A 52,285-nucleotide genomic window follows, 5' to 3' on the forward strand; every position below is an offset into this window, starting at 1 on the left:
GCACCGGGCCCCGGGGCGTGGGCCGTGGGCGTGGGTGCCGGTGGGGCCGGGGGGGCCCCGCCCGCCCCCGGGGGTTTCACCCGGGGGCGTTGCCGCCCGGCCCGTACGGGCCGGGCAGGAACCGCCCCGTGTCGGAGGAGTGATCGGCGGTGCCCCCTCATCTCCTCACGGACCGGTACAGGGTCGGCCGTCGCCCGTGGGCGTGGAGCCGGGGCTCCACGCCCACGGCACACGGTCCGGTCAGGCGTCACCCTGTGTGCTCGCCGGTCCTTCCGCATCGGCCGTGGCCCGGCCGGCACGCAGCTGACCTTCTCCCCCGCCGGGCGCGGTACCGGGCGCGTCCCGGTTCCGCGGCGGAGGGAGTGATCACCGGCTGCTGCCGGGCGGACCGTCCGATGGCTACGGGTGGCGGCCCGGCAGCACCGTTTCCGGTTCGGCTGCCGCGACGCCCGTCGCCTCCGTCCTGGGGTTGCGCCGCTGTCTCCTCGCCACCCAGGTGGCGAACCAGGAGAGCAGCATGCACATGCCGATGTAGACGGGGGAGATCACCATCACCACGGGGATGAACGGCAGATCGTAGTCGAGGTTCGACGCGATCAGCTTGCCCGCGTGGAGGAACTCCTCGTAGGTGATGAGGTAACCCAGCGAGGTGTCCTTGAGGGCCACGACCAGTTGGCTGATGATGGTGGGCAGCATCGCCCGGACGGCCTGCGGGGCGAGGACGTGGGTGGTGACCTGGGTCTTGCGCATGCCCAGCGCGTACGCCGCCTCCCGCTGGCCCCGCTCCACCGAGTTGATACCGGTACGGAACACCTCCGCGAGCACGGAACCGTTGTAGAGGGTCAGTCCGGCCACCAGTGCGGGCAGCGGCTGGACCTTGAGCGCGATGAAGATGAAGAAGATCATCACCAGCACCGGCATGGCCCTGAAGAACTCGACCAGCACCGTGGCGATCCAGCGCACCGGCCGGTGGTCGGAGAGCCGGCCGACGGCGAGCACCGCGCCGAGCGCGAGGGAGAGCACCGCCGCGTAGGCGAAGGCCTTGAGGGTGTTGCCGAGGCCGCGCAGCAGCAGTTCCTGGATGCCCTTGTAGGTGAAGGGGGTCCACTTGGCGCTGGTGAACTGGTCGGTGTCGAAGAGCAGGTAGAGGACCCAGGCGAACAGCCCGAGGATCACGGCGGTGGAGAGGATTCCGTAGAGGAGGTGGCGTCGGCGGGTGACGGGCCCCGGGATGTCGTAGAGCGCGGTCGCCGAGGCGGTGGCGTGGGTCATCGGGCGACTCCCCAGCGCTTCTCCAGCACGTGGAAGAGCGCACTGATGGCGAGGGTGATGATCAGGTATCCGACGGCGATCCAGACGAAGGTCCAGATGATGTTGTAGCCGAGTTCGTTGAGGGTCTTGTAGGTGCCGAGGAGCTCGGTGACGCTGAACGCCCCGGCGATCGCCGAGTTCTTGGCGAGGGCGATGAGCGTCGAGCCCACCGGCGGGATGACCGACCGGAAGGCCTGCGGCAGCACCACACTGCCCAGCGTCTGGGTGAAGGACATCCCGAGGCTCCGGGCGGCCTCGCCCTGGCCGGTGGGGACGGTGTTGATGCCCGAGCGCAGGGCCTCGCAGATGAACGCGGAGGTGTAGCAGCCCAGGGCGAGGACCGCGAAGAGCTGGAAGGGCAGGACCAGGCCGAAGCGCGGCAGTCCCAGCAGCACCGCGAAGAACAGCAGGGTCAGCGGGGTGTTCCGGAGCACCGTGACCCAGGCGGTGCCGATGGCCCGGAGCGAGCCGACGGGCGCGACCCGGAACGACGCCATCACGAAACCGAGCACGAGTGCCAGGGCCGAGGCGTAGACGGTGAGTTCGACGGTGCCGAGGAATCCCTTGCCGTAGAGCGACCAGTTGTCTGTCAGTACGTCCATGGTGGTGTCCCGCCCCTCAGTTCGCCGGGTAGCGGTCGATGGGCGGGGGCGTCGGCGCGGGCACCCCGGACAGGCCCAGGGTCGCTTCGAACGCCTTCTTCCAGTTGCCGTTCTTCTCGTTCGCCTCCAGCGCGTCGTCGAGGGCGAAGCGCAGCGCGTTGTCGCTGCGGGGGACGCCGATGCCGTACGGCTCCTGGGAGAAGGGCTTGCCGACCACCTTCATCTCCTCCGGCGCCTTGGCCGCGAAGCCGAGCAGGATGGCGTCGTCGGTGGTGACCGCGTCGACCTGGAAGGTCAGCAGGTTGTCGACGCAGATCGAGTAGGTGTCGTAGGCCACGAGGTGCGCCCGGGGGTAGTCGGCGGCGATGCGCTGGTACGGCGTGGAGCCGGCGGCCGAGCAGACGGTCTTGCCCGCGAGGTCCTGCGGACCGTGGATGTCGTTCTCGTCGGTGCGCACCAGCAGCCCCTGGCCCGCCATGTAGTACGGACCGGCGAAGCCGACGAGCTTCTTGCGCATGGCGTTGATCGTGTAGGTGCCGACGTAGTAGTCGATCTGCCCGTTCTGCAGCGCCGTCTCGCGGTTGGCGGAGGCGATGGTGCGGAAACGGATCGTGTCCGGTGCGAAGCCGAGCGACGCCGACGTCATGCGGGCGATCTCGATGTCGAAGCCGGAGTAGACGCCGGTGGCCGGGTCCTTCTCGCCCAGGTAGGGCTGGTCCTCCTTCGCGCCGACGACGAGATAGCCGCGCTTCTTCGCCTTCTCCCAGGTCTTCGAAGCGGGCAGCCGGAAGCCGGTGTCGACCGTGTAGCGGGGCAGTTGGTCGGCCTTCGGCCCCTTGACCGGCGGGCTGCCCTCCCTGCCGCACCCGGCGGCCAGCACGGCGGCCAGGAGGCAGACCAGCACGGCCGCGATGTTCCTCGTACGCAACATGGTTCCCCCTGTCAGTGCTTGAGGATCTTGGACAGGAAGTCCTTGGCGCGGTCGCTCTCCGGGGCGGTGAAGAAGTCCTCCGGGGTGCGGTCCTCGACGACGCGTCCGTCGGCCATGAAGACCACGCGGTTGGCCGCCGACCGGGCGAAGCCCATCTCGTGGGTGACGACGACCATGGTCATGCCCTCGCGGGCGAGCTGCTGCATGACGTCGAGGACCTCGTTGATCATCTCGGGGTCGAGCGCCGAGGTGGGCTCGTCGAAGAGGAGCGCCTTGGGGTCCATGGCCAGCGCCCGGGCGATGGCGACGCGTTGCTGCTGGCCTCCGGAGAGCTGGGCGGGGAACTTGTCGGCCTGCGAGGCGAGTCCGACGCGCTCCAGCAGTTCCCGGGAGCGCCGGTCGGCCACGTCCTTCTTGCGCCCGCGCACCTTCAGCTGGGCGAGCGAGACGTTGGCCAGCACGGTCTTGTGGGCGAAGAGGTTGAACGACTGGAAGACCATGCCCACTTCGGCCCGGAGTTCGGCGAGCCCCTTCCCCTCCTCCGGGAGCGGCTTCCCGTCGATGGCGATGTGCCCGGACTCGATCGTCTCAAGCCGGTTGATGGTCCGGCAGAGCGTGGACTTGCCCGATCCGGACGGGCCGATGATCACCACCACCTCCCCGCGGCCGACGGTGAGATTGATGTCCTGCAGTACGTGCAACGTCCCGAAGTGCTTGTTGACGTCCCGCAGCTCGATCAACGGATCGACGGCCATACACTGCCCTACCCACTTGTCGCTTGTGTCGAGGTCAGCGCAAACTATCCGGGCCGGACACGCGCTTCGGGGGCGACACGCACCGGCGGCGCATAAGGCTGTTTATCGCGTTTTGGCCTCGGGGCCGCTCTCGGCCGACTCCGCGTACATGTCGAAGAGCTCGGGGCTGCCGGACATCGCCCAGTCCAGGCCCGCGGCGACCACGTCGATCTCGCGCCCCGACGCCAGCCGCACCACGGGCCTCCCGCCGGCCAGGATGTCCCAGACCGCCCCGGGGACCGTGCGCACCAGGACGGTACCGAGGTAGAGGCCGGCGTCGTTGCCCACCCAGGGCAACTCCTCCGGGTCCTCGCGCCAGATGGGCGGCAGCTGGTCGAGCGCGGACAACGAGCGCGGGCTGTCGTCGAGTTCGAGACCGCACTGCCCGGCGCGGGCGCGCAGCAGCTCGCATTCCGCGAACAGCTCGGCCACACCGTCCGGGTCGGTCCTGACGACGGACGCGAGCGCCGGCCGCCGTGTACCGCCTTGACGATTACGCCAGTTGTCCAGGAAAGGGAGTTTCATACGACCAGGATCCCACCCCGGGAGCGTTCCGCACCGCAGGGCGCGCGTCCGTTCGAGAACGGGCGCGGGCCCGGTGCGCGCCCCCGGTCACCGGGCGCCCGCCGGGGAGGACGGGACAGCCCGTAGGGTGCGGGCATGACCTCGCGCGACTATCTGTCCGAACTGTTCTCCCTGGAGGGCCGGGTCGCCGTGGTGACCGGTGGCAGCTCCGGTATCGGCCGGGCTGTCGCCGGGGCGCTCGCGCACGCCGGTGCGCGGGTGGTGGTCGTGGCGCGCGGGGAGGCGGAACTGGCGCGGACCGTCGGCGAACTCGAGGCGGACGGCTGCCGGGCCGCCTGGGTGAGCGCCGACCTGGCGACCTCCGAGGGCGTGCGCACGGCCGGCGAGGGGGCCGCGGCCGTGTTCGGCGAACCCGACATCCTCGTCAACTGCGCGGGGATCAACCTGCGCCCGCCGATGGGCGAACTCGACGAGGAGGTCTGGGACACCACGATGGCGGTGAACCTCAAGGCCCCCTATCTGCTGGGCCGGCGGTTCGGACCGGGCATGGCGGAGCGCGGCCACGGCCGGATCATCCACATCTCGTCCCAGCAGGCCCACCGGGCGTTCGTGCAGAGCGGTGCGTACGGCGTCTCCAAGGGGGCCCTGGAGTCCCTGGCCCGCTCCCAGGCCGAGGCCTGGTCGCCGTACGGCGTCACCTGCAACACCCTGGTCCCGGGGTTCGTGATGACGCCGCTCAACGCGCGGCTGTCCTCGGACCCGGAGCGGGTGGCGGCCCTGGCGGCCCGCACGATGGTGGGACGCAACGGACTGGCCGAGGACTTCGCGGGCGCGGCGGTGTTCCTGGCGAGTGCGGCCTCGGGCTATGTGACCGGGCAGTCGGTGTTCGTCGACGGCGGGTTCTCCGTGCACTGAGGCGGTACGCCGCACCGCCGTCGGCCCTCCGGTGCACGGAGGGTGACCGGCCGCGTGCTCAGACGTCCAGGTCGACGACCACCGGGGCGTGGTCGGAGGCTCCCTTGCCCTTGCGCTCCTCGCGGTCGACGTAGCTGTCCTTGACCGCCGCGGCGAAGGGCGCGTTGCCGTACACGAGGTCGATGCGCATGCCCCGGTTCTTCGGGAAGGCGAGCTGGCGGTAGTCCCAGTAGGAGTACGGGCGGTCGTACTTGAGGGGACGCGGCACCACGTCGGAGAGCCCCTGCTCGCGCAGCGCGGCGAGCGCCTGCCGCTCGGCCGGGGTGACGTGGGTGGCGCCCTCGAAGACGGCCGGGTCCCAGACGTCCTCGTCCGTGGGCGCGATGTTGTAGTCGCCGAGGACCGCGAAGGGCCGCGTGCCCGCGGCGTCCGCGGCGACGGCCTCCCGCAGGGCCTCCAGCCAGCGCAGCTTGTAGGCGTAGTGCTCGTGGGCGACCTCGCGGCCGTTGGGGACGTAGACGGACCAGACGCGGGCGCCGCCGCAGGTCGCCGACACCGCCCTCGGCTCCTGCACCCCGTCGTACTCCGGGCCGCCGGGGAGGCCCGTCACGACGTCCGCGAGGCCCACGCGGGAGAGCACCGCGACGCCGTTCCACCGGCCGGTGGCGTGGACCGCCGACTCGTACCCCGCCTCCCGCAGCGCCTCGGCGGGGAACTGCTCCAGCGTGCACTTGGTCTCCTGGAGGCAGAGCACGTCGGTGCCGCTGCTCTCCAGCCAGGCCAGCAGCCGCGGGAGCCGGGCGGTGACGGAATTGACGTTCCAGGTGGCGATGCGCATGAGGCCAACCTAGCCGCTCGCACCGACAGCCGGGTCAGAGCCCGGTCGCGTCGCCCGGGGCCAGCCGGCGGTGGTCCGCCCCGCCGAGTGCGCCGATCTGGGTGTCGTAGATCGGGCGGGCGAGATCGGTCAGCAGGGCGTCGTGGATGTCGATGGCACGGCGCGGCGCCACCTCGCGCACGTAGTCGATGACCTCGGAGATCTTGTTCCAGGGAGCCATGACCGGGAGCATCAGGGTGTCCACCGGGTGATCGGGCACTGTGAGGGCGTCGCCCGGGTGGAAGACCGATCCGTCCACCAGGAAGCCGATGTTGGTGATCCTCGGGATGTCCGGGTGGATCACCGCGTGCAGTTCGCCGTGCACCTGCACCTCCAGTCCCGCGGCGGTGAAGGTGTCGCCGTAGCCGACCGTGTGCACGCGCCCCGGGAACGCGGCGGACAGCCGTTCGGCCACGCTGCGCAGGGTCCATACGCGCAGGGCGGGGTCGGACTCCAGCGCGGCCCGCAGCCGCGCCTCGTCGAAGTGGTCGGGGTGCTCGTGCGTCACCAGGATCGCGTCCGCGCCGACCGTGGCGTCGTCCTCGGTGAACGCGCCCGGGTCGATGACGAGCGACTGCCCGCCGCGCTCCAGGCGGACGCAGGAGTGGGTCTTCTTGACGAGGGTGAGAGACGAAGCGTTCATCCCACCATCCTGCTATGCGGGCGGGGTGGTTTCCTCCTGGATCACGGACTGCGCGATCCCGAACGCGGCGTCCGCCGCCGGAAGGCCGCAGTAGACGGCCGTCTGGAGCAGCACCTCCTTGATCTCGACGGGCGTGAGGCCGTTGCGCAGGGCGGCCCTGACGTGCTGGGCGAGGCCGCCCAGGTGCCCGGACGCGACGACCGCGGTGAGGGCGACGCAGCTGCGGGACCTGCGGTCGAGGCCCTCCCGGCTCCAGATCTCGCCCCAGGCGTACCGGGTGACGAGCTCCTGGAAGTCGTCGGTGAAGGCGTCGGAGGCGGCCGTGGCGGCGTCCACGTGGGCATCGCCCAGCACCTCGCGCCGGACCTTCATCCCCCGGTCGTACCGGTCGCTGCGTCCCGCCGGGACCGCTTCCGGCGGTCCGGCCGCGGCGGCGATCTCCGCGACGGGGACGACCGGGGCGAACGTGGGCGCGAAGCCGGGGGCCGGCGGTACGGGGATCGACGCCTGGGTGTCCTGCCAGGCGGTCGAGAAGTGCATGAGCAGCAGGTCGGTGACGGCGGACGGCTGCTCGACCGGCGCCAGGTGCGAGGCACCGGGCACCAGGGCGAGCCGGGCGTCCGGGATACCCGCGACCAGGGTCCGCGCCTCGGCGGGCCCGGTGACCTTGTCCTCGGCGCCGACCAGGACGAGGGTCGGGACCCCGATGCGCGGGAGCTCCGTACGGATGTCGAAGGCGGCCAGGGCCTCGCAGGCGGCGATGTAGCAGCCCGGGTCGGTGGTGCGGACCATCTGGACCGCCCACTCGACGATGGCCGGCTGGGCGGCGGCGAAGCCGGGGGTGAACCAGCGTTCCGGGGAGGTGCGGGCGATCGGCTCCAGTCCGTTGCTGCGGACCATCACCCCGCGCCGGCGGAACTCGTCGGCGGTACCGAAGCGCGGTGACGCGGCGACGAGCGCCAGGGCCGCGACCCGGTGGGGATGGCGCAGCGCGATGTCGGCGCCCACGGCCCCGCCGATGGAGCAGCCCGCGTAACCGAACCGCTGGACGCCGGCGGCGTCCAGCGTGGCCAGGAGGCGGTCGGCGAGGTCGGCGACCGAGGCGGCGGGGTAGGCGGGGGCTCCGCCGTGACCCGGCAGGTCGAAGCGGAAGATGCGCCAGTGCTTGGACAGCTCGGGTATCTGGCGGTCCCACATGTGCCATGTGGTCCCCAGAGAGGCCCCGATCACCAGGACCGGAGCGTCTTCTGGCCCGTCGAAGCGGTACTGCAGGGTATGCGGTGGTGTCTCGGTCACCCGGAAAACCCTCTCATCTGTCACGAGATGTCACATCGCCGGGGTGGGCCTGGCCGGTCCCGGCTCTTTCACGATGCCGGCTCCGGCGCCGGGGCCCTCACGAGACCAGGGGTGGCTCACGGGTCTGCCGCAGCCTTGTGCAGAGCGTCCCCCGGGATGGCGGCCCCACGAAGATCCTCTGCATCCGGCTCGGCGACACCACCGGCCGGTCGTCCTGAAATGCGTATGTCCGGCCACAACCTCCGTACACCGGTGGTCGGTCGTGGACGGCCACGGTCAGGGGTCATACCGGTTCCATACAGCCGCCGTACCGAGAGCGAAGCCGAGGATCCTAGCTTTCTTCTCGGCGGGCAACGGCCCGCCCCACACGGCCACAGTCGGCCGGGCCGCCCCGTCCCGGGGCGCCACTGCGATCCGACCCCTGAAATGGAGATCACGATGGCGGAGTACACCCCTTCCGAGGAGTCCCCCGAGGTCGAGGCGCACAGCGCGGACGAGGCCGCCACGGCGCCTGAGCAGTTCCAGGAGGCGTCCGAGATCATCTGCGGCGTGTACGACAAGGAAGTCCAGGTCTGACAGCCCTGACGCTTCCCGACCCGGGCGTGCCCGGCGGATCAGGACCGGCACCGGTCAGGATCCGCCGGGCACGCCCGGGGCCGGCCCGGCGGCTCGTCCCGCCGGCCGGCCTCGTCCCTGACGGCACCTGGAGATGTGGACATGGCGTTGCGAATCCTTGAGGGACGGTCCGGTGTGTGGTGCCAGGGCACGGGGGGCACGCTGCTGCTGCCGTTCTCCCACGCGGTGGACGGGCTGCTCACCGACGAGGGCCGCGCGGCGGTCTCCCGGTCCGGCATCACGGAGGAACGGCCGCCCCGCAGGTACAGCCTGACGGTCGTGACGGCGACCGACTGCAACCTCGGCTGCCCCTACTGCTTCCAGAACACCGCGCCTGCCGAGCCGGGCCGGTTCGATCCGCCGCGGATCCCGCGCGCCGTGCTCGACGACGCGACGATCGAGAAGATCGCCGCCTTCGCCGGACCCCGCATGCGGAGCGCCGGAACCGACCGGCTGTTCGTCCTGCTCTTCGGCGGCGAACCGCTGCTCAATCCGGCGGCCTGCCGGGCGCTCCTGACCCGGCTGGGGCGACTGGCCCCGGTCACCGCCTCGATGGTCAGCAACGGCGTGCTGCTCACCCCGACCGCCGCCAGGTCGCTCAGCGCGCTCGGACTGCGTTCCGTGCAGGTCACGCTGGACGGGCCGCGCGATCTGCACGACGGCCTGCGGACGACACGGGCCGGGCGCGGCACCTTCGAGCGCATCATCGCGAACCTGGCAGCGGCCCAGGAGACGACGGATCTGCGCTTCACCCTCCGTATCAACGCCACGGCCGCCGTCCTGCCCCGTCTCGAAGAGCTCGCCGACCGTTTGGCGGACCGCCTCGACGCCTCGCGCTGCGTGTTCGACGTGGCTCCCGTGCTCAACTACGCGGGACTGTACGACGCCGGGATCGACCACACGGCCTCGGAGGTCTCCGCCGTGCTGTCCGGCTACGCCGCCGCCCTGGGCCACGGTTTCGAGGTCGGCTGGCCCGGTGTCGGCGCCTGTGGCTTCTGCACCGAGCGCGACGGGACGACGGGAGCCGTGATCAACGCCGACGGCACGCTCTACAGCTGCTGGGAGACCATAGGCAAGCCCGGGTACGAGGTGGGCACCCTCCAGAAGGGCTACACCGAGTATCCGGAACACGCCTGGGTCAGCTGCGGGGAGTTCGCCGCGCGGGAATCGGCGGCCGGCACGGCGTCGTTCGCCGACCGGCTCACGGTCGGCCTGCTGGAACTCCTGCGGAGCCACCGCAGGAGGGCGGCGGCACAGCCGGCGGGTGTGTCGTGAGGGCGCTGTTCTGCTCGCTCTCCGATCCCGGGTACCTGTATCCGGCCACGGCCGTCGCCCAGGAGACACATCGGCGGGGCCACTCGGTCTTCATCGTCTCGTCCGGTCCGGCCGCCCGTGCCGCCGAGGAAGCGGGCCTGACCGTGCTCCCGTCGGACGGGGCCTTCGCCGTGAGCGGTTGGTTCCGCTCCGCGTACGGGCAGTACGAGCACGTACGGCGGGCGGTGCGGCGGACGCGGCCCGACGTCCTCGTGACGTCCGTGCTGTGTCCGGGCGCTCTCGTGGCCGCCCAGGTGCTGGGGCTGCCCGTCGTCGTGCTCGGTCTGGCCTGTCACCTCTGGCCGCATCGCGGGGCCGACGAGGTCGACGATCCCCAGGACCGGGCCTGGCGCCTCGACAGCATGCTGGAGGTCCACCGCGCGTTGCGTGCGGAACTGGGTCTGCGCGATGCCGGCGCGGCGGGACAGGACGCGCTGCTGGGCACGTCCTTCCTGCTCCGCGGCCACCCCTCCCTGGAGCCGCCGGGAACGGAACTGCCCGAACGCGTGCGCCACGTGGGCCCCTGCTGGTGGGAACCGCCCGCCGACGAGGGGGAGCTCCACTCGGCACGGCACCGGCTGGACCGGGTCGGCAAACCCGTCGTCTACGTCCACCTGGGCCGTGTCTTCGGCGGCGAGAGCCTGTGGCCCTGGATCCAGCGTGCTTTCACCGGAGGGGAGTTCCAGGCGGTCGTCGAGCTGGGCCGCAGCGCCGAGCCCCCCGTTCTCCCGGAAGCGGCCGACGTCACCGTCGTGCGTCTGCCGTGGATGTCGCCCCTGCTGGAGCGGTCAGCCCTGGTCGTCAGCAGCGGCACCAGCGCACCGGTTCTCGGCTCGCTGCTGCACCGGCGGCCGCTGCTGGTCTCGCCGAACGGCGGCGAGCAGGCCGTGCTGGCGGCCGCCTGCCGACGAGCGGGTGTCGCCGCCGTGCTCGACCGGAGCCGTGGTGGCGGCCAGGTGCGCACCGCGGCCGACGACCACGCGATGACCGGCCGTACGCGCCGGATCTCGGACGAGTTCACCCAGGCCAAGAGCGAGTCCCGAGCCGCGCAGGCCGTGGAGGACGCCTGCCGTTGACACGGCGCGGCCACCACATCCCCCTCTCCCCCGCCTACGGAAGGAACAGCCCCGTGCCCCTCACCCCCGCACCCGCCGACCACGCCGCCGTCGCCTACGACACCATCGCGCCGTTCTACGACTCCCTCACCCGCCACGACGACTACGACGCCTTCGCCGGCCTTCTGGAAGGCCTGATCAAGGAGGCCGGGCCGGCCGGAGCGCGTCTGCTCGACGCCGGTTGCGGAACGGGACGGAGCAGCGTCCTCTTCGCCGACCGCGGCTACCGGGTCACCGGGTTCGACATCAGCGCCTCGATGATCGACATCGCCCGCGACCGGCACGCGGACACCGGGATCGACTTCCACGTCCACGACATCCGCGACCCGGCGCCGGGCCAGGGCCCGTACGACGTCGTGCTCTGCATGAGCGACATCGTCAACTACCTCGTCGATCCCGCCGACCTGGCGGCGGCGTTCACACGCCTCTCGGCCGCCATGGCACCCGGCGGCGTCCTGGTCTTCGACGCCAACACCGCCCTCGGCTACGACCTGATGAGGGAGCCGCACATCGTCCGTGACGAGGGGCTGCTCGCCGTGCTGAGCGGAAAACACCTCGAGTCCGGCGGCCGGTACCGGCTGACCGTGGACGCCTTCCGCGCCGAAGCGGGCACGGACACGTGGAGCCGCACCACGGCCGAGCACCATCAGGCGCACCACAGCCAGGACCGGTTCGCCGAGCTCCTGGACGCCGCCGGGCTGCGGCTCGCCGCCCGCCGCGGGCTGCACATCTCCGGCAGCCTGTCCGACCACGTGGACGAGGCCGACCACACCAAGGGGCTCTACGTCGCCGTCAAGCCGCAGACCTCCTGACCACGCTCCGCCCACGTCCTGACGCCTCGGCCTCTCGACGTCCCGACCGGGAGGGTGTCCCTTGATCAACAGGAACTTCACGCTGCTGTGGACGAGCCAGGCACTGTCCTGCACGGCCGGCGAGATGGCCGCGCTCGCCCTCCCGATGGCGATCCTGATCACGACGCGCTCCCCGGTGGACGCGGGGCTGGTGGCCACGGCGATCGGCATCGCGGAGCTGATCGCCAAGCTGCCGGGCGGGCTGCTGGCGGACACGGTCGACCGCCGGCGTCTGATGATGTTCTGCGACGCGGCGCGTGCCGTACTCGCCCTGACCCTCGCGCTCGCCCTCGCCACCGGACGGTTCACCACCGCGCTGGCCATGGTCACCGGAGTCCTCACCGCCGTCCTGTCGACGATGTTCTCACCGGCCGAAGGAGGCGTGATCCGGCAGATCGTGCCGCGCGAGCGGCGCCGTGAGGCGGTCACCACCAACATCGTGCGGACCAATGTGGCCATCGCCGGGGGGCCGCCGCTGGGCGGCGCCCTCCTCGGGTTCGGAGCCCCGCTCGTCTTCCTGATCGACGGCCTGTCGTATCTGGCCTCCTTCGGTCTGCTCTCCCGCATCCGGTACGTGCATCCGCCGGCGCCCACCGGCCCGGACACGCCTCGCCGAGGACTGCGGCACATGGGCGACGAACTGACCCGCGGCATCCGGTGGGTCTTCCGCCGGCGTTCGCTGCTCGCCCTCATCGGCTTCGTCGCCTATCTCAACCTGCTGGGCCGGGCGGTGGAACTGCTCGCCGCCGTCCAGTCCTCCGACTTCGGCAGCGAGCCGGTGGCCGCCGGCGTCGTGCTCACCGCCGCCGGCTGCGGGGGCATCGCGGGCGGTGTGAGCGCCGGATGGGTGCTCAAGCGGCTGAGCCCCGCGACCATCATCGGCGCGGTCTGCGGTTCCTGGCTGGTGCTCATCCCGCTCACCGCCACCGGTCACCAGCTACTCACGGTCGTCGCCGTCTTCACCCTGGTCTTCGCGTTGCCGCTGATCGGGGCACTCGTCTCGCTGTCCGTCCTGCTGGACTCCCCGTCCCACCTCCAGGGCCGTATCTCCACCGCCACGACCATGCTCGCCGTGAGCATCGCCTGGATCGGGCCGGGGGCCACCGGGTTACTGATCGCGGGCCCGGGGGCGCAAGTGGCCTCGCTGGTCCTCGCCGCGCCGTTGGCGGTCATGCTGCTGACGCTGCTGACGAGCGCCCGGCTGCGGGACGCCTTCAACACGCTCAGCACCGGTGATCCGGCGGAGCGGCCGACGGAGGACGAGGCCGGCAAGGCGAAGCGGGAGGACGGCTCCGTCAAGCCCGGCTGAGGCGTGGGTGCGTGACCGGGGCGAGGCATCGTGTGCCGGTGATGGCATGATCCGGCTGTGGCGATCGTGGTCGACCGGACGGTCCTCGCGCATCGGCTGTTCACCGGAATTTCGCGGCGCCATCCGGCCTGCCGGCGAGGGCCTGGTGGCGCTTCTGGAACCGTTCACTCACGGTGCCGTTCGAGGCGTCTCGCTCGCGACCCAGGGCACGGCCCGTTGACGCGCCGCCTCGGCCGGAGCGCGGACATCAGACCCGTGATCTCCTGATACTCCGCATCTGCCGCCATCGGGCCACAAGCCTCACAGCCGGAGCAGCGGATGAGCGGTGCCGCATCCCTGGAGAGCACGACATCGTTCCACAGGGGAACGCCGCACCATGCGTGGCAGCCGCCCCGCTCCGCGTCCGGGCAGCGCGCTGATCAATTCGGTCGAAGCATCGCCTGAACTGGCGTCCGTCATACTTGGCCGGTGTCCCGTTGCAGTAGTTCGACTGGGGAGAGGCGGCCAAGGGTGAGCAGCGACAGCAGGGGTGTGGGGAAGGTCGCGGTACGACTCAAGTGGGACCCCAATCCGTGGAATGAGTCGCCGCAGCATTTGGACATCATCGCCACCACCTACTCGGAGGCCGCCGCTTACGGGCCGCCTGCTTACGTCGTCCACTTCGACAGCCGCTCGCCGGACGGCACTATCAACATGAGTCGGCACAGCCGGACAGGGCAAGGCTTCGGCTACGTCGAAGAGATGACCTTGGAGCTCGATCGCCTCTCTTCCTCCTTCGCACGCGTCGTCGTGGGCGTGGCAATCCATCAGAACGACGGCCGTAAGGAATTCGCCGACATCTCGAACGCCGGAGTTCTGGTTGCCGAGGGATACGAGGAGCTCCTCAAGGACGACTTCTCCCAGGTCAGCGGATCCTGTGCGGCAACGGTCGCGGAGTTCGTGCGGCAGGCTTCCGGAGCGTGGATGTTTCGGCCGATGATCTGCGGCTTCGACAGTGATCCGCTGCTCTTCACCGCAGAGATGGGCCGCTCCACGCGACCATAGGCGCTTTCCTGGTCGCGATAGGCCGAACACGAGCCCGCTGCCCGGTGTGCCGGTTGACACGTCTGCACGCACCTCTGGCGTCGGCACGGTCATGCCGACGGAGCGGGACAGCCACCGTCCCGCCTGGACGAGCCGGACGTAGGTGACGCTTGCGGAATCGGTGCGGATCAGGGTCCGGCGCCCGCGCCGGTACTCCTTCGGCGGCTGGGCCAAGGACAGTTGCGTGGCGGTGATGTGGTCGGCCGCGGAGTTCGATCCTGCGTTGCCCGGTCCGTGGTCGACGAACCCCATCAGCGGGTGGTGACGGCTCGAAACTCCACGGTGCGCGTCGCTGGGCTGCGGTCTCATGTGCTGAAGGCGTCTCAGAGCGTCACATCATGATCAGGTCACGGATCCTGGAGGCGGGCCACCTGGGCGAAGCAAGGGCGTGCATGCGCACGGCCCGTGTTCGGGTGACTGGATGAGGATCTTGGTGCTGGGGGAACCGCATGGGGGGCCGCGAGGCCTCGCGGCAGGCACTGGAGCGTGGGCATCGGGTGACGTGCCTGGCGGTCTTCCTCGTCCCCGCGCTCGCCGTCGTGGTCCTCGGCGGCTTTCTCGTCGCCAACGGCCTCACCATGATCCGCAAGGAGGACCGCAGACCCGCCAACCTCTCGTCAGGACCGGCCGGAGTCGGCATCTTCGCCGTCCTCGCGCTGGTCGCCACGGCCGACCACCCCGGCGACTCGAAGGCATACCGCTCCTTCATCCTTGCCCTGGTGCTGGTCACCGGCTGCATCGCGTTCCGCCCGGCGGTCGGGATGAGGCTCGTCCGCACGATCTCCTTGAGCACCGTGCGCGCGATCGTGTGCACAGGCCGGCTCAGGGCGGTCCGGTCGACGACGCAGATGTGCCTGGTGGACTCGCGGGCGAACACGGCACCCGGAGGTACACCTGAACCGGCGCGGGTCCGGTTCCCGGCCCTCGGCTCTCGGCTTCCGTTTGAACGCGTGCACCGGGGTACACGGCGCCGGGGACTCCGCCGCCCCGCCCACTCCCACCGATAACGCTTCCCGGGGTCCGGCCTGATGACGCGAGACAGAGGATGGACCAGGCGTGCACATAACCACCGAGGGCGTTCTATACACATGCCTCGGCATCGGGGTCCTTCTCGCGGCGGCGTTGCCCCGGCTGCTCGCCCGACTGCCGGTGTCCGTGCCGATCGTCTTCCTGACCGCCGGGGTGGTCCTCCACCTGACACCGCTGCCGCTGCCCGAGTTCGACCCGGCAGCCGATCGCGTCTGGGTCCACCACCTCACCGGACTCTGCGTGATCGTCTCGCTGATGGGGGCCGGCCTGGCCATCAACCGCCCCCTCGGGTGGCGCTCCTGGGCCGCGACCTGGCGGCTCCTCGGGCTGGCGATGCCGCTCACGATCGGGGCGACGGCGTTCGCTGCCTGGGCACTGCTCGGCTGGCCCGTGTCCGTGGCACTCCTGATTGCCGCTGCCCTCGCGCCGACGGACCCCGTCCTGGCCTCCGAGGTCCGCGTGGGGGAACCGTCCGCCGAGAAGAACGACGAGGACGAGGTGCGCTTCGCCCTCACGAGCGAGGCCGGGCTCAACGACGGTCTCGCCTTCCCGTTCGTCCTCGCGGCCCTCGCCCTGGCCACCGCCGGGAACAGCTGGACCGGTGGCTGGATAGGGCACTGGATCTGGAGCGACGTGCTTCTCCGGATCGCCGTGGGCGTGGCGGTGGGCCTCGCCATCGGCTACCTGCTGGGCCGGCTGCTCTTCCGGTCCCGGGCCGAACAACTGCGGCTCGCCGAGCAGGGTGAGGGCTTCGTGGCGCTGGCGGCGACTTTCCTGGCCTACGGTCTCGCCGAGAGTCTGCACGGCTATGGCTTCCTCGCGGTCTTCGTCACCGCCTGTGCGCTGCGCAGGTCGGAGCACAGCCACGGCTACCAGCGAGTGATGCACGCGTTCGTCGAGCAGATCGAGCGGCTGCTCATGGCACTGCTCCTGTTCGGCCTGGGCGCCTATGCGGTCTCGGGCGGTCTGGCCGCACTCACCTGGAGGGGCGCAGCGGTGGGCGTACTGCTGCTCCTCCTCATCCGCCCGGCCGCCGGCTGGCTCGCCCAACTGCGGGGCGCGGGACGCCCCAACGAACGCGCAGGTACCGCCTTCTTCGGAATCCGGGGCATCGGCTCGCTCTTCTATCTCGCCTACGCCTGTGGAGAGCGTGACTTCGGCGCGTACGAGGAGGAGATGTGGGCCGTCGTCGTCTTCGCCGTCCTGATCTCCGTGGTGATCCACGGAGCCGCCGCAGCCCCCGTGACGTCCTATCTCGACCGCCGCTCGGCCCGGGCGTCCTGACTCTCTGCGCGGCGGGGGGCCCGGCACGGCGGATACCGTCGCACTCCGGCCGTCGTCGAACTGCGTCACCGCAGATCCGACCCTGAGGTAGGCGCAGTTCACCGGCCACGGAGCCAACCGCGCGAAGCGCCGCTCGACTGCCGGGCGGACGTGGTGGTGACCCGGCGGCCACGACGCACCCAGGGACCGGAAGTGGCCGTCCCGCGTGGGTCCGGGCTCACCACTGTTCCGCGCTGAAGCGGTGTCACGCCGGGCACGTCGTCCTGCCCGCTCGCGCCGAGGACCACCGGCCGAGGAAGGCAACCGGTCGAGGACGGCGCCCGGGAACCTGCCGGGCACCGCCCGGCCCGGCCGCCACGAGACGCGGAAAGGCCACCGACGCTGTGTCGGCGGCCTTTCCGATGCGCGCGTACCACTCCGAGTGGCCGGCTGTCAGGGATCGTGAGAACCGGAGCATGAGGTCGGGGCGGACTGTCCTCGGGACGGGGAGACACATCGCGCTCCGCACAGGACCGGACGAGCGCCACTCTCGACGGTCACCGCCGGATCGCCCAGGGGTGGAGTGGGGGGGCGGGAGCTCCGCCGCGCCCGTCAAGAAACGCTCCTCCGCCGTCGCGGGCTCTCGCCTCGGCTCCCTCGATCGGGCACACCCGCACGCCTGCCGGCCGGTGCGCTTCAGACGATTCCGGTGACTGCCCGGCAGCGCCGGGTCAGAAAGGCATCCGGCTGCGCGCGCGGCGCCCGGCGGAACCGCTGCGGCCCACCGCCCGGGAACTGCTGGAGAACGGCTTCTGCAGGAGGCGGCCGAGGATGCCGGGCGCCTTGCCTCCCGCGCGCGCTCCCGCCCCCAGCGTGCGCTGCGTGCCGTTCTGCGGGTGCCGGGAGAAGCGCGGCAGCAGGAACGCCAGTACCAGCAGCACGACACACACTGCGACGATGCCGACGATGATCATAGGAAACTCCCTCGGTCCGGATGACGGCGCGAACGGGCGCTGCGAGCCTGCCGTGCGGCCGGAGGGGACTCCCGGTCGCACGTTCCCGTGTCGCGCACCGGAAGACTCACGCTCACCCTCCGGCGCGGCTCGTGTGTCCGCCCGGCGGCGGCGCAAACCAGACGCGGGCTTCGGAACCACAGGCAGGCCGCGTCCGGCAGGCTGCGACAGATTCGCGCGTGAGGCAAAGCGTGCGCAAAGGGGACGGGGGTACTTCAGGGGACGTGGACGAGGAAGCCAAGCAGAATCTGCTCGAGGGGCTCAGCATCGACAGGAGCCGCCCGGAGAGACCCGTGCTGCTGGACGGCGCGGGTGACACGATCCAGACCTGGCGGGAGAACCATCCCTACACGCGCAGACTGCGGCGTGCCGAGTACGAGAGCAGCAAGCGCGTGCTGCAGATCGAACTGCTCAAGCTCCAACGGTGGGTGCAGGACTCGGGCGCGCGGGTCGTCGTCCTGTTCGAGGGTCGGGACGCGGCGGGCAAGGGCGGGACGATCCAGCGCTTCACGGAGCGTCTCAACCCCCGCGGCGCTCGGATCGTCGCTCTCGACAAGCCGTCGGACCGAGAGTCAGGACAGTGGTACTTCCAGCGGTACGTCCGCCATCTCCCCGCACGAGGGGAGATCGTCTTCTTCGACCGGTCCTGGTACAACCGGGCCGGCGTCGAGAAGGTGATGGGGTTCTGCACGGCCCGCGAGTGCGAGCTGTTCCTCCGCCAGTGCCCTCTCTTCGAGGAGATGCTCGTGGAGGACGGGATCATCCTGGTCAAGTTCTGGTTCTCGGTCTCACGCGCCGAACAGCGCACCCGCTTCGCGATCCGGCAGGTGGACCCGGTGCGGCGGTGGAAACTGTCCCCGACGGATGTAGCGTCTCTGGATCTGTGGGACGCGTACACCGACGCGAAGATAGCCATGTTCCGCGCCACCGACACCGCGGTGGCGCACTGGACGGTCGTGAAGAACAACGACAAGCGGCGCGGGCGGCTCGAGGCGATGCGCAGCCTGCTCGCACGGGTGGACTACGAGAACAAGGACGAGACCGCCGTCGGGCTACCCGACCCACTGATCGTCGGAGCAGCGGAAACCCTGCTGGAACCGGGCGAGGAGCCCGTCGTACTTTCCCCTACTCCCCTCACGGGCACCCACGACGCCCCGGGGAGCCACCCCTCACCGTGAGGCGCTTCGTCTCCGCCGAGCGCTCAGGCACACGAGCCGGCGTCGGTGCGGTGTCGCGCCCCATGGCGACGGGCCCTGCGAGAGGAAAAGCTGACGCCGCATCAGCCGTCGCCGGAAAACCCGCTGCGGACGGCGCCCGCACCCGAAGGGGCGCGGGCGCCGTCCGCCCGCCGCGAGGGGGCGGCCGCCCCCTGGGCGAGTGTGGCGTGGGTCACTGTTGACCATCCAATCGGGACCCATTTAATATCATCGGAAATCATCCGCCGCCGGGGCGGCCGGAGAAGAGGAATCTCCTCGGACGGCCCCTCCGCGAGCATCTGACACACTTTTATGGGGTTCCGGTAAGAAATGGCGTTGTCCAGGCGTTCACGCGAGTTCCCTCGTCGCCCGTGAGGACGTCGACCCGCGCCCCGGAGGGGCTGCCACACGGTGCACACGTCCGTTCAGCAGGAGAAACGGCCGTCCTGGGCAGCCCGGTGCCTCCGCTCCGGTTCCGTTCCGGTTCCGTTCCGGTTCCGCCCCGGAGTTTTCCGCTCTGCGCATTGTTTCGCTGTACACATTCCGGACTCCGGATTGAATCGTTCGAAATCGGCGAACTCGCGCGCACCCATGCGTGATTTCGCGACTGATTGATCCTCCGGTGACGCAGGATCCGATTCCCGGCGCGTTCTTTCTAGTGAGGGGCAACCCCGTGCCTTCCCCCCGAACCACCGTCACCCACCACTCCGGCGGCGAGAGCTCCCCCGCGCCCCTGTCACTGGCACAGGAGCGGCTGTGGGTCATGGCGCGCATGGACGGAGACGCCAGCGCCGCCTACAACGAGCCGATGCCCTTCGACATCCGGGGGCCGCTGGACCGGGACCTGCTCGTCCGGGCGCTGCACCTGCTGGCCGCGCGGCACGAGGCGCTGCGCACCCGTCTGGTGCCCTCCGGGGGCTCGGCGTTCCAGGTCGTGGATCCGCCGGACACCGGTTTCCCGGTGGTCGTGGAGGACCTGACGGGTCTGCCGGACGCGGCCGAGCGCTTCGCGCGGACACGGCGGGAGGTGGAGGGCACTCCGTTCCGCCTGGGCGAGGAACCCATGGTGCGCGGCTGCCTGGTGGCGCTCGAACCGGAGTACCACGTCCTGCTCCTGACGGCCCATCACATCATTTTCGACGGCTGGTCCCGCACCCTGCTGCTCAAGGAGCTGGGCCTGGTGTACGCCGCTCTCCAGGAGGGGCGGGACGCGTCGCTGCCGGAGCTGACGTGGCAGTACAGCGACTACACCCGCTGGCAGTGGGACTGGATGTCGGGTGAGGAACCCGAAGCGCACGCCGCCTACTGGTCCGGCGCGCTGGCCGGCGCCCCGGCCGTGCTCTCCCTGCCCACCGACCGGCCCCGTCCGCCCGAGCAGTCCTTCGACGGCGACCGGGTGCCGGTGACCGTGGACGAGGACCTGACACGGGCCCTGCGCGCCCTCGCCGCCGACAACGATGTCTCCCTGTACGCGACCGTGCTGACCGGCTGGACGGTGCTGCTGTCCCTCCTCTCCGGACAGGACGACATCGTTGTCGGGGCTCCCACGTCGAACCGCCGCCGCGGGGACGTCACCGGCCTGATCGGCTTCTTCGTCAACACGATCGCCCTGCGCACGGACCTGTCGGGCTCCCCCACGGTCAGCAACGCCCTGAAGCAGGTGAACCAGCGGATCCGCGACGCCCTCAAGCACGTCGACCTGCCGTTCGAGCGGGTCGTGGAGCTGGTCAACCCGCCGCGGAGCCCCGCCTACACGGCGCTGTTCCAGGCGATGTTCGCCTGGGTCCCCTCCATGAAGAAGGAGCTGGACCTCCCCGACCTGAACGTGGCGCTGCGAGAGGACGCCGCTCACGTCCCGGCCAAGTTCGACCTGGTCCTGGCGCTGGCCGACGAGGGCCCGGTGCTCAGCGGGGAGATCGACTACGCGGTGGCGCTGTTCGACCGGGCGACCGTCGAGCGGTACATACGCCAGTTCCTGCGCGTCCTGCGGCTGATGACCGAACGGCCCGAGGCCGCCACGGCCGACCTGACGCTGCTGGACGAGGACGAGCAGCGCGAGATCCTCGCCGCCTTCAGCGCCGGGCCCGCCGCGGCCGGGCCCGAACCGGCGGGCCTGCTGGAGCGGTTCGCGGGTCAGGTCCGCGAACGGCCGCACCAGCTCGCGGTGGTGGCGGGTGACACGGAGCTGGACTACGCGACGCTGGACCGGCGGTCCGGCCGGCTCGCCTCCGCGCTGCTCGCCCGCGGCGCGGGGCCGGACACCGTGGTGGGCCTGCACACCGGCCGCACGGCCGAACTCGTCGTGGGGGTGCTCGGCGTCCTCAAGGCGGGTGCGGCCTACCTGCCCCTGGACCCGGAGCAGCCCCCGGAGCGCCTCGCCGCCATGGTGGGCGACGCGGCACCGGTGCTGGTGCTGACCGACCGGGCGGACGCCGGGGGCGACGAACGGCCGCTGTGGAGGAACCTGGCGGAGACGGAGGCGGAGGGAACGCACGACGCGGTGCCGGACGTGGGTGCGGACCCGGCCCGGCTGGCCTACGTCATCTACACCTCCGGGTCGACCGGCCGCCCGAAGGGTGTGGCGGTGACGCACGGCAGTGTCGTCAACCTCTTCGACCACTGGCGCGACCTCATGGGAGAGGCCCCCGGCGAGGCGGCGTCGGCCTGGTCGAGCATCGGGTTCGACGCGTCGGTGCACGAGCTCCTCGTGCCGCTGACCACCGGAGCGGTGCTCCACCTGGTCCCCGACGAGCTCCGGGGCGATCCGGGAGCCCTGATGGACTGGCTGCGCGAGCACAAGGTGACCCAGGCGTTCCTGCCGCCGTCCTACGTCCTGTGGATCGACGAGGACCCGGCCGTGCGGCTGGCCGGGCTGAGCCTGCGCCAGCTCCTGACCGGGGTGGAGTCCCTGCCCGAGAGCGCCCTGCACCGGATGTGCGAGCTGCTGCCGGGCCTGCGCGTCTGCTTCGGCTACGGCCCCACCGAGGCGACGCTCTACTCCACGGCCTACACCGACCCGCAGCCGTACGAGCGGTCCTGCCCCATCGGCCGGCCGCTGCGCGGCACCCGCCTGTACCTGCTCGACGACCGCATGCGGCCGGTGCCGGTGGGTGTGCCCGGCGAGGTCTACCTCGGCGGGGCGAGCCTGGCCCGCGGCTATCTGAACCGGCCCGACCTCACCGACGAGCGTTTCGTGCCCGATCCGTTCGTCCCCGGCGAGCGCGTCTACCGCACCGGTGACACGGCGCGCTGGCTGCCCGACGGCAACGCCGAGTACGTCGGCCGCCGCGACGACCAGCTCAAGCTGCGCGGCTTCCGCATCGAACCGGGTGAGGTCGAGGCGGCGCTGCTGGCGGTGCCCGGCGTGCACGAGGCCGTGGTGCTGGCCGACCGCGAGACACCGGGCGGCCCGCACCTGGTCGCCGGCGTCGGATGCGACCCCGGTTCCCCGCGGACGGCGTACGAGTGGCGGGCCGCCCTCGGGGACCGCCTGCCGGACTACATGATCCCGGTGGTGGTCGCCGAGTTCCCGCGGCTGCCGCTCAACCGCAGCGGCAAGGTGGACCGGGCGGAGGTGCTGCGGGCGACGGTCCGGGCGCACGGCGGCCGGGTCAACACGGCCGCGCCCCGCGACCACGTCGAGATGGCGCTGTACCGGATCTGGCGCCAGGTGCTGCTGCATCCGGACGTCGGGATCGGTGACAACTTCTTCGAGCTCGGCGGCACGTCGATCTCGGCGATCAAGATGGCGTCGGCCGTCCAGGAGCAGCTCGGTGTGACCCTGCCGGTCCGGGAGGTGATGCTGCACCCCACCATCGAGGCGCTGGCCGCGCGGGTGCGCACCGTCGGGGCCGGGGCGGCGGCGTCCGCGGAGTCCGGCAGCCTGGTGGAGTTCCGGGCGGGCGACGGCGGGCGGCGCGTGGTGTGCGTGCACCCGGCCGGCGGGACCGCGTTCTGTTATCTGCCGCTGTCCACGGCGCTGCCCGAGGACGTGGGGGTGGTGGGACTCCAGGCGCCCGGCATCGACCCCGGCGAGTCCGTCCTGCCCGGTGTCGAGGCGATGGCCCGGGAGTACCTGCGGCTGGTCGCTCCCCGTCCGGACGAGGTCCTGGTGCTGTGCGGGCTGTCCTACGGCGGCCTGATCGCCTACGAGATGGGCCGCATCCTGGCGGCGGCCGGCCACGAGCGGGTCGGTGTGGTGCTGCTCGACACCCACGGCGCGCAGGACGCGGAGCAGCGCGCGGCGATCGAGCCGGTCGGCATGGAGGAGTTCCGGGACAAGCTGGTCCGGTTCAACGGCATGTACCCGGGCATCGACGACGACCAGGTGGCCCGGTATCTGAACGTGTACAACCACCACCGCGAGACGGCGCGCGACTACGTGGTGCCCGAGTCCCCGGCCCGGGTCGTGCTGGTGCAGGCGACGGCCGTGGAGGACGAGGACGCCGAGGGCGCGGCGGCCGGTATGCGCGCGTTCTGGCGGCAGCGCGTCAGCGGCCCGTTCGCCGTCGAGCCGGTGGCCTGCGGCCACTGGGACATGTTGGAGAGCGACGAACTGCCCCGGGTGGCGGCCGTGCTCGCCGCCGAGCTGGAGGGGCTGTCGACCGGCCCCGGCGCGACCGGGACGGCGCGCACGACTCTTTCTGGTACGTCGGAGGCATGATGGAACCGCACGTCGAAACGTCCCCCGCCGGTCCGGCGGAAGGCCGGGACCGGCCGGCCGGGATCGCTCTCGGGGTCCATCTGCGGGCCCTGCGCTCACCGGGGGCGGAGGCAGTCGTCGACGGTGACGTACGGCTGGACTACGCGACGCTGGACGCCGCCGCGGCCGCCGTCGCCGCGGAGCTGGCCCGGCAGGGTGTGACGGCCGGGCAGTCCGTCGCGGTGGCGCTGCCGCGTTCGTGGCGGCTGGTCTGCGTGATGCTGGGCGTTCTGCGGCTGGGGGCGCGTGTGGTGCCGCTGGACACGCAGAGTCCCGCCGAACGGCGTCTGTTCATGCTGCGGGACTCGGCGGCGGCCGCCCTGGTGCACGACGGTGCGGAGGGTTCCGGCGGTCTTCCGCCGGAGCTGACGGTGCTCGCCGTGGACACGCTGCTGCCCGGACTCCCCGACGCCGCGGCCCCCGCGCCCGAGCCGGCCGCCGCAGGCGCGGTGTCCTTCCTCTTCTACACCTCGGGGACGACCGGGCGCCCCAAGGGCGTGGAGGTCCGCGACGCCGGGATCGTGCGACTGGCCCGGCCCGGTTACATCCGGGCCGAGCCCGGCCTGCGCTACGCCTGGCTGGCGAATCCGGCCTTCGACGCGCTGAGCTTCGAGGTCTGGACCCCCTTGCTGACCGGCGGCTGCTGCGTGGTCCTGCGCGACGGTGACGTGCGGGTGCCCGAGCGGCTGGCCGAGGCGCTCCGGCGTGAGCGGGTGGACACCCTCTTCATCACGACGGCGCTGTTCAACGCGATGGTCACGGCCGTGCCGGACTGCTTCGCCGCGGCCGGGGAGGTCCTGGTGGGCGGGGAGCAGCTCAACCCCCGGGTGATCAGCCGCTGGTACCGGGACAACGCCGGCAGCGGCACCCGGCTGTTCAACGTCTACGGGCCGACGGAGTCGTCCACGTTCGCCCTGTTCCATCCGATCCCCCGGGACTTCGACGCCGACGTGGTGCCGATCGGCCGGCCCCTGCCGCAGACCGGCGCCGTCCTGGTCGTACCGGACGGGGAGCGGGTCGCCGCCGCCGGTGAGGTCGCCGAACTCCTGCTGAGCGGCGCCGGACTGGCGGCCGGGTACCGCAACCTCCCGGAGGAGACCGAGCGGCGTTTCGTGCGGCTCGCGTGGCTCGACGGGGGCGCGGAGCTCCACTACCGCACCGGTGACCTCGTCACCGCGGACGAGGACGGCCGGGTCGTGTACGTCGGGCGGGCCGACCGCCAGGTCAAGGTCCGCGGCTTCCGGATCGAGCCCGGGGAGGTGGAGCGGCACGTCGTCGCCCACCCGGCGGTCCGGCGGACCCATGTGTGCACGCGCCGCGCGGACCAGGACGGGCCGAACGAGCTGCTGGCGTTCGTCGTGCTGGAACGGGAGCTGTCCTACGAGGAGTTCGACAGCCATCTCGCGGACCGGCTGCCCGCCTACATGCGACCGCACCGGATCCATCTCGTGGAGGAGCTGCCGCTCAACGCCAACGGCAAGATCGACGAGGCCGCGCTGCTGCTGCGGGCCGGCCGGCCCTGGCGGCCGGCCGCGGCCGACGGCCCGGCGGCGACCGAGGCGGAGCGCGAGGTGCTGGATCTGGCCGAGGAGGTCCTGGGGGTCACCGGCCTCGGGCTCGGCGACCGGTGGATCGCCGCCGGCGGCGACTCGCTGAAGGCCCTGCGGTTCTGCTTCGCCGTCCGGAAGCGGTGGGGCCGCGACCTGCCGCAGGCGGTCGTCCTCCACGGCGATCTGGCCACGGCCGTCCGGGCCGTCCTGACGGGCGCGGACGAGGCGGACGCCTCGCCGCCCCCGGCGGTCTCCGGCGCCCGCACCGCGCCCGCGACGAGCGAGCAGCGGCGGCTGTGGCTGGTGCAGCGCCACACGCCGGACTCCCGGGCGTACTCCGTCCACCAGGCCTTCCGGGTGGACGGGGACGTGGACGTGGCCGCCCTCCGGGGGGCGCTGCGTTCCCTGGTGGAGCGGCACGCGGCGCTGCGGACGGGCTTCGTCCCCGGGGAGGGGGGCGTGCGGCAGACCGTCGGCGAACCGTTCGACCCCTGGTACGAGCCGGAGGTGCGGCGGACCTGGGACGAGGACGAGGCGCACGCCTTCGCCGACGCCTTCTTCGCCGAGCCCTTCGACCTCGCCGTCCCCCGTATGCTCCGGGCGTGCTGGCTGCCCCGGGACGGGGGCGGGACGCTGCTGCTGCACCTGCACCACATCGCCGTGGACGGCTGGTCCCTGAGCGTCCTGCTGCGGGACCTGTCCGCCGCCTACGCCGGGACCTCCCCGGGCACGGCCCCGGCTCCGACGCCCCTGGACCTGGCCGTCTGGCAGAGCGACCGGTTCGCGACCGCCGCCTACCGCACCCGGCGCGACGAGCTCCTCGGCCACTACCGCGGGCTGGAGGAGGCCCAGGAGCCGCTGCCCTCCCACGACGCGGGGCCCGCTCCGCGGGCGCGGCTGCTGCACACCTCGCTCGACGCGGCGCGGCTGGCCACCCTGGACCGGCTCGGCGCCGAGCTCGGGATGACCCGCTTCCAGGTGCTGCTGAGCGTGTTCTCCTGGAGCCTGTACGGCGCGACCGGCCTGGTGCGCCCGCGTATCGCGGCCCCGGTCGCCAACCGCGCGGCACGCGAGTTCGAGGACAGCGTCGGCATGATGGCGAACACCGTGCTGCTGCCCGTGGACGTGGTGCCCGGTGAGGATCTGCGCGCGCACCTCGTCCGTACGGCGGACGGCACCGGGCAGGTCCTGCGGCACCACGACGTGGCGCTCGCCGACGTGCTGACCGGCTGGGAGGCCGTCGGCGACGGCACCCCGTTCGACTTCCTGTTCGTCCTGGAGAACACCGACTTCGGGGCGCTGCGGCTGCCCGGCTGCGTCCAGCGTCCGCTGTGGTGGGCCGCGGCGGAGGCCAAGTGCCCCATGACGGTGTCCGTGCTCGAACACGCCGACGGGCTCGAGCTGTTGTGGGAGTACGCCGAGGACCGCTTCGCCGACGGGACGGTCGAGGCGATGACCGGGCTGTTCCGCGGCGGGGTGGACGCGCTGGCCTCGGGCGGCCGTCCGACCGCGCGGGAGCTGGTCGCACCGTACCGGCGGTCGCTGCCGGAGCACGGGCGCGGTCCGGTCCCGGAGGCGGGCTTCGCCACGATCGCCGAGGGCTTCGCACGGCAGGTCTCCCGGACCCCGGACTCCCCCGCCGTCCTCACGGCGGACGGGGCCACCCTCAGCTACGCGGCGCTCGACGCCCGCGCCGCGGCCCTCGCGGCGGAACTGGCCGCGCGCTACCCGGTCCCGACCGGCGGCGCCCCGTGCCGGGCCGCGCTGTACCTGGAGCCGTCCGCGGAGCACGTGGTGGCCCTGCTGGCGCTGGCGCGGCTGAACGTCACCGCGGTCCCGCTGGACCCCGCGTACCCGGTCGACGCGCTGCGCCGCGTCCTGGAGCAGGTCGACCCGCTGTGCGTCCTGGTCGCCCCGGACGGCGCGCCGGCGCTGGACGCGCTGCTGCCCGCCGGTGTGCCGCGCCATCCCGTCGCTCCGGCGGACCGGGCCCCGGAGGTTCCGGAGGGCGGGGACGCGGCGCGCGCGCACGACGGCGCCCGCCCGCTGTACACCCTGTTCACCTCCGGCTCCACCGGCGTGCCCAAGGGCGTGCAGATATCCGACCGCACGCTGTGCGACCTGATCCGGTGGCAGTCGGGCCCCGGCGGCCTGGCCGCACCGGCGGCCACCCAGCAGTTCTCGATGCTGGCGTTCGACGTGTCCTTCCAGGAGAGCTTCGGGACGCTGTGCACCGGCGGCACCCTCCAGCTCGTACGCCCCGACTGGCGCCAGGACGCCCCGGCGCTCCTGGAACGCCTGGAGTCCGCGGGCACCGAGCGGATCTTCATGCCCTACGTGGCCCTGCAACTGCTCGCCGAGTACGCGGTCCGCCTGGGCCGCTTCCCCTCCCGGCTGCGCGAGGTGGTCACCGCGGGCGAGCAGCTGGTGTGCACCGACAGCATCCGCCGCTGGTTCGCCGGGCTGCCCGGCGCCCGGCTGTTCAACCACTACGGTCCGACCGAGACGCACGTGGTCAGTGCGCTGTGCCTGGACGGGGACCCGGAGCGGTGGCCCGAACGGCCCGCCGTCGGACGCCCGGTGGCCGGTGCCGACCTGCGCGTGGTGGACGCCCAGGGCGATCCGGTCCCGCCCCGGTGCACCGGGGAGCTGCTGATCGGCGGCACCATGGCCACCCGCTGCTACCTCGACGAACCCGCACTGAACGAGGCCCGCTTCGTCGAGATCCCGGGTGCGGGCCTGTTCTACCGCAGCGGCGACCGGGCGTGGTTCGACGACGCGGGCCTGCTGCACCACGCGGGCCGCGACGACGAGCAGATCAAACTGAGCGGGCACCGGCTGGAGCTCGGCTCCGTCGAGGCGGCCCTGCTGCGCCATCCGGCGGTGGTCAACGCCGTCGTCGCACGCGACGGCGACCGGTTGACGGCCTGCCTGGAGGTCCGTGGCGCCGCCCCGACGGGCGACGAGCTGACCGCGCACCTGGCGTCGCTGCTGCCTTCCTGGGTCCGCGTGGACCGCTTCCGGAGGCTGGAGACGCTGCCGCGCACCGCCAGCGGCAAGCTGGACCGGCAGGCGGCGCTCCGGGCGCGGGGCGAGGAGCTGGGCCGCTCGGCGGTCGTGCGCACCGGGCTGTCGGCCGAGGAGGAGCGGCTCGCCGTCGCTTTCGAGGAGGTCACCGGGGCGGTGATCGGGCCGGACCAGACCTTCTTCGAGGCGGGCGCCTCCAGTCTCGCCCTCATGCGCTTCCACCTCCGCTGCACCACGGCGCTCGGTCTGCGCTTCGACGTGGCGGACCTGTTCGAGCACGTCACCGTGCGCTCGCTGGCCCGGCACCTCGCCGCGGACGGCTCCCCCGGCCAGGGGTCCGGCACCGCCGCCGCACCGGCCGGCAGGGACCCGGAGGCCCCGGAGCCCGGCGAACCGATCGCGGTCGTCGGGATGGCGGTGCGGGTGCCCGGCGCCCCGGACCTGGCGGCGTTCTGGGACCTGGTGGTCTCCGGCGGCACCGGCATCCGGCGCTTCGACGCCCCGGAGGGCGTCATCGGCGCGCACAGCACGCTCGACGGGATGCTCGACTTCGACCCGGGCCACTTCGGCATCAGCCCGCAGGAAGCCCGCCTGATGGACCCGCAGCAGCGCCATCTGCTGATGGCCGGCGTCCAGGCGCTGGCGCACGCCGGGATCGCGGACACCTCCGCCGCGCGCGTGGGCCTGGTCGCGGGTGCCGGGGAGAACACGTACTTCCAGTCCCTGCTGCGCGAGGCCGACGCCGGGCGGCTGCCGGACGGCTTCCAGCTCGCCCTGCACCACGAGAAGGACTTCCTGGCCACCAAGGCGGCCTATCACCTGGGTCTGACCGGTCCGGCCTTCAGCGTCCAGACGGCGTGCTCCAGTTCGCTGGTCGCCGTGCACCTCGCGGCCGGGCTGCTCCGGCAGGGCGAGGCCGACGTCATGCTCGCCGGAGGGGTGCTGATCGACCCGGGGCTGCGGGAGGGCTACCGCTACCGCCCGCAGCACATCTTCTCCGCGGACGGCGACTGCCGCCCCTTCAGCGACGACGCGACCGGGACGATCGGCGCGAGCGGCGTCGGCGTGGTGGTCCTCAAGCCGCTGCGCCGGGCACGCCTCGACGGCGACACCGTCTACGCGGTCGTCACCGGCTCCGCGATCAACAACGACGGTGCGGAAAAGATGAGTTACACCGCCCCGTCGCTGTCCGGGCAGCGCGAGGTGATCCGGACCGCCCTGGCACGCGCCGGACGCACGGGCGCCGACCTCGGCTACGTCGAGGCGCACGGCACCGGTACCCGGCTGGGCGATCCCATCGAAGTCAGCGCGCTGCGCCAGGCGTTCGACGTGAGCGAGTCCGGTCGCTGCGCGCTCGGCTCGGTCAAGAGCCAGATCGGCCACATGGGAGCGGCCGCGGGTGTGGTGGGCCTCGTGCGCGCCGTCCTCGCGGTGCACCACGACCGTGTCCCGCCGCACCTCAACTTCCGCGCCTTCAACCCGGAGATAGGCCCCGACCCCACTCCCTTCCACATCCCGGAGCGGGCCGTGCCCTGGCCCCGGGGACGGCGGCGCGTCGCCGCGGTGAGCAGCTTCGGGATCGGCGGCACCAACGCCCACGTGATCGTGGAGGAGGACACCGGGACCGGCACCGCGCCGGCCTCCGAGGTGTCGCGGTGCGTGGTGCTGTCCGCGTCCGGCCCGGAGGCGCTCGCCGCCGACGCCGCCCGCATCGCCGACCACCTCCGGCTGCGGCCCGAGCGGTACGAGGAGGTGCTGCGCCATCTGCAGACCGGGCGCACGGCCCGCCGCCTGCGGGCCGCCGCACCCGCCGCGGACGCCGCCGCCGCCGTGGACTGGCTGCGCGCGGTGGCCGCGGGCGAGGTCCCGTACGGCACCGCGGACCCGGACGCCCCTCCGGTGTCCGCCGCCGGCCGCGCGGCCGGTGAGCTCGCGGAGCTCTGGACCGCCGGCCGGCCGGTCGGCTGGGGCACGGGCCACGCCCCGGCGCCCTGGGACTTCCCGCCGCCGTCGTTCGCGTCGGCGGAGTACGACTTCGAGCGCGCGCCCGGGGCCGTGGCCGCGGCCCCCCGGCGGCTGCCCCGGGCCGACTGGCTGCACCAGCCGCACTGGGTCCGGCTGCGCCGCGCCGCCGTCGCGGACGCCACCGCCGGGCCGGACCGCGCGTCCGTCGTGGTCGTGGTGGCCTCCGGGAGCACACCGCGGGAGGCGCTCGAACCGTTCCGGAGCCTGGCGTCCCGGGTGGTGCGGGTGCACCCGTCCGGCGTCTTCGCCCGCAGGGGCCCCGACGCCTTCGACGCCGACCCGGCCGACGCCGCGTCCCTGGGCCTGCTGCTCGACGCGCTGTCCGGGGACGGTGACGGCGGGGCCGTGTCCCTCGGGGACGTGGAGTGGGTGCACGCGCTGCCCCTGGACGTGAAGGGGCCGGTCGGTCCCGCCACGCTCGAACGGGCCCGCCACGCCTGCCTGGACACCGCTGCGGCCCTGGCCGCGGCCCTGGCCGGGCGGACCGGATCCCCGCGGGTGTGGTGGCTGTCGTACGGTGCCCGGCCCGTGGACGGCACGGTGGAGAGGCCCGAACTGGCGCTCCTCGCCGGGCCGGTCGAGGTCGGCCCGCAGGAGGGCGCACTGGACGGCCACTGGCTGGACCTCCCCGACGGTGACCTCGCCCGGTGGGGCGGGCAGGTGGCCTCGGCCGTCGCCGCGGCACCCCGCGCCGGCGGACCCGGCGGCACGGTCCTGCCCCGGCAGCTCGCGCTGCGGCAGGGCTTCTGGTGGCGGCCGGGCACCACGCGGGTGCCGGCACCGGCAGGCTCGCGGCCCCTCGCGCCCTCCGGGAAGGACACCGTCCACCTGGTGCTGGGCGGCACGGGCGGTGTGGGCCGCGCCGTCGCCGCCTGGCTGCTCGGGCACACCGGCGGCCGGGTCCTGCTGCTGTCGAGGGACCCCCGGCTGCCCGTGGAACTGACCCGCTGGGCCGACCGCGTGGACCTGATCCCCGCCGATCTGGCCACCGCGCCCGTGCACGAGGTGGCGGCGTCCGTCGCCGCGCACGCCCCGCGCCTGGACTCGGTGGTCCACGCGGCCGGTCTCGGGCACGGGGCGCTGCTCGTCCGGCGCGACGCCGCCGCGGTGCGCGGCGCGGCCTCCGTACGGGAGAGGGGCGCACTCGTCGTGGAGCGCCTGATCGAGACCTTCCGTCCGGAGATCGCGGTCTACTGCTCCTCGATGTCCGGCCTGCTCGGCGGTGTCGGCCAGAGCGACTACGCGGCCGGCGCGAGCCTCCTCGACGGCTTCGCCCACCACCGGGCCGGGGAGGCGGACACGACCGTGCGGATGGCGGTCGACTGGGACATCTGGAGCGAGACCGGCATGGCGACCCGGGTGCCGAACCCGGACAGCCGCCACCGGGCCCACCTGGAGGTCGGTATGACGGTCGAGGAGGGCCAGGCCGTGCTCGCCGACGCGCTCGCCCTGCAACTGCCGCAGCTCCTCGTCTCCACGACCGGCATCGACGCCTCCCGGGTGTTCTACGCGGCCCCGGCCGGCGACCGGGCGGAGCCGCCCGCCGCGCGGTCCGTGCCCACGGACCGCACGGACGCCGCGGCGGGTGCTCCGGAACCGGACGGCGCCGCGGAGCGGGCCGCCGACCTGACCCGGACGATCCGGGAACTGCTGGGGGTGGACACCCTGGACCCGGACGCCTCGCTGTACGACCTCGGTGCCGACTCGCTGACCCTGATCACCCTGATCGCCCAGATCGAGGACGACCACGGCGTCGAGTTCGACCTGGCCTCGTTCAGCTACCGGGTCAGCCTGGCCGAGATCCTCAAACACGTCGAGGCCGCTCTCACCCCGGCCGGGCCCGCCGGAGCGGCGGACCCGACCGCCTCACCGGTCGTGCTCGACGTCTGGCAGGAGGGCACGGGCCCGGCGGTGCTGTGCCTGGTGCACCCCGTGGGCGGGGACATCCAGGCCTACCGGTCGCTCGTGCGGGCCCTCGGGCCCGGGGCGACCGTGTGCCTCATCGCCGATCCGGCGCTCCGCGACGCGACGGCGCCCGCGTGGTCGCTGGCCGAACGGGCCCGCCACTACGAGGCGGAGCTGCTGAAGCGCTTCGACGGCGCCCCCCACCGGCTCCACCTGGCCGGGTGGTCCTTCGGCGCCCGGGTGGCCATGGAGATGGCCGCGCTGGCCGAGGCGGCCGGGCGTCCGGTGGAGACGCTGCACCTGCTGGACCCACCGCCGCCGCGGGCGGACGGGCTGGTCGCCGCCTACGACGGGACCCACCTGGAGAAGCTGTTCGCCGCGGAGCTGGGCACCGGCGGCGCCACCGGCCCGGCCTCGGCGGATCACGCGCAGGCGTACGCCGAGCGGCTGGCCCGCTGCTGCCGGGCGAACCTGCACAGCCTGGGTGAGCACACGGTGCGGCCGCTGGTCTCCACCCCGACGTCCCTGTGGCTGGCCGAGCGGCCCGCCGCGGGGATGCCCGCGCCCGGCGATCCCCGGGAGACGGACCGTCAGTGGAGCGCCTGTCTGCCCCCCGGCGCCGTCCGGCGGTCCCTGCCCACCGACCACTACGGCATCGTCGCGGACCCCCATGTGCTCACCGTGGCCGGGACCATCGCGGCGGCCCTGACCGACCCGGAGCACGCCGGATGACCCCGCGCCCGCCCCGGTCCGCGGCGGCCGCCGGGCGCGGCGGCACCGCCCCCGGCCGTCCCGCCCTCGCCGAACCGCTCGAACGAGGCCTGTAACCCCTTCTGGAGGAAGTCATGGAGTCTTACGAACGCGAAGCGCTGGAAGCGGTGACCACGCGTCCCGTGCACCCCTACCGCACGCTCACCGTCGAACGCATCACCCCCGTGCTGGGCGCGGAGGTCTCGGGCGTCGACCTGTCGAAGGAGATCACGGGGGAGCAACTGGACGAGATCCGCACGGCGTTCCGCGACCACCACGTCCTCGTCTTCCGCGATCAGGACATCTCGGTGGAGGACCACAAGCGTTTCGCCGGCGCCTTCGGCGAGCTGCGTGCCGTCAACCCGCCGCCGCCGGAGGGCGATCCCTACGTCCTGGAGATCCGCACGACGTCGGCCGCGGCCAACGTGGCGGGCAACGGCTGGCACGCCGACGGCACCGCGGACGCCGAACCCTCGCTCGGGTCGATGCTGTACATCACCGAGATCCCCGAGCCGGGTTGCGGCGGTGACACCCTCTTCGCCAACATGCACCTCGCCTACGACATGCTCTCCCCGGCCCTGCGCTCCCTTCTCGACGGGCTCACCGCCACGCACGACGGCGCCCACGCCCTGGCGGGGTACACCCCGCCCGCGGACTACGTCATCCCCAAGAGCGAACACCCGCTGGTCGCCCGGCACCCCGAGACCGACCGCAAGCTGCTCTACGTCAACAAGGCGTACACCAGCCGCATCCCGGCGCTCTCCGAGCAGGAGAGCCGGGCCCTCCTGGACATGCTCTTCGACACGATCGCGTGCCGGCCGGTCCTGCACTGCCGCGTGCGCTGGACCCCGGGCACCCTCGTCTTCTGGGACAACCGCTGCGTCCAGCACCACGCGACGTACGACTACTACCCCTACGCCCGCTACGGCCAGCGCGTGGCCATCAACGGCAGCGCCGTGAAGGGCTGAGGGCGGGACCGGTGGGGCGTCGTGCGCGGCGCCCCACCGCCTGCCGCGGTGCGGAGGCGCGGGGGCAGGGATCAGACCGCGAGGGCGTTGTAGTTGACGATCCCCTCGACCATGAGGGCGGCCGCACCGGGCAGGGGGCTGACCGCTCCGCTCTCCACCACGTGGGGAAGCCGGTGCGCCTCGTCCTCGGTGACCGCCACCATGCCCCAGTAGGCGTTGAAGCCCGACGGGTCCGCCGGCTTGTCGGTGGCCGCCCCCACGGTCATGGCACCGTCCGTCCCGGTGACGGCGAGCGCGCCCATCTGCCGCAGCGTGCCGGGGTCACGCTCCTCGGCGGCCACGACGCTCCAGCCCGACCTGCCGACCTCGCGCAGCGCGGCGAGGAGGCTGCCGGCCGTGTCGGCGCCGGTGAGCACGATGTCGGGCAGGACCAGGGCCACCGGGCCGTGCGTCATCGGCAGGGCCGACCGGATCGCCGCGCCGAGACCGGGTTCGAGCGACTCGTCCTGGTGGACGAAGACCAGCTGGAACGTGTCGGCGTACCGCGTCAGATAGCGCACCGTGTCGAGCTTGTGCGTGCCGAAGACGACGACCAGCCGCACCGCGAGTCCGCTCTTGGCCAGCTCGACGGCGGCTTCCAGACTGCGGTCCAGGACGGTGACCCCGGGAGCCAGGCAGTGCAGCTCCTTCGGGTAGGGCGCCCCGAAACGGGTCCCGAACCCCGCACAGGGCAGGACGACCGACACGTCGGGAACGGGCGCGGACGCGGTGTGCATCGAGTCGTTCTCCGTCCGTGGTGGCGACCGGCTCCCGGGCGGGACCCGGCGTCGGCCGCCCGGAGCGTCCGTGCGGCCGGGCGGACACCCGCCGGCGCGGCCGGGACCTGCAAGTCTACCCCGGAGGGGTCGAGTTGGCCCAGGGATCCGGGCGCGGACGATCACTGCGGGGCGGTGGCCGTGCCCGGCCGGCACGCGACCTACACTGCTGCCGCGTCCTCGTGCTGTCGGGGCGCGTGGAGTCGGGGCACGTCACCGCCGGCGAGGCGCCCGGGACCCGTGCCGGAGCGGGCCCGGACCGGCTCGGAAGACCTGAGGAAAGAGGCTGCGGGATGCGGGTGTTGCTGTCCACCTACGGGACGCGTGGCGATGTCGAGCCGCTGGTGGCCCTCGCGGTGCGGTTGCGGGCGCTCGGCGCGGAGGTGCGGATGTGCGCCCCGCCGGACGAGGAGTTCGCCGAGCGGCTCGACGGCATCGGGGTGCGGCTCGTGCCGGTCGGGCCGCCGGTGCGGGAGGTGATGCGCGGGTCCGCCGTGCCGTCGGCCGAGGAACTGGCCCGGTACCGGGCCGAGATGGTCGGGACGCAGTTCGACGCTTTCCCCGCCGCGGTCGAGGGATGCGACGTCATGGTCGCGGCCGGCCTGGCCCAGATCGCCGCGCGGTCCGTGGCCGAGGCGGCGGGCGTCCGGTACGTGTACGCCGGCTATGCGGCGGTGCACCTGCCGTCGCCGCACCACGCGCCGCCGCCGCGGCCGGGCTGGCCGGAGCCGGAGGCGCGGGACAACCGGGCGCGGTGGGAGCACGACGCCCGCCAGGTGGACGCGCAGTACCGGCAGCCGCTGAACCGCCACCGCGCGGCGCTCGGCCTGCCGGCGGTGGACCGCGTCCGCGACCACGTCCTCACCGGCCGGCCGTGGCTGGCCGCCGACCCGGCGCTGGGACCGTGGCCGGACTCCTCCGGCCTCGACGTCGTACAGACGGGTGCCTGGAGCCTGGCCGACGAACGCCCGCTCCCGGACGGCCTGTCGAGGTTCCTGGACGCGGGCGCGCCACCGGTCTACGTGGGCTTCGGCAGCATGCGCCCCTCGCCGGACGTGGTCCGCACGGCCGTCGCGGCGGCCCGCGCACGCGGGTACCGGGTGCTGGTGTCCTCCGGGTGGGCGGATCTCGACCTGTCCGACGGCGGGGAGGACTGCTTCGCCCTCGCCGAGGCAAACCACCAGCGCCTGTTCGGCCGGGTGGCCGCCGTGGTGCACCACGGCGGTGCGGGGACGACCTCGACGGCCGCCCGGGCGGGCACGCCCCAGGTGGTGATACCTCTCCAGCTGTCGGACAACCCGTACTGGGCGGGCCGGGTGGCGGACCTGGGGATCGGCGCGGCCCTGGACGGGCCGCCTCCCACCGTCGAGTCGATGGGCGCCGCGCTCGGAACGGCCCTGGCCCCCGGGACCCGGGCGCGGGCCAGGGCACTGGGCGGCCGGATCCGTACCGACGGGGCGGCGGTGGCCGCCGGCCTGCTGGTCGAGGCGGTCCGGCGGACGGCGTCCGCCCGGCCCTGACGGACGGGGTGCCCAGCCCGCCCCCCGCGCCCGCCCGCTCACAGGCTCCGGGCCGGCCGGCGGCCCGTGCGCTCCCCGCCGGGACCCGTCAGGGGGTCGCCGCGGAGACCACGTAGACGACCGGGGCGGCCGGATCGGTCATGTTGACGGTGATGCTCTGGTCGGGGCGCGGGTCGTCGTTCCGGTGGACCGTCCCCGACCAGTCGACGCCCGGTCCGAAGAGCCATCCGGTGATCTTGACGTCCCGCCGGCTGATGGTGACCTTGCCCGGCTCCAGCGCGGCGCGGCCGGTACCGACACCGCTGAGGAAGCGGTCGAGCCCGGCGGAGGTCGTACGGAACTTCACGTACATCCGGCTGGCTTTCCAGTTGTTCGTCTCGTAGTACTGGACGCCGACCGCGTTGCCCGGGACGGGCAGCTCGAAGATCCTGCGCTGCATGCCGGACGGCCAGTCCTCACGCAGGCCGCGGGCGGAGGCCTCGGCCTCCTTGTCCTGGCCCGAGCGGCGGCTCTGCCCGGCCGAGATGGCCAGGTAGCCGGCCGGGATGCCGATGAGCAGGACGATGATGGTCAGCGTGATCAGGCGACGCCGGATCACCCTGCGCCGGTCCTGCGGAGGGGTCCCGCCGCCGTCCCCGGACCCGGGGGCCCCGGAGTCGCCGGACGGCGGCTGGCGCGGCACGGTGTGGTGCTCGGCTGCGGTCATGGTCGGTGTTCCCTCGTGAGCTGCGGTACGGAGCGGGGCACGGTGCGCCTCAGTCGGCGCTGCGGGTGCCCCGCGTGTTCCGGATGGTGGTGGCGGCCTGGTCGTAGAACTGCGCGTACCGCTCGTAGCGCTCGACCCTGCGGCGGTTGGTCCGCCGGAACCTCCGGGCGACCAGGCGGGCGAGGTCGGCGGCGCCGACCATACCCGCCTCGGGCCCGAGCTGCGCCTTGGTGATCCGTGCCTCGGGGCGGTAGCCGCGGCCCGTGAGCTGGCGCTTGAAGGCGTCCCGGGCGGGGCCGATCAGCAGGTCGTCGGCCGCGCTGACACCGCCGCCGATGACGAAGCAGGACGGGTCGAGCGCCGCCGCGAGGTTGGCGATGCCGACGCCGAGCCACTGCCCGATGTCCTGGAGCAGCTCGACGCACATGGCGTCGCCCTCGCGGGCCAGCTCGGTGATGAGCGGCCCGGTGATGTCGGGGATGCTGCCCTTGACGCGCTCGATGAGTCCGTGGGCGACCGGGGAGTCCGCCGCCGCCAGCTCCCTGGCCTCCCGCACGAGGGCGTTGCCCGAGCTGTACTGCTCCCAGCAGCCGCGGTTGCCGCAGGGGCAGCGGTGCCCGCCGGGCACCACCTGCATATGACCGAACTCACCCGCGACGCCGTACTTCCCCCGCTTGACGTGCCCGTCCTCCAGGATGGCCCCGCCGATGCCCGTGCCCAGCGTGATCATGACGAGGTGGTCCTCGCCGCGGCCGGCGCCGAAGCGCCACTCCGCCCAGGCGGCCGTGTTGGCGTCGTTGTCGACCATCACCGGGACGACGAGGCGGGAGGCGAGGGAGTCGCGCAGGGGCTCGTCGCGCCAGGCCAGGTGCGGGGCGAACAGCACCTTGGAGCGGTCGGCGTCCACCCAGCCCGCCGCCCCGATGCCGACGGCGTGCACGTCGTGCCGGTCGGAGAGGTCCAGGACCAGCTCCACGATGGTGTCCTCGACGACCTTCGGGCTCTTCGACTTGTCCGGGGTCTCGGTGCGCAGGGTCTCCAGGATGTTCCCGTCGGCGTCCACGACACCGGCCATCACCTTGGTGCCGCCGATGTCGATCCCGACGGTGGGGACCCGGGGCGCGGTGAGATGGGAGCGCCGCTCCCGGGTCCCGACGGTCCGCAGGACGGTGGCGCGGGCGGAGCCGCGGTGTGTGAAGTCGCGGTACGTGCTCATCGTCCCTGCGCAGGTCGGGGGGCCGGTCGGTGCTCCGTCCGGCGGCGGGCGGCGCCCGCCGTGCACGATTCTGCCATTTCCCCGCCCCCGGGACCGGTCGCCGGGTCGGGGGCGGGGGGCGCGGAGCGGTCGCTACGGGGTGTCGTCGCCGGCCGGACGGCCGCCGAGGTGACCGGGCGACGGAGCGCGTTCGAGCTCGTGGCTGAGCTCGTCGAGCTCGCTCCCACCGGCCATCTGCCGGGTCAGTTCGTCCAGGGTGACCTCGTCCTTGGTGTGGCTGCCGGACATCGCGCCGCGCTTGAGGAGCACGAACCGGTCGCCGACGAGGTAGGCGTGGTGGGGGTTGTGCGTGATGAGGACCACGCCGAGCCCGGCGTCCCTGGCCGCGGCGACGTACTTCAGCACGACGCCGGACTGCTTCACGCCGAGCGCCGCGGTCGGCTCGTCGAGGACGAGGACCTTGGCGCCGAAGTACACCGCCCGGGCGATGGCCACGCACTGCCGCTCACCGCCGGACAGGGTGCCGATGGGCTGGTCGACGTCGCGCAGGTCGATGCCCATCCGCAGCAGCTCCGCGCGGGTCGTCTCGCGCATCAGCCGCACGTCGAGGCGCTTGAACGGGCCGACGCCCTTCGTCGGCTCGGAGCCGAGGAAGAAGTTCCGCCAGACCGGCATGAGCGGCACGACCGCGAGGTCCTGGTAGACGGTCGCGATGCCGCGGTCCAGGGCGTCGCGCGGGTTGGCGAGGGCGGTCTCCTCGCCCTCGATCCGGAACGTCCCGGCGTCGTGCCGGTGCAGCCCGGCGATGATCTTGATGAGGGTGGACTTGCCGGCGCCGTTGTCGCCGAGGACGCAGGAGATCTCCCCCGCGCGGACCTCCAGCGAGACGTCCTCCAGGGCCTTGATGTTGCCGTAGTACTTGCTGACGCCGTCGAGCTCGACGAGCGCCGGGCCGGCCGTGTCCCGGGGGGCCGGAGCCTGGGTGGCCGTCATTTCGTCGCCTCCGCGCGCTTGCGTACCCATGCGTTGAGCAGGGTGGCCAGGAGCAGCATCGCTCCCAGGAAGAACTTGAACCAGTCGGGGTTCCACTCCGCGTACACGATGCCCTTGCTGGTCATGCCGAAGATGAGCGCGCCGACGGCGGACCCGATCGCGGAGCCGTAGCCGCCGGTGATCAGGCAGCCGCCGATGACGGCCGCGATGATGTAGATCAGCTCGTTCCCGACGCCCTCGCCGGACTGCACCACGTCGTACGAGAACAGCAGGTGCTGGCCGGAGACCCAGGCGGCGAAGGCCACGCCCAGGTAGAGCCCGATCCGGGTGCGGACCACCGGGACGCCGACCGCGCGCGCCGCGTCGGCCTCGCCGCCGACGGCGAAGATCCAGTTGCCGAAGCGGGTGCGGATCAGGATCCAGGTGCCGATCCCGACGAGCGCCGCCCACCACAGGATGGTCACCTTCAGCTCGACGTCGCCGACGGTGAGGTACGAGGCGAAGACCTTGCGGGCGGAGTCGAAGCCCTCCATGTTCCCGATGGTCTTGGTCGACACGGTGCCGCTGATCAGCTTGGTGAAGCCGAGGTTCAGTCCGGTCAGCATCAGGAACGTGCCGAGCGTGATGATGAAGCTCGGCAGCCGGGTGCGGGTCAGCATGAAGCCGTTGAACGCGCCGAAGCCGAGGGTGACCAGCAGCGACACGAGGACGCCCACCCAGACGTTGGCGGTCATCTGGTAGCTGAACATCGAGGAGATCAGCGCGGAGCTGGTGACCATCACACCGGCGGAGAGGTCGAACTCGCCGCCGATCATCAGCAGGGCCACGGGCGCCGCCATGATCCCGATGGTGGAGGCGGCGTACAGGACCGTGCCGAGGCTGGACGCCTGGAGGAAGCTGTCGGCGACGATCGCGAAGAAGAGGAAGACGGCCACGGCCCCGACGACCGAGCCGAGCTCGGGCCGGCCGAGCAGCTTGCGCAGCGGGGAGGTGCGCAGCAGGCGTTCGTCGGTGTGCGGCGCCGCCGGTTGCCCGGTCGCGGTCATCGGGTCCCCCGGTTCGTGTACTCCGCGAGCGTGTCGGCGTCCTCGCGGGTGATGACCTGCGGGCCGGTCAGGACGGGGAGGCCGCCGCCGAGCGCGTTCTGGTTGTAGCGGTGGAGCCAGAGCAGGTCGACGGCCTCGTAGCCCTGGAGGTAGGGCTGCTGGTCGACGGCGAAGCCGAGGGTCTTGTCCTGGAGGCCGGCGGCGACGCTCGCGTTGAGGTCGAAGGTGTCGATCTCGGCCTTGCTGCCCGCGGTCCGCTTGGCCTTGACGGCGGCGGCGGCGAAGGGCGCGCCGAGGGTGACGACCGCGTCGATGTCCGGGTCGGAGTCGAGCTTGGCCTCGATGGACGCCTGGACGTCGGGCATGTTGGTGCCGTCGACGTAGAGGTTCTGCAGGGTGCCGTCGAAGTTCTTCTTCGCCCCGGCGCAGCGCTGCTCGTGGCCCACGTTGCCCTGCTCGTGCAGGATGCACAGCGCCTTGCGGCGCCCCCGCTCGTTCAGCTCGTCGCCGACGGCCTCGCCCGCGATGGACTCGTCCTGGCCGATGTGGGTGAGCGCGCCGAAGGCCTTGGACTCGGCGGATCCCGAGTTCACGGTGATGACGGGGATGCCCGCCTTGACGGCCTTCGCGACGACCGCCTTCATCGAGTCGGGCTTGGCGAGCGAGACGATCAGCCCGTCGACCTTCTTGTCGATCGCGGTCTGGACGAGCTCGGCCTGCTGCTGGCCCTCGTCGTTGTGGGAGTAGAGGAAGTTGATGTTGTCCTTGAGCGCGGCCTGCTTGGCGCCCTTCTGGACGATGTCCCAGAAGGTGTCGCCATCGCCCGAGTGGGTGACCATGGCGAACGTCCAGCGGGGCGTGTTCACCGCGGACCGGCCCTCCGCGGCCTGCTGGGCGGCGCGCTCCTCCGCCCGCTTGCCGCCGGTGCTGCTGCATCCCGCGAGGGAGCCCGCCAGTACCACTGCCAGCACGGCGCCTGTCGCGCGTACCCCTGTCCGAACCCTTGCCACGACGCCGTGCCCTTCTAGTGCTGCTCGCTGTGCTGCCTGGTGGTGCCGGCGGGGAGCGGACTCGCCGCCCGGCGGGCCAAGTATCCCCGAGCCCGGTCCGGCACGGCCCGGCAGGGGCGCGGGCCGCGCCCTCCGGACGTTCTAGCGACCAAGCATGACCGCGTCAATGGCTGGGTCCGCACCCACCGGCCGGGGAGCGACGGGAGGGGGTCAGGGACGGGCGAGCAGCTGGAACTCGAAGGCGTACCGCGAGGCGCGGTAGACGTGGGAGCCGAATTCGACCGCCCGGCCGCCGTCGTCGAAGGTGGTGCGCTCCATGGTCAGCAGCGGCGCCCCCGCGGGCTCCGCGAGCAGTTCCCCTTCCTCGGCGGTGGCGGCGCGGGCCCCCACGGACTGCCGGGCGCTGTGCAGGGTGATCCCCGAGGCGCGCATCATCCGGTACAGGCCGGTGGACTCCAGCCGCTCGGTGCCGAGGTCGAGCAGCCGGGGCGGCAGGTGGTTGCGCAGCAGCGCCACCGGTTCGTCGTGGGCGTACCGCACCCGCTCGACGAGGTGGACGTCGCCGCCCTCCTCGATGCCGAGCGCGGCGGCCGTCTCGGGGGTGGCCGGCTCGATCGTGCTGCGCAGGACGCGGGTCGCCGGGTTCCGGCCGGCGGTCTCCAGGTCGTCGTAGAGGCTGCTGAGTTCGAGGGGCCGCTTGATGCGGCTGTGCACGACCTGGGTGCCGACGCCGCGCCGGCGCACCATCAGGCCCTTGTCGACGAGCGACTGGATGGCCTGGCGCACGGTGGGCCGGGACAGCCCGAGCCGTGCGGCGAGCTCCAGTTCGTTGCCCAGCAGGCTGCCCGGGGCGAGGCGCCCCTGCTCGATGGCCGCCTCCAGCTGCCCGGCCAGCTGGTGGTAGAGCGGGACGGGACTCGTGCGGTCCACGCCCAGCCCGAGGGCGGCGGAGTCGGCGGCGGGTTTGGGCACGGCACGGAGCGTACCCCGTGCCGCCGTACGGCACCCCTCTATTTGTCAGGACATATAGTTGACAGTGCGCCCGGCGGGCGGCACGTTGGGTCCATGCGCATCGGACTCATCGGCACGGGCCGGATCGGTTCCTTCCACGCGGACGTCCTCGCACGCCACCCCGCCGTCGGCTCCCTGGTCGTGGCCGATCCGGACACCGCGCGCGCGGCCCTGGTCGCCGCACGGACCGGAGCCACCGCCGTGGACTCCGCGGAGGAGGTGCTGGGCGCCGGGATCGACGCGGTGGTGATCGCCTCGGCCACGTCGGCGCACGCCGGCCTCATCGGCCGGGCGGCCCGGGCCGGTCTGCCCGCCTTCTGCGAGAAGCCGGTCGCGCTGGACCTGGCGGGGACGCTGGGCGCGCTGCGCGAGGTCGAGCGGGCGGGCAGCGTGCTCCAGCTCGGTTTCATGCGCCGCTTCGACGCCGGGTACGCCGCGGCCCGCGCCGCCGTGCGCGACGGCTCCCTGGGCCGGCTGCACACCGTGCGCGCCACCACGTCCGACCCCGCTCCTCCGCCCGCCGCGTATCTGCCCCTCTCCGGCGGCCTGTTCAGGGACTGCCTGGTGCACGACTTCGACATGCTGCGCTGGGTGACGGGCCGTGAGGTGACGGAGGTGTACGCCACCGGCTCGGACGCCGGGCCGGCGATGTTCCGGGAGGCGGGCGACGTGGACACGGCGGCGGCGGTGCTGACCCTGGACGACGGCACGCTCGCCACGGCCACGGCCACCCGGTGCAACGGGGCCGGCTACGACGTGCGCATGGAGCTGGCGGGCGAGCGCGACCAGCTCGCGGTGGGCCTCGACGGCCGTACGCCGCTGACGTCCGCCGAACCGCAGGGTCCGCCCGCGCCGGCCGAGCCCTGGCCGGGCTTCCTGGAACGGTTCGCCCCGGCGTACGCGGCGGAGCTGGACGCGTTCCTCGGTGTGGTGCGCGGCGAGGCGGCGAACCCGTGCGACGGCCGGGAGGCGCTGCACGCGCTGCGCGTCGCCGAGGCGTGCGAGCGGTCGCGCGAGCGGCGCCGTCCCGTGCGGATGAGCGAGATCCCCGAGGACTGAGGCCGCTACCAGGCCACCGGCAGGCTCACCGGCCCCCGGATCAGCATGCCGGTGCGCCAGGACAGCAGGGCGGGTTCCGTGTCGAGCCGCAGCTCCGGGCAGCGTTCCAGCAGGGAGCGGACGGCGGTCCGGGCCTCGATGCGGGCCAGCGGCGCGCCGAGACAGTGGTGGATGCCGTGCCCGAAGGCGACGTGTCCGCGGGCGTCCCGCGTGATGTCGAAGCGCCCGGGGTCCGGGTAGCGGGCCGGGTCGCGGTCGCAGTCGGCGAGCGCGACCAGGACGAGTGCGCCACCGCCGGGGATCACCGTGCCCGCGACGTCGATCGGTTCCGTGGTGAAGCGGTACGTCGGGGTCTCGACGGGCCCCTCGTAGCGGAGCATCTCCTCGACCGCGTTGTCGATGAGCCCGGGGTCGGCGCGCAGGGCGGCCAGTTGCCCGGGGTGGGTGAGCAGGCTCAGCACGCCGTTGGAGATCAGGTTGACCGTGGTCTCGTGGCCGGCGACGAGCAGCAGCCAGGCCATGCCGAGGAGTTCGTCGGCGGAGAGCCGGTCGCCGTCCTCGTCGGCGGTGTGGATCAGGGCGCTCATCAGGTCCTCGCCGGGAGCCGTCCGCTTCCGGGCGATCAGCTCGCCGAGGTATCCGGTCATGGCGGCGGTGGCCTCGCCGCGCGCCTCGGCGTCGAGGGAGGACACGGCGGTGCCGGACCAGGCGCGGAACGCCTCCCGGTCCAGGGAGGGCACACCGAGCAGTTCGCAGATGACCGCCATCGGCAGCGGGAACGACAGCGCGTCGACCAGATCGGCGCTGCGGCCCGGGCCCCGCGTCATGGAGTCGAGGAGGCCGTCCGTCGTCTCCTGGATCCGCGGGGTGAGCAGTTCCATCCGGCGCGGCGTGAACTCCCGGGCCACGAGCCTGCGCAGCCGGGTGTGGGCGGGGGCGTCCGAGCTCAGCATGGACCGGCCGGCGGACACCTTGCCGACCTCCAGGGCGGGTGAGGCGTTGCGCCAGTCCTTGGAGAACCGCTGGTCGGCGAGTACGGCCCGGCCCGCCTCGTGACCGACGACGAGCCAGGCCTCCGCACCCTCCGGGATGCGGACGCGGTGCACCGGGCCACGGGCGCGCAGGCGCGCGTAGACCGGATACGGGTCGCGGACGAAGTTCTCGCCGAGCGCTCCGAGATCGAGCGGGTGTCGTGGGGTCACCACAGGTCCCTTCAGGCCGGGCGGACGGCGAGCACGGCCCCCTGCGCCACCGCGCACAGGGCCTCGGTGCCCTCCTCGTCCACGGTGTGCAGGTCGCAGCGCACGACGGCCTGTCTGCGGCCGGTGTGGACGACCTCGGCGCGGGCGGTCAGGGTGCGGCCGCTCGCCGGGCGCAGGTACTGGACGGAGAACCCGCCGGTCAGGACGGCGGATCCGAGTGTCGTCGCGGCGGCGAAGGTGAGGGCGTTGTCGGCGGCGTAGGACAGCACCCCGCCGTGCAGGAAGCCGTTCTGCTGGGTGAGCTCCGGGCGCACGTCGACCTCCAGCACCGCGGCGCCGTCCCCGAACCCGGTGAGGCGTGCCCCGACGAGCCGGCTGAAGGGCTGGCTGTCCAGGACCTGTTGAGCGGTGACGCGGTCGAGTGCGGTGCCGGCGTCCGCGGGAGAGCTCATGACGGCCACGGTAGCCGGGCCAGGACGGTGAATCCTCCGTCCGGACGGAATCCGTGCTCCAGGCTGCCGCCGGCCAGGTTCGCGCGTTCGGTGAGCCCGATGAGCCCCTGGCCCGAGCCGGGAACGGGCTCGAAGGGTCCGGCGGGGGCCGGGTTGGCGATCTCGATGGTCAGGCCGTGGCCGGGGCCGCCGTCGACGGTCACCCCGACGGGGGCTCCGGGGGCGTGCTTGCGCGCGTTGGTCAGGGCCTCCTGGGCGATCCGGTAGACGGTGCGCCCGGTCGCCGCGGGGGCCTCGGCCGGATCGGCCACACGGTTGTCGAGGGTGACCGTCATGCCGGCCGCGCGCGACTCGTCGACCAGCGCGTCGAGGGTGACGAGGGTGGGCTGCGGCCGGGTGCCGTCCTCGGTGTCGCCCGGTGCGCGCAGCACGCCGATGATCTCGCGGAGGTCCTGGAGCGCCTCGTGGGCGCTGTCCCGGATGACTCCGGCGGCCCTCGCGATCTCGGCGGTGGGGGCGCCGGGCCGGAATTCGAGGGCGCCCGCGTGGACGCTGAGCAGGGTCAGCCGGTGGGCGAGGACGTCGTGCATCTCGCGGGCGATGGCCTCGCGCGCGAGCCGCTGCGCCTGCTCGGCGCGGAGCGCGGCCTCGGTCTCGGCGCGGCGCGCGCGTTCGCGCAGGGAGACGACGAGCCGGCGCCGTGAGCGCACGGCCATGCCCCAGCTGAGCACGAGGAGCACCAGCAGCGCGCCGATGAGGCTGGACACGAGGAACGAGACTCCGGGGTCCGGGCGCAGCACCGGCTGGACCGGTGCGGTGGCCAGGGCCGCGGCGCCGATGAACGCCACGGGCCGGAACGGCCGGTGCACGGCCAGGCCGAACAGGGCGATCAGCATGGCCCCGGCCGCGGCGGGCTCGACGAGGCTGACGGCCACGAGGGCGACCGCGACCCCGACCGGCCACCGCCGCCTGACCCAGAGCGCACCGCAGGCCGCCGCCCCGACCAGGGCGTCGGCGACGAGGAGCCCGTCCGAGGCGGCCGGGTCCGCCGCGACCGCGTTCAGGGCGAGCACCCCGATGCCCGCGGCGCAGACGAAGGCCGTGAGGTCGACGGCCCAGTCCCGCACGGTGCGGCGCGACCTGCCCGGGTCGGCGGGCAGGTCGTCGTCGGCCAGGGCCGAGGGCAGCAGCCAGCGGTACTCCGTACGTGTCATACGGACGAATCTACGCAGGCCCCCGGCCCGGGCGGCCCTTCCCGGGCCGCGGAGACGCCCCGAGCCGGCCCGGAGACCGGGCGCGTCCGCAGGCGGGTACGCCCGGGGTCCCGGTCCGGGCCCGTCCCGACGGCTCCTATGCTGCGTGGCCCTCCTCATCGGACGGGCGGACGGTCGCGCTCACCGGCCCACCACGGCGCCCGGTCCCCCGTGTGCTGCGACTGAGCGTTCCGGACGAGCGGTGGTGCACCGTGCCCCACCGAGCAGTCGGTCGGCAGAGCGGGGCACTGCTTCGAGGATCCCGTGCCGATGGGCACCGGAATCTCGCCGTCAGGCTTGAGTCCGCACCCCTGGCCCCTGCGAAAGCTGCTTGACCAGCACGTTCATCTGACTGAGAGTGGACCTCCTGATCGACTGGGGTGGGAAACATGACACGGGACGACTACGTCGACCGTTGCGAGGAGCTCTTCGCAGCGGGCGGGTTCACCGAGGCGCGCAAGGCGGTGGAGTCCGGTCTGGCGGAACTCGGGCCCGATCCGGTCCTCTACCGGTGGCTCGGCCTGACGCACGCGGCGGAGGACGAGGACGACCACGATGCCGAGGCGGAGAAGGCCTACGAGGCCGGGCTCGCGCAGTGGCCTGACGATCTCGGGCTCCTCGTCTCCTATCTGGACCTGTGCCTGCGCGCCGACACCTGGACGTACCCCGGGCGCGCCGCCCGGGGCGAACGGCTCAAAAAGCGGATTGCGGTCCTTGCACCGGCGGGGTCGCCCGAAGCGGCACGGGTGGAGGACGCGCTCGGCTGGGCCGGGCGGGGCTACTGGCAGGACCTGCGGGAGAGAACGGCTGCCGCCGGGGCACATCGAGCGGCTCCGACCTCCCACAGCACTGACGTTGCTGAAGCGCTGGGGCAGGGAGCACGGGCGCCCGCCCATCCGGAAGACCTGCGGGCCGCCGAGGTCGCGGCGGCCCTGGAGCTGCTGGCCGGCCCCTGGAGGGCCCCGCTGCGGCTCGTGGTCCGCCACCGGGTGGCCGCCTACGTCACTGCCCTCACCCTGGTCCTCGTCACCAACAAGGCGCTGGTGCTGAGCGGGACTGTTTCCTACAGCGTGTGGGGCTGGATCTGGTTCGTCCCCCTCCTGCTGGCCGAATCGAAGCTGAGACAGGCACGCCGGCTCGCCCGGCAGCGGATCGTCGCCGCCATGGAGGCCCGGCACGCCGGTGCGGCCGCGGCAGGCTAAGGGCTTGCAGAGAATCAACATGCTGTCGAACACCGTGCATGAGCTGCGGTGTCAAGAGTGGGACTGCACAACTTATTGTTCTGCAAGCCCTAAGGGCTGTCCCGTAGTCCCCGGTGGATCAGCGCGCGGCGTCAGATGCGGTGCATCGCAAGGCGGAGGGACGTCCGCATACTGGATGTATTCGGGCGTTCCGACAACGCAGCGAGGGGCCGTAGCTGTCGTCGCGCGCCCGCCAGGGATCACGGGACAGCCCTTAGCCGTACTGACCGGGGACATTGACCGAGGAAAAGGTTGACCTTGTCGTAACGGCAATGCTTACGGTCGCTTCTCATGACCGTTTCAATGATTGACAGCGCCTCGGGCATGAGCCGAGCCCTGACGGCGGACGCGACGGATCGCGACGACCTCATCCGTGACATGTGGGCCCCGATGGCGGGGATGTACCACTTCATCCCCGGTGGCGTGGACATGGCCGCCGTGCACCGGCAGAACTTCGGCTTCCGTCCGGACTCCGCGATCGAGCAGGTCCGCGAAGGCCTGGAGTCCCTTGTCGCGGCAGATGCGTGGACCCGCGTCGAGAAGGGCATCGAGAAGGGCATCGCAACGTTGGCGTCTGCCGATCCGGGTGTGACGATCCCCGACCTGAACGTGCTGCTCGTCCTGGGGGATCCGACCAGCCGGCACTTCGTCGACGAGGTGCAAGGGATGTCAGGATTCGGCGGTATCAGCGGCTACATCGCCATCACCGTCTGGCCAACCTCGCGCGTCCGCGATCGCCTCGAGGCGATCGCGGCCCACGAACTGCACCACAACGTGCGCTATTCACCCGGCGGGATCGTGTGGGACCCACAGACGGTGATGGTTGGCGAGCACGTTGTGTCTGAAGGGCTCGCGGACGTTTTCGCGTCCGAACTGTACGGCGACGCGGGCTACACCCACTTCGTGCGCGACGAAACCCGCTCCGACGACCAAGTCCTGGCGAAGGTTGCCAGCGGCCTGGGCGTCACCGGAATGGCAGACTTCGCCGCCTGGGTGCTGGGCGACTCGAGCGCACAACTATTCGGTACCGAACCTGTCGGCCTGCCGACCGGGGCCGGCTATGCAGCCGGTGCTCGGCTTGTCCGCGCATACCTCGACGCCACGGGAACCACGGCCGCCCAGAACGTCAGCACTCCCGCGTCCGAGATCCTGCGCATTGCGCTGCCACGGCTGGGCCTGACCACAGACCCGGCACACTGAGCAGCACGTCGAACGACAGGAGCCCCGTGATGGAATGGACGGTGCAAGAGCTCGCTGAACGCGCAGGCATCAGCGGCCGCACGCTGCGCCACTATCACCGCATCGGGCTGCTCGAGCCCGACCGCGTCGGGTCCAACGGCTACCGCTACTACGGTCCCGACGCGGTCGCTCGCCTGCAACGCGTCCTCCTGCTCCGCGACACGGGTATGCCACTGGCCGACATCGCCGCAGTCCTCGACGCACCCGAGACGCCCACCGCCGAGGTCGAAGCGCTCCAGGCCCACCTGACACAGCTCGCCGATGACCGCGAGGCCCTGAACCGGCGCGTCAGCGCGGTCGAGCACACCCTGCAGATGCGTCGAGAGGGCCGCGAACCACGCATGGACGTGATGCTCGAAGGCTTCAACGACCGCTACGAGGCCGAGGTCGTACGACGATGGGGACGTGAGGCCTTCGATGCGTCGAACCGGTGGTGGCATGCCAAGTCCGTGGGACAGCAACGCGACTGGCAGGCCAGCGCCCAGGCCCTGCTCACACGGTGGGCAGAGATTTACGAAGCCGGCCACACACCCGGCTCACCAGTTGCTCAAGCGCACGCTGCCGACCACATGGCCTGGTTCTCTGACATCCCCGGAACACCCACCCACGCCGGCGATGCCGAACGATCCGCCGCAATGGTGCAAGGCATGGCAGACCTCTACGAAACCAACCCCGACTTCCACCAGACCTTCGGCAGCCCAGAGGCCGCGCAGTTCGCCGCGAACGCCCTGCGCATCCACGTGCAGCATCCGGCCTGACAGCGGCGGTGCCGCGTCACCGTCCCGGACCGAAAGATGCTATGTCCCATCCCAACGCTGCCCTCACACCGCGTCACCGTCTGAAGGTTGCCCAACTCGTCGTCGAGGAGGGCTGGCCGATCAGTGAGGTCGCCGCCCGATTCCAGGTCTCGTGGCCGACCGTGAAGTGCTGGGTCGACCGCTACCGCGCCGGCGAGCCCATGCACGACCGGTCCTCACGCCCGAAGAGCTCGCCGGACTTCGCCGTGCTCTCCGACGACCTGCTCGCCGTCGACGGAACGGATCGGCTCGCTGTCGGTCGGGGCGACGGTGATCGGCGGCGGTGTCGTCCACGACGCCGGCGCCCTGGGCTGACCGCCCGGCCGGGCCCGCCGGTCACCGGCCGCCCGGTGACCCGGAGGTCCGGTCACCGGCGGCCCCGGTCAGGTCGTGGAGTCCGCCCGGCGGCGGCCCCACGCGGTGCCCGCCAGCACGAGCACCGCGCCGATCACCCCCGGGACGCCGAGGCGTTCGCCGCCGATCGCGATGCCCGCGGCGGCGGCCCAGAGCGGTTCCGTGCCGAGCAGCAGGCTGACCCGGGACGGCGAGGTGCGGCGGACCGACCACATCTGCACGAAGAACGCGAACAGGGTGCAGAAGACGGCGAGGAAGAGCAGCCCCGCCCATTCGGCGGCACCGAAGTCCGCCGCCACCGTCCAGGGCGCCGCCCCGGTCCCGGGGACGGCCGCCAGCACGGCGAAGACCGCGACCGCACCGCCGAGCTGCACCGTGGTCAGGGACAGCGCGTCGGCGTCCCGGACCGCCTCGATCCGCGCCATCAGCAGGACGTGCACCGTACGGGCGAGGGCCGCGAGCAGCATCAGCAGGTCACCGGCCGACGGGCTGCTGAAGCCGCCGCCCTGGGTCAGCAGCACCACGCCGGTGACCGAGAGCCCCGCCGCCGCGAGGAAGGCGGCGGGCGGCCGCACCCGGGTCACCGCCGCCTCGGCCAGCGGGGTGAAGATCATCGTGAGGCTGATGATGAGACCGGCGTTGGTCGCCGACGTGTGCACGACGCCGTAGGTCTCCAGCAGGAAGATCCCGCTGAGCACGAGTCCCAGCAGGCCCGCGCCCCGCCACTGCGCGCCGCTCAGCCCCCGCAGCCCGCGCCACCCCGCGACGGCCAGGGCGGGCAGCACGAGCGCGAAGCGGAGCACCAGGACGGCGACGACGGTGTGCGGGGTGGTGATGCCCTTGGCCGCGAGGTAGCTGGCGCCCCAGACGGCGGCGACGAGCAGGAGCGGCAGATCGGTGACCCACGCAGGGCGGGGCCCGGCGGTGGCGGGCAGGACGGCAGAGGACACCTGGTGCTCCTGGTTCTCCACGACGGAAAGGGCGTGGAGACCTCACCGGCTCGCACGGGAAGCCGTCACCGTATCGAACGGGCGACCCGCTCGGGAACCTCCGTCCGACGGAGGCCTCGGGCTGGTGTCCACAAGGGTCGTACCGGGCGGAAGCGGTCCTGCGACCGCGCCGGCTCCTCCTAGAATGTCGGTCCTGGGACGCTCGGACACACGGAGTTGGCACATGGGTGGAGCGCGGCCGGACGGACGGGTCGAGCGGGGCAACCAGACCAGGCAGCTGGTCCTGGGGCGCGCGGTCCACGTCGCCTCGACCGAAGGGCTGGAAGGGCTGTCGCTCGGCCGGCTGGCCACGGAGCTGAAGCTGAGCAAGAGCGGCGTGTTCGCCCTGTTCGGGTCGAAGGAGGAGTTGCAGCTCGCCACCGTGCGGGCCGCCGTGACCGTCTTCGTCGAGCACGTGCTGACCCCGACGCGGGCGGCCCGCCCCGGTCTGGGCCGGGTCTGGCGGATGTGCGAGAGCTGGCTGACCTACTCGCAGCGCCGGGTGTTCAGCGGCGGCTGCTTCTTCTACGCGACCATCGCCGAGTTCGACTCCAGGGAGGGCAAGGTGCACGACGCGCTGGCGTCCACCCAGACGGGCTGGGTCACCTTCGTGGAGGAGACCGTCGAGGAGGCCCGGGTCAGGGGCGAGCTCGCTGCGGACACCGACGTCTCCCAGCTGGCCTTCGAGCTCATCGCCTTCATGGAGCTGGCCAACGCCGAGTCCGTGCTGCACAACAACAGCCCCGGCTACACCAAGGCGGCACGGGCCATCCTGGGGCGGCTGCACGCCTCCGCCACCGATCCCGCCCTGGTGCCCGCGGCCCCCTGACCGGGGTCCCGCCCTCCGCAGCCGGTGCCGGGCCGGGCGAGGCCCCTCCGCCGGTCCGCCGTCCCCCGTCGAGCAGGCCCCCTCGCGTCACACGTCGGGCTCGAAGGTCCCGAACCGTGCCGGTCCCGCCGGCCGGTAGGTGTGGATCGCGATGCCGCTCCCGGTGGTCCGGGCACCGGTCAGCTCGAAGGCCGTCGGCCGGCCGCCGTCCGCGAAGAGGCGCCGTCCGGTGCCCAGGGAGACGGGGTGGACGATCAGGTTGACCTCGTCGACCAGGTCGTGCGCCAGGAGGGTCTGTGCCAGCATGCCGCTGCCGTGGACCTGCAGCTCGCCCTCCGCGGTCCGCTCCTTCAGCCGCGCCACCTCGGTGGGCACGTCACCCGGGACGACGGTGGTGTTCTCCCACGCAGGATCGGTCAGCGTCCGGGACACGACGTGTTTGGGCAGGGTGTTGAGACGGGCGGCGATCGGGTCCTGCGGGTCGGTCACCCGGGGCCAGTAGGACGAGAAGATGTCGTACGTACGCCGTCCGAGGAGAAAGGCACCCGCACGGTCGAAGACCTCGCTGACGAAGGCGCCCATGCCGTCGTCGGCGAAGGGCACGACCCAGCCGCCGTACTCGAACCCGCCCGAGGTGTCCTCACCGGGGCCTCCGGGCCCCTGCATCACGCCGTCGAGCGACACGAACGTGGTGAGCGTCAGCTTCGCCATGGTCCTGTTCCTTCCGCCTCTGCGCCGTGCCGGACGGGGCACGGCGGCCCGTGGGCTTCCACCTGTGGTGACCTCACTGTCGGGCGGAACTCATCGGTCCGCCCGCCGGGATCCGTCCGCGCGGCCCCGGAACCGGGCGGGGGTCCGCCGCGTCCGCGGGGTCGCGCACGACGTGTCCGGCGCCCCAGTGGTCGAACCAGCCGCACCAGAACTCCATGCACATCGCCGGATCG

Annotated in this window: 40 protein-coding genes and 2 pseudogenes; 20 read left to right on the forward strand and 22 right to left on the reverse strand. The window is 72.7% G+C overall.

Annotation, left to right across the window (positions count from 1 at the left end):
• Positions 1–399: 399 nt before the first annotated feature.
• The 5 genes from ABZ172_RS25655 to ABZ172_RS25675 all read right to left on the reverse strand — a co-directional run bounded on the left by ABZ172_RS25655 (position 400) and on the right by ABZ172_RS25675 (position 4,163).
• Positions 400–1,272 (reverse strand): amino acid ABC transporter permease, encoded by an 873-nt coding sequence (locus ABZ172_RS25655; protein ID WP_356886886.1) that lies wholly within the window; start codon positions 1,270–1,272, stop codon positions 400–402.
• Complete coding sequence (locus tag ABZ172_RS25660) at positions 1,269–1,913, reverse strand: amino acid ABC transporter permease (protein ID WP_356886888.1); 645 nt, start codon at positions 1,911–1,913, stop codon at positions 1,269–1,271. The genes ABZ172_RS25655 and ABZ172_RS25660 overlap by 4 nt, the downstream gene beginning before the upstream one ends.
• 16 nt (positions 1,914–1,929) lie before the next feature.
• On the reverse strand, positions 1,930–2,844 hold the full coding sequence (locus ABZ172_RS25665; RefSeq protein ID WP_356886890.1) for a glutamate ABC transporter substrate-binding protein: 915 nt from the start codon (positions 2,842–2,844) through the stop codon (positions 1,930–1,932).
• A gap of 11 nt (positions 2,845–2,855) precedes the next feature.
• Positions 2,856–3,599 carry an amino acid ABC transporter ATP-binding protein gene (locus tag ABZ172_RS25670; protein ID WP_356886892.1) on the reverse strand — a complete coding sequence of 248 codons (744 nt, stop codon included), beginning with the start codon at positions 3,597–3,599 and terminating at the stop codon, positions 2,856–2,858.
• Positions 3,600–3,701: 102 nt separating this feature from the next.
• Positions 3,702–4,163: a DUF6278 family protein gene (locus ABZ172_RS25675; RefSeq protein WP_356886894.1), complete on the reverse strand. Its 462-nt coding sequence runs from the start codon at positions 4,161–4,163 to the stop codon at positions 3,702–3,704.
• Positions 4,164–4,298: 135 nt separating this feature from the next.
• Between ABZ172_RS25675 and ABZ172_RS25680 the strand changes: the two genes are divergently transcribed.
• Positions 4,299–5,078, forward strand: a complete 780-nt coding sequence (locus ABZ172_RS25680) for an SDR family oxidoreductase (RefSeq protein ID WP_356886896.1) — start codon at positions 4,299–4,301, stop codon at positions 5,076–5,078.
• Between the two features lie 58 nt (positions 5,079–5,136).
• Here ABZ172_RS25680 and ABZ172_RS25685 read toward each other — a convergent pair whose 3' ends face one another.
• From ABZ172_RS25685 to ABZ172_RS25695, 3 genes are read right to left on the reverse strand one after another with little or no spacing between them, the layout of a single operon-like run.
• On the reverse strand, positions 5,137–5,916 hold the full coding sequence (locus tag ABZ172_RS25685) for an exodeoxyribonuclease III (RefSeq protein WP_356886898.1): 780 nt from the start codon (positions 5,914–5,916) through the stop codon (positions 5,137–5,139).
• Positions 5,917–5,950: 34 nt separating this feature from the next.
• The gene (locus ABZ172_RS25690) at positions 5,951–6,598 is read right to left on the reverse strand and encodes an MBL fold metallo-hydrolase (RefSeq protein WP_356886900.1); all 648 of its coding nucleotides are present in this window, start codon (positions 6,596–6,598) and stop codon (positions 5,951–5,953) included.
• A 12-nt stretch (positions 6,599–6,610) separates the two neighbouring features.
• Positions 6,611–7,894: an alpha/beta fold hydrolase gene (locus tag ABZ172_RS25695; protein WP_356886902.1), complete on the reverse strand. Its 1,284-nt coding sequence runs from the start codon at positions 7,892–7,894 to the stop codon at positions 6,611–6,613.
• A 438-nt stretch (positions 7,895–8,332) separates the two neighbouring features.
• Between ABZ172_RS25695 and ABZ172_RS25700 the strand changes: the two genes are divergently transcribed.
• The 6 genes from ABZ172_RS25700 (at position 8,333) to ABZ172_RS25725 (ending at position 14,142) form a co-directional block, all read left to right on the forward strand.
• Entirely contained in the window at positions 8,333–8,470 is a 138-nt protein-coding gene (locus ABZ172_RS25700; RefSeq protein WP_356886904.1) for a hypothetical protein, read from the forward strand.
• 141 nt (positions 8,471–8,611) lie between these two features.
• Positions 8,612–9,784, forward strand: coding sequence for a radical SAM protein (locus ABZ172_RS25705; RefSeq protein ID WP_356886906.1), 1,173 nt, complete (start codon positions 8,612–8,614; stop codon positions 9,782–9,784).
• Positions 9,781–10,899: a glycosyltransferase gene (locus ABZ172_RS25710; RefSeq protein ID WP_356886908.1), complete on the forward strand. Its 1,119-nt coding sequence runs from the start codon at positions 9,781–9,783 to the stop codon at positions 10,897–10,899. The genes ABZ172_RS25705 and ABZ172_RS25710 overlap by 4 nt, the downstream gene beginning before the upstream one ends.
• 53 nt (positions 10,900–10,952) lie before the next feature.
• Entirely contained in the window at positions 10,953–11,750 is a 798-nt protein-coding gene (locus tag ABZ172_RS25715) for a methyltransferase domain-containing protein (RefSeq protein WP_356886910.1), read from the forward strand.
• Between the two features lie 61 nt (positions 11,751–11,811).
• On the forward strand, positions 11,812–13,098 hold the full coding sequence (locus ABZ172_RS25720; protein ID WP_356886912.1) for an MFS transporter: 1,287 nt from the start codon (positions 11,812–11,814) through the stop codon (positions 13,096–13,098).
• Between the two features lie 510 nt (positions 13,099–13,608).
• Positions 13,609–14,142, forward strand: coding sequence for a TerD family protein (locus ABZ172_RS25725; protein ID WP_356886914.1), 534 nt, complete (start codon positions 13,609–13,611; stop codon positions 14,140–14,142).
• 84 nt (positions 14,143–14,226) lie between these two features.
• On the opposite strand, the pseudogene ABZ172_RS25730 reads toward ABZ172_RS25725, so the two are convergent.
• Positions 14,227–14,412: pseudogene (locus ABZ172_RS25730) on the reverse strand (IS1380 family transposase); the annotation flags it as partial.
• Positions 14,413–14,630: 218 nt separating this feature from the next.
• Between ABZ172_RS25730 and ABZ172_RS25735 the strand changes: the two are divergent.
• On the forward strand, positions 14,631–15,188 hold the full coding sequence (locus ABZ172_RS25735) for a hypothetical protein (protein WP_356886916.1): 558 nt from the start codon (positions 14,631–14,633) through the stop codon (positions 15,186–15,188).
• A 49-nt stretch (positions 15,189–15,237) separates the two neighbouring features.
• Positions 15,238–16,494, forward strand: coding sequence for a cation:proton antiporter (locus ABZ172_RS25740; protein WP_356886918.1), 1,257 nt, complete (start codon positions 15,238–15,240; stop codon positions 16,492–16,494).
• Between the two features lie 710 nt (positions 16,495–17,204).
• Here the strand turns inward: ABZ172_RS25740 and ABZ172_RS25745 are convergent.
• The gene (locus ABZ172_RS25745; protein WP_356886920.1) at positions 17,205–17,447 is read right to left on the reverse strand and encodes a DUF6411 family protein; all 243 of its coding nucleotides are present in this window, start codon (positions 17,445–17,447) and stop codon (positions 17,205–17,207) included.
• A 263-nt stretch (positions 17,448–17,710) separates the two neighbouring features.
• Between ABZ172_RS25745 and ppk2 the strand changes: the two genes are divergently transcribed.
• From ppk2 to ABZ172_RS25765, 4 genes are all read left to right on the forward strand, one after another.
• Entirely contained in the window at positions 17,711–18,664 is a 954-nt protein-coding gene (ppk2, locus tag ABZ172_RS25750; protein ID WP_356886922.1) for a polyphosphate kinase 2, read from the forward strand.
• Between the two features lie 691 nt (positions 18,665–19,355).
• Positions 19,356–23,345: an amino acid adenylation domain-containing protein gene (locus tag ABZ172_RS25755; protein WP_356886924.1), complete on the forward strand. Its 3,990-nt coding sequence runs from the start codon at positions 19,356–19,358 to the stop codon at positions 23,343–23,345.
• Positions 23,342–32,623: an amino acid adenylation domain-containing protein gene (locus ABZ172_RS25760; protein WP_356886926.1), complete on the forward strand. Its 9,282-nt coding sequence runs from the start codon at positions 23,342–23,344 to the stop codon at positions 32,621–32,623. Before ABZ172_RS25755 ends, ABZ172_RS25760 begins: the two co-directional genes overlap by 4 nt.
• 113 nt (positions 32,624–32,736) lie before the next feature.
• Positions 32,737–33,609, forward strand: coding sequence for a TauD/TfdA family dioxygenase (locus ABZ172_RS25765; RefSeq protein ID WP_356886928.1), 873 nt, complete (start codon positions 32,737–32,739; stop codon positions 33,607–33,609).
• Between the two features lie 71 nt (positions 33,610–33,680).
• Here ABZ172_RS25765 and ABZ172_RS25770 read toward each other — a convergent pair whose 3' ends face one another.
• Positions 33,681–34,385 carry an NTP transferase domain-containing protein gene (locus tag ABZ172_RS25770; protein WP_356886930.1) on the reverse strand — a complete coding sequence of 235 codons (705 nt, stop codon included), beginning with the start codon at positions 34,383–34,385 and terminating at the stop codon, positions 33,681–33,683.
• A gap of 332 nt (positions 34,386–34,717) precedes the next feature.
• Here ABZ172_RS25770 and ABZ172_RS25775 point away from each other — a divergent pair, with 332 nt between their 5' ends.
• A complete protein-coding gene (locus ABZ172_RS25775) occupies positions 34,718–35,944 on the forward strand; it encodes a glycosyltransferase (RefSeq protein WP_356886932.1) in 1,227 nt (408 codons plus the stop codon).
• 88 nt (positions 35,945–36,032) lie between these two features.
• Here ABZ172_RS25775 and ABZ172_RS25780 read toward each other — a convergent pair whose 3' ends face one another.
• From ABZ172_RS25780 to ABZ172_RS25805, 6 genes are all read right to left on the reverse strand, one after another.
• Positions 36,033–36,650: a hypothetical protein gene (locus tag ABZ172_RS25780; protein WP_356886934.1), complete on the reverse strand. Its 618-nt coding sequence runs from the start codon at positions 36,648–36,650 to the stop codon at positions 36,033–36,035.
• Positions 36,651–36,699: 49 nt separating this feature from the next.
• Positions 36,700–37,866: an ROK family glucokinase gene (locus ABZ172_RS25785; protein ID WP_356886936.1), complete on the reverse strand. Its 1,167-nt coding sequence runs from the start codon at positions 37,864–37,866 to the stop codon at positions 36,700–36,702.
• A 132-nt stretch (positions 37,867–37,998) separates the two neighbouring features.
• The gene (locus ABZ172_RS25790; RefSeq protein ID WP_356886938.1) at positions 37,999–38,859 is read right to left on the reverse strand and encodes an ATP-binding cassette domain-containing protein; all 861 of its coding nucleotides are present in this window, start codon (positions 38,857–38,859) and stop codon (positions 37,999–38,001) included.
• A complete protein-coding gene (locus ABZ172_RS25795; protein WP_356886940.1) occupies positions 38,856–39,905 on the reverse strand; it encodes an ABC transporter permease in 1,050 nt (349 codons plus the stop codon). Before ABZ172_RS25795 ends, ABZ172_RS25790 begins: the two co-directional genes overlap by 4 nt.
• On the reverse strand, positions 39,902–40,915 hold the full coding sequence (locus ABZ172_RS25800; RefSeq protein WP_356886942.1) for a substrate-binding domain-containing protein: 1,014 nt from the start codon (positions 40,913–40,915) through the stop codon (positions 39,902–39,904). The genes ABZ172_RS25795 and ABZ172_RS25800 overlap by 4 nt, the downstream gene beginning before the upstream one ends.
• 210 nt (positions 40,916–41,125) lie before the next feature.
• Complete coding sequence (locus ABZ172_RS25805) at positions 41,126–41,887, reverse strand: GntR family transcriptional regulator (protein WP_356886944.1); 762 nt, start codon at positions 41,885–41,887, stop codon at positions 41,126–41,128.
• A gap of 93 nt (positions 41,888–41,980) precedes the next feature.
• Here ABZ172_RS25805 and ABZ172_RS25810 point away from each other — a divergent pair, with 93 nt between their 5' ends.
• Positions 41,981–42,985: a Gfo/Idh/MocA family oxidoreductase gene (locus ABZ172_RS25810; RefSeq protein WP_356886946.1), complete on the forward strand. Its 1,005-nt coding sequence runs from the start codon at positions 41,981–41,983 to the stop codon at positions 42,983–42,985.
• Positions 42,986–42,990: 5 nt separating this feature from the next.
• On the opposite strand, the gene ABZ172_RS25815 is transcribed toward ABZ172_RS25810, so the two are convergent.
• Genes ABZ172_RS25815 through ABZ172_RS25825 form a run of 3 tightly spaced genes read right to left on the reverse strand, consistent with a single transcriptional unit; the run spans position 42,991 to position 45,853 of the window.
• Positions 42,991–44,187 (reverse strand): cytochrome P450, encoded by a 1,197-nt coding sequence (locus ABZ172_RS25815; protein ID WP_356886948.1) that lies wholly within the window; start codon positions 44,185–44,187, stop codon positions 42,991–42,993.
• An 11-nt stretch (positions 44,188–44,198) separates the two neighbouring features.
• Positions 44,199–44,639 (reverse strand): PaaI family thioesterase, encoded by a 441-nt coding sequence (locus ABZ172_RS25820; RefSeq protein ID WP_356886950.1) that lies wholly within the window; start codon positions 44,637–44,639, stop codon positions 44,199–44,201.
• Entirely contained in the window at positions 44,636–45,853 is a 1,218-nt protein-coding gene (locus ABZ172_RS25825) for a histidine kinase (protein WP_356886952.1), read from the reverse strand. Before ABZ172_RS25825 ends, ABZ172_RS25820 begins: the two co-directional genes overlap by 4 nt.
• 428 nt (positions 45,854–46,281) lie before the next feature.
• Between ABZ172_RS25825 and ABZ172_RS25830 the strand changes: the two genes are divergently transcribed.
• From ABZ172_RS25830 to ABZ172_RS25845, 4 genes and pseudogenes are all read left to right on the forward strand, one after another.
• The gene (locus ABZ172_RS25830) at positions 46,282–47,094 is read left to right on the forward strand and encodes a hypothetical protein (RefSeq protein WP_356886954.1); all 813 of its coding nucleotides are present in this window, start codon (positions 46,282–46,284) and stop codon (positions 47,092–47,094) included.
• 330 nt (positions 47,095–47,424) lie between these two features.
• Positions 47,425–48,333 (forward strand): DUF2268 domain-containing putative Zn-dependent protease, encoded by a 909-nt coding sequence (locus tag ABZ172_RS25835; RefSeq protein WP_356886956.1) that lies wholly within the window; start codon positions 47,425–47,427, stop codon positions 48,331–48,333.
• A gap of 29 nt (positions 48,334–48,362) precedes the next feature.
• Positions 48,363–49,130: a MerR family transcriptional regulator gene (locus tag ABZ172_RS25840; protein WP_356886958.1), complete on the forward strand. Its 768-nt coding sequence runs from the start codon at positions 48,363–48,365 to the stop codon at positions 49,128–49,130.
• A 41-nt stretch (positions 49,131–49,171) separates the two neighbouring features.
• A pseudogene (locus ABZ172_RS25845) lies at positions 49,172–49,369 on the forward strand (leucine zipper domain-containing protein); the annotation flags it as partial.
• Between the two features lie 183 nt (positions 49,370–49,552).
• On the opposite strand, the gene ABZ172_RS25850 reads toward ABZ172_RS25845, so the two are convergent.
• Entirely contained in the window at positions 49,553–50,473 is a 921-nt protein-coding gene (locus tag ABZ172_RS25850; protein WP_356886961.1) for a DMT family transporter, read from the reverse strand.
• 223 nt (positions 50,474–50,696) lie between these two features.
• On the opposite strand from ABZ172_RS25850, the gene ABZ172_RS25855 reads away from it, so the two are divergent.
• The gene (locus tag ABZ172_RS25855; protein ID WP_356886963.1) at positions 50,697–51,341 is read left to right on the forward strand and encodes a TetR/AcrR family transcriptional regulator; all 645 of its coding nucleotides are present in this window, start codon (positions 50,697–50,699) and stop codon (positions 51,339–51,341) included.
• An 87-nt stretch (positions 51,342–51,428) separates the two neighbouring features.
• On the opposite strand, the gene ABZ172_RS25860 is transcribed toward ABZ172_RS25855, so the two are convergent.
• Positions 51,429–52,052, reverse strand: coding sequence for a dihydrofolate reductase family protein (locus ABZ172_RS25860; protein ID WP_356886965.1), 624 nt, complete (start codon positions 52,050–52,052; stop codon positions 51,429–51,431).
• Between the last annotated feature and the right edge of the window lie 233 nt (positions 52,053–52,285).

Source organism: Streptomyces sp. NPDC006296, from assembly GCF_040613235.1.
GTDB lineage: Bacteria > Actinomycetota > Actinomycetes > Streptomycetales > Streptomycetaceae > Streptomyces.

Excerpts from the sequence above, each read along its gene's own strand:
- ABZ172_RS25795 (WP_356886940.1), bottom strand. The coding sequence starts at position 39,905 with ATGACCGCGACCGGGCAACCGGCGGCGCCGCACACCGACGAACGCCTG.
- ABZ172_RS25780 (WP_356886934.1), bottom strand. The coding sequence starts at position 36,650 with ATGACCGCAGCCGAGCACCACACCGTGCCGCGCCAGCCGCCGTCCGGC.
- ABZ172_RS25745 (WP_356886920.1), bottom strand. The coding sequence starts at position 17,447 with ATGATCATCGTCGGCATCGTCGCAGTGTGTGTCGTGCTGCTGGTACTG.
- ABZ172_RS25760 (WP_356886926.1), top strand. The coding sequence starts at position 23,342 with ATGATGGAACCGCACGTCGAAACGTCCCCCGCCGGTCCGGCGGAAGGC.
- ABZ172_RS25775 (WP_356886932.1), top strand. The coding sequence starts at position 34,718 with ATGCGGGTGTTGCTGTCCACCTACGGGACGCGTGGCGATGTCGAGCCG.
- ABZ172_RS25765 (WP_356886928.1), top strand. The coding sequence starts at position 32,737 with ATGGAGTCTTACGAACGCGAAGCGCTGGAAGCGGTGACCACGCGTCCC.
- ABZ172_RS25670 (WP_356886892.1), bottom strand. The coding sequence starts at position 3,599 with ATGGCCGTCGATCCGTTGATCGAGCTGCGGGACGTCAACAAGCACTTC.
- ABZ172_RS25810 (WP_356886946.1), top strand. The coding sequence starts at position 41,981 with ATGCGCATCGGACTCATCGGCACGGGCCGGATCGGTTCCTTCCACGCG.
- ABZ172_RS25705 (WP_356886906.1), top strand. The coding sequence starts at position 8,612 with ATGGCGTTGCGAATCCTTGAGGGACGGTCCGGTGTGTGGTGCCAGGGC.
- ABZ172_RS25860 (WP_356886965.1), bottom strand. The coding sequence starts at position 52,052 with ATGGCGAAGCTGACGCTCACCACGTTCGTGTCGCTCGACGGCGTGATG.
- ABZ172_RS25830 (WP_356886954.1), top strand. The coding sequence starts at position 46,282 with ATGACACGGGACGACTACGTCGACCGTTGCGAGGAGCTCTTCGCAGCG.
- ABZ172_RS25825 (WP_356886952.1), bottom strand. The coding sequence starts at position 45,853 with ATGACACGTACGGAGTACCGCTGGCTGCTGCCCTCGGCCCTGGCCGAC.
- ABZ172_RS25655 (WP_356886886.1), bottom strand. The coding sequence starts at position 1,272 with ATGACCCACGCCACCGCCTCGGCGACCGCGCTCTACGACATCCCGGGG.
- ABZ172_RS25735 (WP_356886916.1), top strand. The coding sequence starts at position 14,631 with ATGGGGGGCCGCGAGGCCTCGCGGCAGGCACTGGAGCGTGGGCATCGG.
- ABZ172_RS25685 (WP_356886898.1), bottom strand. The coding sequence starts at position 5,916 with ATGCGCATCGCCACCTGGAACGTCAATTCCGTCACCGCCCGGCTCCCG.
- ABZ172_RS25855 (WP_356886963.1), top strand. The coding sequence starts at position 50,697 with ATGGGTGGAGCGCGGCCGGACGGACGGGTCGAGCGGGGCAACCAGACC.
- ABZ172_RS25665 (WP_356886890.1), bottom strand. The coding sequence starts at position 2,844 with ATGTTGCGTACGAGGAACATCGCGGCCGTGCTGGTCTGCCTCCTGGCC.
- ABZ172_RS25700 (WP_356886904.1), top strand. The coding sequence starts at position 8,333 with ATGGCGGAGTACACCCCTTCCGAGGAGTCCCCCGAGGTCGAGGCGCAC.
- ABZ172_RS25770 (WP_356886930.1), bottom strand. The coding sequence starts at position 34,385 with ATGCACACCGCGTCCGCGCCCGTTCCCGACGTGTCGGTCGTCCTGCCC.
- ABZ172_RS25675 (WP_356886894.1), bottom strand. The coding sequence starts at position 4,163 with ATGAAACTCCCTTTCCTGGACAACTGGCGTAATCGTCAAGGCGGTACA.
- ABZ172_RS25790 (WP_356886938.1), bottom strand. The coding sequence starts at position 38,859 with ATGACGGCCACCCAGGCTCCGGCCCCCCGGGACACGGCCGGCCCGGCG.
- ABZ172_RS25690 (WP_356886900.1), bottom strand. The coding sequence starts at position 6,598 with ATGAACGCTTCGTCTCTCACCCTCGTCAAGAAGACCCACTCCTGCGTC.
- ABZ172_RS25840 (WP_356886958.1), top strand. The coding sequence starts at position 48,363 with ATGGAATGGACGGTGCAAGAGCTCGCTGAACGCGCAGGCATCAGCGGC.
- ABZ172_RS25680 (WP_356886896.1), top strand. The coding sequence starts at position 4,299 with ATGACCTCGCGCGACTATCTGTCCGAACTGTTCTCCCTGGAGGGCCGG.
- ABZ172_RS25820 (WP_356886950.1), bottom strand. The coding sequence starts at position 44,639 with ATGAGCTCTCCCGCGGACGCCGGCACCGCACTCGACCGCGTCACCGCT.
- ABZ172_RS25835 (WP_356886956.1), top strand. The coding sequence starts at position 47,425 with ATGACCGTTTCAATGATTGACAGCGCCTCGGGCATGAGCCGAGCCCTG.
- ABZ172_RS25785 (WP_356886936.1), bottom strand. The coding sequence starts at position 37,866 with ATGAGCACGTACCGCGACTTCACACACCGCGGCTCCGCCCGCGCCACC.
- ABZ172_RS25660 (WP_356886888.1), bottom strand. The coding sequence starts at position 1,913 with ATGGACGTACTGACAGACAACTGGTCGCTCTACGGCAAGGGATTCCTC.